Annotated in this window: 52 protein-coding genes (2 of these 52 only partly in view); 24 read left to right on the top strand and 28 right to left on the bottom strand. The window is 65.7% G+C overall.

Annotated features, from left to right (window positions below; genetic code table 11):
- Positions 1-150: the 5' end (the start) of a CoA transferase subunit A gene (locus tag JQ633_RS28720; RefSeq protein WP_211988467.1), read on the bottom strand. 558 nt of this gene lie to the left of the window's left edge; only the first 150 of its 708 coding nucleotides appear in the window; its start codon is at positions 148-150; its stop codon lies beyond the left edge, outside the window.
- Between the two features lie 249 nt (positions 151-399).
- Here JQ633_RS28720 and JQ633_RS28715 point away from each other — a divergent pair, with 249 nt between their 5' ends.
- From JQ633_RS28715 to JQ633_RS28695, 5 genes are all read left to right on the top strand, one after another.
- Complete coding sequence (locus tag JQ633_RS28715; RefSeq protein ID WP_211988466.1) at positions 400-2361, top strand: AsmA family protein; 1962 nt, start codon at positions 400-402, stop codon at positions 2359-2361.
- A 163-nt stretch (positions 2362-2524) separates the two neighbouring features.
- A complete protein-coding gene (locus JQ633_RS28710; protein WP_211988465.1) occupies positions 2525-3910 on the top strand; it encodes an ABC transporter substrate-binding protein in 1386 nt (461 codons plus the stop codon).
- A 199-nt stretch (positions 3911-4109) separates the two neighbouring features.
- The gene (locus JQ633_RS28705) at positions 4110-4982 is read left to right on the top strand and encodes a carbohydrate ABC transporter permease (RefSeq protein ID WP_211988464.1); all 873 of its coding nucleotides are present in this window, start codon (positions 4110-4112) and stop codon (positions 4980-4982) included.
- The gene (locus tag JQ633_RS28700) at positions 4979-5830 is read left to right on the top strand and encodes a carbohydrate ABC transporter permease (protein ID WP_211988462.1); all 852 of its coding nucleotides are present in this window, start codon (positions 4979-4981) and stop codon (positions 5828-5830) included. The genes JQ633_RS28705 and JQ633_RS28700 overlap by 4 nt, the downstream gene beginning before the upstream one ends.
- 82 nt (positions 5831-5912) lie before the next feature.
- Complete coding sequence (locus JQ633_RS28695) at positions 5913-6902, top strand: hypothetical protein (protein ID WP_211988461.1); 990 nt, start codon at positions 5913-5915, stop codon at positions 6900-6902.
- Positions 6903-6914: 12 nt separating this feature from the next.
- On the opposite strand, the gene JQ633_RS28690 is transcribed toward JQ633_RS28695, so the two are convergent.
- From JQ633_RS28690 to JQ633_RS28680, 3 genes are read right to left on the bottom strand one after another with little or no spacing between them, the layout of a single operon-like run.
- Positions 6915-7730 carry an ABC transporter permease gene (locus JQ633_RS28690; RefSeq protein WP_211988460.1) on the bottom strand — a complete coding sequence of 272 codons (816 nt, stop codon included), beginning with the start codon at positions 7728-7730 and terminating at the stop codon, positions 6915-6917.
- The gene (locus JQ633_RS28685) at positions 7730-8644 is read right to left on the bottom strand and encodes an ABC transporter permease (RefSeq protein ID WP_211988459.1); all 915 of its coding nucleotides are present in this window, start codon (positions 8642-8644) and stop codon (positions 7730-7732) included. The genes JQ633_RS28690 and JQ633_RS28685 overlap by 1 nt, the downstream gene beginning before the upstream one ends.
- A complete protein-coding gene (locus tag JQ633_RS28680) occupies positions 8641-9741 on the bottom strand; it encodes an ABC transporter ATP-binding protein (RefSeq protein ID WP_249159723.1) in 1101 nt (366 codons plus the stop codon). Before JQ633_RS28680 ends, JQ633_RS28685 begins: the two co-directional genes overlap by 4 nt.
- A 295-nt stretch (positions 9742-10036) precedes the next feature.
- Here JQ633_RS28680 and JQ633_RS28675 point away from each other — a divergent pair, with 295 nt between their 5' ends.
- Positions 10037-11266: a tetratricopeptide repeat protein gene (locus tag JQ633_RS28675; RefSeq protein WP_211988543.1), complete on the top strand. Its 1230-nt coding sequence runs from the start codon at positions 10037-10039 to the stop codon at positions 11264-11266.
- A gap of 117 nt (positions 11267-11383) precedes the next feature.
- Here the strand turns inward: JQ633_RS28675 and JQ633_RS28670 are convergent, their stop codons facing one another.
- On the bottom strand, positions 11384-12325 hold the full coding sequence (locus tag JQ633_RS28670) for a LysR family transcriptional regulator (RefSeq protein ID WP_211988458.1): 942 nt from the start codon (positions 12323-12325) through the stop codon (positions 11384-11386).
- Positions 12326-12476: 151 nt separating this feature from the next.
- Here JQ633_RS28670 and JQ633_RS28665 point away from each other — a divergent pair, with 151 nt between their 5' ends.
- From JQ633_RS28665 to JQ633_RS28650, 4 genes are all read left to right on the top strand, one after another.
- A complete protein-coding gene (locus JQ633_RS28665) occupies positions 12477-13454 on the top strand; it encodes a Bug family tripartite tricarboxylate transporter substrate binding protein (protein ID WP_211988457.1) in 978 nt (325 codons plus the stop codon).
- A gap of 208 nt (positions 13455-13662) precedes the next feature.
- Positions 13663-14670, top strand: a complete 1008-nt coding sequence (locus JQ633_RS28660) for an alpha/beta hydrolase family protein (RefSeq protein WP_249159708.1) — start codon at positions 13663-13665, stop codon at positions 14668-14670.
- Between the two features lie 367 nt (positions 14671-15037).
- A complete protein-coding gene (locus JQ633_RS28655) occupies positions 15038-16636 on the top strand; it encodes a tetratricopeptide repeat protein (RefSeq protein ID WP_211988456.1) in 1599 nt (532 codons plus the stop codon).
- A 38-nt stretch (positions 16637-16674) separates the two neighbouring features.
- Positions 16675-17259, top strand: a complete 585-nt coding sequence (locus JQ633_RS28650) for a tetratricopeptide repeat protein (RefSeq protein WP_211988455.1) — start codon at positions 16675-16677, stop codon at positions 17257-17259.
- Positions 17260-17353: 94 nt separating this feature from the next.
- Here the strand turns inward: JQ633_RS28650 and JQ633_RS28645 are convergent, their stop codons facing one another.
- Together JQ633_RS28645 and JQ633_RS28640 are read right to left on the bottom strand one after the other, a co-directional pair.
- Positions 17354-18880: an ABC-F family ATP-binding cassette domain-containing protein gene (locus JQ633_RS28645; RefSeq protein WP_211988454.1), complete on the bottom strand. Its 1527-nt coding sequence runs from the start codon at positions 18878-18880 to the stop codon at positions 17354-17356.
- 453 nt (positions 18881-19333) lie between these two features.
- A complete protein-coding gene (locus tag JQ633_RS28640) occupies positions 19334-22021 on the bottom strand; it encodes a sensor domain-containing protein (protein ID WP_211988453.1) in 2688 nt (895 codons plus the stop codon).
- Positions 22022-22205: 184 nt separating this feature from the next.
- Between JQ633_RS28640 and JQ633_RS28635 the strand changes: the two genes are divergently transcribed.
- Positions 22206-23372, top strand: coding sequence for an NAD(P)/FAD-dependent oxidoreductase (locus tag JQ633_RS28635; protein WP_433995702.1), 1167 nt, complete (start codon positions 22206-22208; stop codon positions 23370-23372).
- A gap of 84 nt (positions 23373-23456) precedes the next feature.
- Here the strand turns inward: JQ633_RS28635 and JQ633_RS28630 are convergent, their stop codons facing one another.
- On the bottom strand, positions 23457-23648 hold the full coding sequence (locus tag JQ633_RS28630; protein ID WP_211988451.1) for a YdcH family protein: 192 nt from the start codon (positions 23646-23648) through the stop codon (positions 23457-23459).
- A gap of 239 nt (positions 23649-23887) precedes the next feature.
- On the opposite strand from JQ633_RS28630, the gene JQ633_RS28625 reads away from it, so the two are divergent.
- The 3 genes from JQ633_RS28625 (at position 23888) to JQ633_RS28615 (ending at position 24758) form a co-directional block, all read left to right on the top strand.
- Positions 23888-24094, top strand: coding sequence for a YdcH family protein (locus JQ633_RS28625; RefSeq protein ID WP_029085523.1), 207 nt, complete (start codon positions 23888-23890; stop codon positions 24092-24094).
- 187 nt (positions 24095-24281) lie between these two features.
- Positions 24282-24491, top strand: coding sequence for a hypothetical protein (locus JQ633_RS28620; RefSeq protein WP_211988450.1), 210 nt, complete (start codon positions 24282-24284; stop codon positions 24489-24491).
- Positions 24492-24506: 15 nt separating this feature from the next.
- Positions 24507-24758 carry a hypothetical protein gene (locus JQ633_RS28615; protein WP_211988449.1) on the top strand — a complete coding sequence of 84 codons (252 nt, stop codon included), beginning with the start codon at positions 24507-24509 and terminating at the stop codon, positions 24756-24758.
- 9 nt (positions 24759-24767) lie between these two features.
- Here JQ633_RS28615 and JQ633_RS28610 read toward each other — a convergent pair whose 3' ends face one another.
- The gene (locus JQ633_RS28610; RefSeq protein ID WP_433995701.1) at positions 24768-25463 is read right to left on the bottom strand and encodes a GGDEF domain-containing protein; all 696 of its coding nucleotides are present in this window, start codon (positions 25461-25463) and stop codon (positions 24768-24770) included.
- A 151-nt stretch (positions 25464-25614) separates the two neighbouring features.
- Between JQ633_RS28610 and purE the strand changes: the two genes are divergently transcribed.
- Together purE and JQ633_RS28600 are read left to right on the top strand one after the other, a co-directional pair.
- Entirely contained in the window at positions 25615-26103 is a 489-nt protein-coding gene (gene purE / locus JQ633_RS28605; RefSeq protein ID WP_211988447.1) for a 5-(carboxyamino)imidazole ribonucleotide mutase, read from the top strand.
- Complete coding sequence (locus JQ633_RS28600; RefSeq protein WP_211988446.1) at positions 26103-27206, top strand: 5-(carboxyamino)imidazole ribonucleotide synthase; 1104 nt, start codon at positions 26103-26105, stop codon at positions 27204-27206. Before purE ends, JQ633_RS28600 begins: the two co-directional genes overlap by 1 nt.
- 67 nt (positions 27207-27273) lie before the next feature.
- Here the strand turns inward: JQ633_RS28600 and aqpZ are convergent, their stop codons facing one another.
- Entirely contained in the window at positions 27274-27996 is a 723-nt protein-coding gene (gene aqpZ, locus JQ633_RS28595) for an aquaporin Z (RefSeq protein WP_211988445.1), read from the bottom strand.
- Positions 27997-28259: 263 nt separating this feature from the next.
- Between aqpZ and rpsU the strand changes: the two genes are divergently transcribed.
- On the top strand, positions 28260-28562 hold the full coding sequence (rpsU, locus tag JQ633_RS28590) for a 30S ribosomal protein S21 (protein ID WP_211988444.1): 303 nt from the start codon (positions 28260-28262) through the stop codon (positions 28560-28562).
- A 188-nt stretch (positions 28563-28750) separates the two neighbouring features.
- Entirely contained in the window at positions 28751-29335 is a 585-nt protein-coding gene (locus JQ633_RS28585; protein WP_349631624.1) for a tetratricopeptide repeat protein, read from the top strand.
- A gap of 6 nt (positions 29336-29341) precedes the next feature.
- Here JQ633_RS28585 and JQ633_RS28580 read toward each other — a convergent pair whose 3' ends face one another.
- From JQ633_RS28580 to JQ633_RS28540, 9 genes are all read right to left on the bottom strand, one after another.
- Positions 29342-30202, bottom strand: a complete 861-nt coding sequence (locus JQ633_RS28580) for a hypothetical protein (RefSeq protein WP_211988442.1) — start codon at positions 30200-30202, stop codon at positions 29342-29344.
- Positions 30203-30487: 285 nt separating this feature from the next.
- Positions 30488-30772, bottom strand: coding sequence for a cupin domain-containing protein (locus tag JQ633_RS28575; protein ID WP_211988441.1), 285 nt, complete (start codon positions 30770-30772; stop codon positions 30488-30490).
- A gap of 71 nt (positions 30773-30843) precedes the next feature.
- Complete coding sequence (locus JQ633_RS28570) at positions 30844-31941, bottom strand: calcium:proton antiporter (RefSeq protein WP_211988440.1); 1098 nt, start codon at positions 31939-31941, stop codon at positions 30844-30846.
- Positions 31942-31995: 54 nt separating this feature from the next.
- On the bottom strand, positions 31996-32814 hold the full coding sequence (locus JQ633_RS28565) for an alpha/beta hydrolase (RefSeq protein ID WP_211988439.1): 819 nt from the start codon (positions 32812-32814) through the stop codon (positions 31996-31998).
- Positions 32815-33008: 194 nt separating this feature from the next.
- Entirely contained in the window at positions 33009-34406 is a 1398-nt protein-coding gene (locus JQ633_RS28560) for an NAD(P)(+) transhydrogenase (Re/Si-specific) subunit beta (RefSeq protein WP_211988438.1), read from the bottom strand.
- Positions 34407-34460: 54 nt separating this feature from the next.
- A complete protein-coding gene (locus JQ633_RS28555; RefSeq protein WP_211988437.1) occupies positions 34461-34778 on the bottom strand; it encodes a proton-translocating transhydrogenase family protein in 318 nt (105 codons plus the stop codon).
- Between the two features lie 11 nt (positions 34779-34789).
- Positions 34790-35914 (bottom strand): Re/Si-specific NAD(P)(+) transhydrogenase subunit alpha, encoded by a 1125-nt coding sequence (locus JQ633_RS28550; RefSeq protein WP_211988436.1) that lies wholly within the window; start codon positions 35912-35914, stop codon positions 34790-34792.
- Positions 35915-36056: 142 nt separating this feature from the next.
- Entirely contained in the window at positions 36057-36209 is a 153-nt protein-coding gene (locus JQ633_RS28545) for an aa3-type cytochrome c oxidase subunit IV (protein WP_211988435.1), read from the bottom strand.
- A 267-nt stretch (positions 36210-36476) separates the two neighbouring features.
- Complete coding sequence (locus JQ633_RS28540; protein ID WP_211988434.1) at positions 36477-38369, bottom strand: M3 family oligoendopeptidase; 1893 nt, start codon at positions 38367-38369, stop codon at positions 36477-36479.
- 142 nt (positions 38370-38511) lie between these two features.
- Here JQ633_RS28540 and JQ633_RS28535 point away from each other — a divergent pair, with 142 nt between their 5' ends.
- From JQ633_RS28535 to JQ633_RS28525, 3 genes are all read left to right on the top strand, one after another.
- Positions 38512-40002 (top strand): sigma-54-dependent transcriptional regulator, encoded by a 1491-nt coding sequence (locus JQ633_RS28535; RefSeq protein WP_211988433.1) that lies wholly within the window; start codon positions 38512-38514, stop codon positions 40000-40002.
- Positions 40003-40312: 310 nt separating this feature from the next.
- Positions 40313-42574: a L,D-transpeptidase family protein gene (locus JQ633_RS28530; RefSeq protein ID WP_211988432.1), complete on the top strand. Its 2262-nt coding sequence runs from the start codon at positions 40313-40315 to the stop codon at positions 42572-42574.
- Positions 42575-42840: 266 nt separating this feature from the next.
- Entirely contained in the window at positions 42841-44442 is a 1602-nt protein-coding gene (locus JQ633_RS28525) for a DUF882 domain-containing protein (RefSeq protein ID WP_211988431.1), read from the top strand.
- A 27-nt stretch (positions 44443-44469) separates the two neighbouring features.
- On the opposite strand, the gene JQ633_RS28520 is transcribed toward JQ633_RS28525, so the two are convergent.
- The 3 genes from JQ633_RS28520 to JQ633_RS28510 form a co-directional block, all read right to left on the bottom strand.
- Entirely contained in the window at positions 44470-46233 is a 1764-nt protein-coding gene (locus JQ633_RS28520) for an adenylate/guanylate cyclase domain-containing protein (protein WP_211988430.1), read from the bottom strand.
- Between the two features lie 124 nt (positions 46234-46357).
- A complete protein-coding gene (locus JQ633_RS28515) occupies positions 46358-46627 on the bottom strand; it encodes a DUF2312 domain-containing protein (protein ID WP_211988429.1) in 270 nt (89 codons plus the stop codon).
- Between the two features lie 210 nt (positions 46628-46837).
- Complete coding sequence (locus JQ633_RS28510; protein ID WP_211988428.1) at positions 46838-47140, bottom strand: DUF1244 domain-containing protein; 303 nt, start codon at positions 47138-47140, stop codon at positions 46838-46840.
- Between the two features lie 272 nt (positions 47141-47412).
- On the opposite strand from JQ633_RS28510, the gene JQ633_RS28505 reads away from it, so the two are divergent.
- Positions 47413-47949: a DUF1036 domain-containing protein gene (locus JQ633_RS28505; protein ID WP_249159706.1), complete on the top strand. Its 537-nt coding sequence runs from the start codon at positions 47413-47415 to the stop codon at positions 47947-47949.
- Positions 47946-49385 (top strand): pyruvate kinase, encoded by a 1440-nt coding sequence (gene pyk, locus JQ633_RS28500; RefSeq protein WP_211988426.1) that lies wholly within the window; start codon positions 47946-47948, stop codon positions 49383-49385. Before JQ633_RS28505 ends, pyk begins: the two co-directional genes overlap by 4 nt.
- Before the next feature lie 107 nt (positions 49386-49492).
- Here the strand turns inward: pyk and JQ633_RS28495 are convergent, their stop codons facing one another.
- The gene (locus tag JQ633_RS28495; protein ID WP_211988425.1) at positions 49493-49921 is read right to left on the bottom strand and encodes an OsmC family protein; all 429 of its coding nucleotides are present in this window, start codon (positions 49919-49921) and stop codon (positions 49493-49495) included.
- A gap of 85 nt (positions 49922-50006) precedes the next feature.
- Positions 50007-50681, bottom strand: coding sequence for a TetR/AcrR family transcriptional regulator (locus JQ633_RS28490; protein WP_211988424.1), 675 nt, complete (start codon positions 50679-50681; stop codon positions 50007-50009).
- 379 nt (positions 50682-51060) lie between these two features.
- Between JQ633_RS28490 and JQ633_RS28485 the strand changes: the two genes are divergently transcribed.
- Positions 51061-52563 carry a hypothetical protein gene (locus JQ633_RS28485; RefSeq protein ID WP_211988423.1) on the top strand — a complete coding sequence of 501 codons (1503 nt, stop codon included), beginning with the start codon at positions 51061-51063 and terminating at the stop codon, positions 52561-52563.
- A 402-nt stretch (positions 52564-52965) separates the two neighbouring features.
- On the opposite strand, the gene ftsH is transcribed toward JQ633_RS28485, so the two are convergent.
- The 4 genes from ftsH to pal form a co-directional block, all read right to left on the bottom strand.
- Positions 52966-54888: an ATP-dependent zinc metalloprotease FtsH gene (ftsH, locus tag JQ633_RS28480; protein WP_211988422.1), complete on the bottom strand. Its 1923-nt coding sequence runs from the start codon at positions 54886-54888 to the stop codon at positions 52966-52968.
- Between the two features lie 273 nt (positions 54889-55161).
- Positions 55162-56184: a tRNA lysidine(34) synthetase TilS gene (tilS, locus tag JQ633_RS28475; RefSeq protein ID WP_211988421.1), complete on the bottom strand. Its 1023-nt coding sequence runs from the start codon at positions 56182-56184 to the stop codon at positions 55162-55164.
- A gap of 54 nt (positions 56185-56238) precedes the next feature.
- Positions 56239-57297: a tol-pal system protein YbgF gene (gene ybgF / locus JQ633_RS28470; RefSeq protein WP_211988420.1), complete on the bottom strand. Its 1059-nt coding sequence runs from the start codon at positions 57295-57297 to the stop codon at positions 56239-56241.
- Positions 57298-57532: 235 nt separating this feature from the next.
- Positions 57533-57671, bottom strand: partial view of a peptidoglycan-associated lipoprotein Pal gene (gene pal / locus JQ633_RS28465; protein ID WP_211988419.1) — the 3' end only. Its footprint extends 344 nt past the window's final position; 139 of the gene's 483 nt are visible here — the last part of the coding sequence; its start codon lies beyond the right edge, outside the window — the gene reads right to left on this strand; it ends in the stop codon at positions 57533-57535.

Raw genomic sequence — 57671 nt, 5'->3', positions numbered from 1 at the left:
GACCGTGAGGCCCTTCACGCCGGAGTCGCGGATGGCGTCCGACAGGGTCTCGGCGATGCCGCAGAGGCCGAAGCCGCCCGACATGATCATGATGCCGTCCTTGAGGAGACCATCGAGGGCCGATTTTGCGTCGGGATAGACCTTGTTCATGCAGCAAATACCTGATCGAGGGCGCGGAACGGCGGTGACAAACCGGATTATTAGGCGAAATCTTCGCAGTGCGTCAATCACGGCCCGGTGCGACCATGAGGCGGTGGCCCGCGGCGCCACGTCGGCCTTGAAAGCGTCAAGAAAAGCCTTCAAGTTGCGTGGGTTGGCACGGGCTCCCAAAGGGATGCCCCGCTGTGTTCGACGACGACCCGACAACCCACACAACCCGACCCGGACATGTCATTGACGATGGCCCAAGGAATTAAGCGCCTGGGGATGCCGATCGCGGCGCTTTTTGGCCTCGCGGTGATCGGTCTGGTCGGCACGTCGTGGTTCCTCAACCGGGACGCGCTGCAGCGCGCGGTGGAAGCCCAGATCCGCGCGGTGACCGGGCTCGAATTGGTCGTCAACGGAAACATTGACGTCTCAGTGTTTCCGGGCAGCTACGTCTCCTTTCACAATGTCGGTCTGAAGGGCGCCGAGACCGTCGACCCCGCGCTGCAGGTCGATGTGCTGACCGCAAACCTGCGGCTGCTGCCGCTGCTGCTGCGGCGGTTCGAGATCGCCGACGTCATGATGCTGCGGCCGCATATCCATGTGGTCCGCGACGCTGCCGGCGAGAGCAACTGGACGCCGTTCGTCGAGACCATCGCGAAAGCGATGACGCCCGGCGCCGAGAATCAAGTGTCGTTCTCCGAGATTCGCATCCAGGACGGCGAGCTGAACTACGAGGACGGCACCAACCAGATCTCCGAGAAGCTCGGCGACATCGACCTGTCGCTGGCCTGGCCGTCGATCTCGCGGTCGTTTGCCGCAACCGGCCAGTTCGACTGGCGCGGCGAGCGCGTCGACGGCTCGATCAGCGCCGCCGATTTCGCCGCGCTGCTGTCGGGCGACCGCTCCGGGCTGAAGGCGCGGCTGGCCAGCGCGCCGCTGAAGGTTGCGTTCGACGGAACCGTTGCCAACCGCACCAGCGTGATGATGGAAGGCGTCGCCACCATGGACTCACCGTCGCTGCGCAACGCGCTGCGCTGGATGGGGCAGGCGCCGCCCGGCGGCGGGGGCGGCTTCGGCCGCTTCGCGCTGAAGGCGCGCGCCAACGTGGTCGGCGGCTCGGTCGCGCTCACCAATGTCAATGTCGAGCTCGACGGCAATGTCGCCGAGGGCGTGATGACCTACGCCAATAACGGCCGGCAGACGCTGCAGGCGACGCTGGCCGCAGGCAACCTCGACTTCACGCCGTACATCTCGACGTTCCGCCTGCTCGCCTCGGGCCAGCGCGACTGGAACAGGCAGCTGTTCGACCTGTCCTCGCTGTCGACGACCGATCTCGACATGCGCCTGTCGGCGGCCAAGGTGACGGTCGGTCCGTCCAAGCTCGGCCGCACCGCGCTCGGCGCCAACCTGCGCGGTGGCGCGCTGGCGCTCAGCGTCGGCGAGGCGCAGATGTTCGGCGGCATCGCCAAGGGCTCGTTCGCGATCGCGCGCTCGGATGCGGTCGCCGACGTGCGGGCGCAATTCCAGTTCACCGATGTCGACCTGCAGGCCTGCGCCAGCGAATTGTTCGGGATCAACAAACTGTCCGGCCGCGGCAATCTCGGCGTCTCGCTGACGGCCTCCGGCTCGAGCCCGTTCGGCCTCGCATCATCGCTCGATGGCAGCGCGACGCTGAACGGTCATGACGGTGCGATCGCCGGCTTCAATGTCGAGCAGTTGTTGCGGCGGCTGGAGAAGCGGCCGCTGTCCGGCGGCGGCAATTTCCGGTCCGGATCGACGCCCTACGACAATCTCAATATCTCGGTGAAATTCTCCGACGGCATCGCGACCGCCGAGGACATCCGCGTCGAAGGACCGGCGGCGCGGATCACGCTGACCGGCACCGCCTCGGTGCCGTCGCGCGAATACGATCTCAAAGGCGTCGCCAGCCTGACCGCGGCCTCCAGCGGCGGCAAGGCCTACGACCTGCCGTTCGTGGTTCAGGGCCCGTGGGACGATCCGCTGATCTTCCCCGATCCGGACATCCTGATCCGGCGCTCGCCGGGGGCTGCGCAATTGCTCGACTCGCTCAAGGACACCAAGGCGCGTGACGCAGTGCGCGGCGTGCTCGACCGCCTCACCGGCGGCGGCGCGCGGCAAGCGCCGGCCGATGCCGCAGCGAGCGCGCCGGCCACCGGCCCGGCGGCGGCCGCCGACAATGCGAAGTCGAACTGACCGATCAATTCACTTTCCGCATCGATGCGCCGGGACTGATCCACATTCTCACCACGAGTCCCTACTGAAGTCGTCGGTGCGACATCTTTATCAGGTCACGCCCATGCGCTAGTGTTTTATCCAACCGGTTAAAAAAACCGGCCTTCCACTGAGGGAGAATAACGTGAGATCCAAGGTTATTGCTGCGCTTTCACTCGCGGTCGCTGCGGTCGGCCTGTTTGCCGCAACTGCACCCGCTCTGGCCCAGGGCAAGACGATTACCGTCTGGTGGGGCAAGGGATTTTACAAGTCCGAAGACGACGCGCTGATCGAGACCATCAAGAAGTTCGAGGCCAAGACCGGCATCAAGGTCGAGCTGTCGCAATACGCGATCCAGGACATGATCCCGAAGACGGTCGCCGCGCTGGATTCCGGCACCGTGCCCGACGTCGCCTATTCCGACACCTACGACGTGCAAGCGCAGGGCAAATGGGCCTTTGAAGGCAAGCTCGAAGACCTGTCCGACATCATGCTGCCGATGAAGGACGCGTTCGCGCCGAACACGCTCGAGGCGGCCCTGCTCTACAACGACGTCGCCAAGAAGAAGTCCTATTACGGCTTCCCGCTGAAGCAGCAGAGCATGCACGTCCAGATCTGGGGCGACCTGCTCGACAAGGCCGGCTTCAAGGCCGCCGACATCCCGACCAAGTGGGAGGATTACTGGACCTTCTGGTGCGACAAGGTGCAGCCCGGGATCCGCAAGGCGACCGGCCAGCGCATCTACGGCGTCGGCCAGCCGATGGGCGTGGAATCCACCGACTCCTTCCAGTCGTTCTACACCTTCATGGACGCCTACCACGTCAAGCTGGTCGACGACGACGGCAAGCTGCTGGTCGACGATCCCAAGGTGCGCGACGGCCTGATCCATGCGCTGAAGGATTACACCGACACCTACATCAAGGGCTGCACGCCGCCCTCCTCCACGACCTGGAAGGATCCGGACAACAACGTCGCCTTTCACAACAAGACGATCGTGATGACCCACAACTTCACGATCTCGATCGCGGCGAAGTGGTTCGAGGATTCGACCAATCCGGCGCTGACCGACGCGCAGCGCGCCGCCGGCAAGCAGGCCTATGAGCAGGACATCATCACTGCCTCATTCCCGAAGGCGCCGGACGGCTCGACCATCAAGTACCGCTCCGACGTCAAGACCGGCCTGATCTTCGCCAACGCCAAGAACAAGGCGGAGGGCAAGCAGTTCATCGCGTTCCTGATGCAGGAAGACAACGTGCGGCCCTATGTCGAGGGCGCGCTCGGCCGCTGGTTCCCGGTGACCAAGGCAAGCCAGGCCAGCCCGTTCTGGCAGGCCGACCGGCATCGCAAGGCGGTCTGGAACCAGTTCACCGGCGGCACTGCGCCGTTCGACTTCACCAAGAACTGGAAGTTCACCATCCTGAACAACGAGAACGTCTGGGCGAAGGCGATGAACCGCGTGGTCAGCGAGAAGGTGCCGGTGGACAAGGCCGTCGACGAACTGATCGCCCGCATCAAGCAGGTCGCGGGCTGATATAGTGATGCCGGCCGCCGTCACAGCACTATCCCCGTCGTCCCGGCGAAGGCCGGGACCCATAACCACAGGCCTGAGTCGTTGCACGAAAGCCAACGACCAGCGGCGGTCCAAAGCGCTGCCGCGGCGTATGGGTCCCGGCCTTCGCCGGGACGACGGGTGGATGGCGGCCGGCATTTCGTCTGAAGGGTAAGAACGCATGGCGGCAACGCTCACCAGTTCAGATGCACTCCCCTCGCCGCCGCTATCGGCGCGGCTGACGCCGCCGCAGGTCTGGGGCATCGTGCTGCTTGCGCCCTATCTGCTCGTGTTCCTGGCCTTCGTGGTCTATCCGGTCTGCTACGGCCTGTGGCTGGCGCGGCAGCCGGCGAGCTATGTCGCGCTCTATCACGACCCGATCTTCGCGCGCGCTGCGGTCAACACGCTGATCTTCCTGGTCATCGGCATCAACATCAAGATGCTGATCGCGCTGTTCCTGTCCGGCTTCTTTGCCCAGCAGCGGCCGTGGATCAGGTGGCTGTCGGTGATCTTCATCCTGCCCTGGGCGGTGCCGTCGATCCCGACCATCCTGTCGGTGCGCTTCATGCTCAATCCCGAATGGGGCGTGGTCAACCAGCTGATCTTCAAGTTCACCGGCGATGACGGCCCGAACTGGCTGAACGATCCGGCGGTCGCGCTCGCCATGGCGATCGGCGTGCACATCTGGAAATCGCTGCCGTTCTGGACGCTGATCCTGCTGACCGGCCGGCTGGCCATCTCGCACGATCTGTACGAGGCATCCGACGTCGACGGCGCCAATTGGTGGCAGAAATTCCGCTACATCACCTGGCCGTCGATGCAGACGCTGTACATCACCTGCACGCTGCTCTCGATGATCTGGACGCTGGGGGACTTCAACAGCGTCTACCTGCTCACCGGCGGCGGCCCCGCCGATCTCACTCACGTGCTGTCGACGCTCGGCATCCGCTACCTGCGGCTCGACCAGCTCTCGCTCGCGATGGCCTCGATCGTCTGCGCCATGCCGTTCGTGCTGCCGCTGGTCTATTTCATGATGAAACGGTTGTCGCGATGAAGCTGCCCACCCTCCGCGAAGTCGGCACCGAGGCCAAGCTGCTGCTGATCGGCATCCCGGTCTTCATCTGGACCATGATTCCGATCTACCACATGTTCCTGTTCGCGATCTCGCCGAAGGAGGACGCGTTCTCCGGCAAGCTGTGGCCGGAGCATCCGACGCTGCACAATTTCTCGATCGTATTCCACCAGCAGCATTACTTCCTGCGCGACTTCTGGATCCAGTTCTGGAATTCGACCGTGATCGCGCTGGCTGCCGGCGCGCTGACGCTGTTCGTCGCCACCGCCGCGGCATTCTCGATCTCGCGGCTGCGGGTGCCGGGCGGCCGCGCCGTGATGAATCTGGCGCTGTTCACCTATTTCATCCCGGCGGCGTTCCTCGCCGTGCCGATGTACCGCACCATGGGCAATTACGGCCTCTTGAACAATCACTGGTCGCTGATCCTTGCGATGGTGACGATCGCCTCGCCCTACGCGATCTGGGTGCTCAAGCAGGCCTCCGACAAGCTGCCGGTCGAACTCGACGAAGCCGCGACGATGGACGGCGCCACCACGCTGCAGCTGTTCCGCCTGGTCTATGTACCCTTGATGATGCCCTCGCTGGTCGCGGTCGGCACCTACGCGATCCTGCTCGCCTGGAACGAATATCTCTACGCGTTCCTGCTGCTGTCGAAGGACACCGACATCACGCTCCCCGTCGCGCTCGGCAACTTCCTCGCCGCCGACGACTCGCCGTGGGAGCTCTTGATGACCACCGGCTTCATCTACGCGCTGCCGCCGGCCGCTGTCTATTACGCCTTCAAGCGCTACATGGTCGGCGGGCTGACCGCAGGCGCGGTCAAATCGTAGAACTCAGGGCACCTTCCGGTTGAACCGGTCGCATCGCTGGGCAGACCCATAGGGAGGTCTCGCGGCAGGAGAACGTTCGACGATGCGGATCAACGACGCAATCCATCTCGGCTTGCTGCTGCTTGCATTCGCGGTCGCCTATCTGGTTCCGTTCGAGCTGCTGCTGCTGGCCTATGTGGTGCTGGGCCCCGCCCACTATTTCACCGAGATCTCCTGGCTGCACGACCGCAGCTATTTCCTGCCCCACCGCGGCATCGCGATCGGCCTCGTCGTGCTCGCCATCGCCGCCGCGCTGATCGAGAACGCGGCCTGGTTCGGCTTTGCGATGTGGGTTGCGCTGGTGGTCTGCGCGATGCTGGCCGCGACCAAATCGGCGGTCGAGAGCATGGTGCTGTTCATGGTCGCGATCGGGCTCGCCGCCATCATGTATACGAACGGCGCCTCGTTCGCGGTGGCCGGCATCCTGATCCCGACACTTGTGCACGTCTCGCTGTTCACGCTGGTGTTCATGACGCTCGGCGCCTGGCGCTCCAGCAGCCTGACGCAGGCGATGCTGGTGGTCGCCTATCTCGTCGCGATCACGGTGATCCTGCTGGCGCCGCCGACCGCCGAGGTCCGGATCCCGAGCTTCGCGATGGCGGCGAAGGAGTATTTCGGCAATGTCGGCCCGGCGCTGAGCCGGCTGTTCGGCATTCCCGACCTCACGCTCGACACGCGGCTGACCAGCCTGCTCGCCTTCGTCTACACTTATCACTATTTGAACTGGTTCATCAAAGCCGACGTGATCCGCTGGGCCGACGTTCCGCGCTCGCGGCTGGCGCTGGTCGCCGTGGCGAGCGCGGGATCGACCGCGCTGTATTTCTACGACTATGCGTTCGGCTTCACCGTCCTGCTGGCGCTCAGCCTGACCCACATCCTGCTCGAATTCCCGCTCAACAGCCTGGCGCTGCGGCAACTCGGCGGCGCCATGCAGATCGGCGTCGTCGGCCTCGTCCGGCATGGCGTCGCCGGCAAGACGCAGCCCGCCCGTCCCGGCAATGCGAAAGCGGCCGGGCGGCGCAAGCAGGCGTGATTGCACCCGGCCTCACAACGGCGCGGCGCTCTCGCCCCGCGCGTTCGACAGTTTCGAGGCGAACGAGGCCACCACGATGATCACGGCGATCAGCGCGATCACCAGCGTGCAGATCGCGTTGATCTCGGGTTTCACGCCGAGCCGCACTTCCGAGTAGATCCGGATCGGCAGCGTCGCCGAGCCGGGGCCGGTGGTGAAGCTCGCGATCACGACGTCGTCGAGCGACAGCGTGAACGCCAGCATCCAGCCGGCGATGATCGCGGGCGCGATCAGCGGCAGCGTCACCATCAGGAACGCCCGCACCGGATCGCAGCCGAGATCCATCGCGGCTTCCTCGAGGCTGCGGTCGAGCGCCGAGAGTCTCGACTGCACCACGACGGTGACGAAGCACATCGTCAGCGTGGTGTGGGCGATCGTCACGGTCCAGAAGCCGCGCTCGGCGCTCAGCGCCACGAACAGCAGCAGCAGCGACAGGCCGGAGATCACCTCCGGCATCACCAGCGGCGAATACAGCATCCCGGAGAACAGCGCCCGGCCGCGGAACCGCTCGCCGCGCGCCAGCCCGATCGCCGCCAGCGTGCCCAGCAACGTCGCCAGCGTCGCGGAGACCGCGGCGACCGACAGGCTCATCCAGGCTGCATCCAGCATGGCGCGGTCGTTGAAGAACTCGTGATACCAGCGCAGCGACCAGCCGCCCCACACCGTGACCAGCCTCGAGGCGTTGAAGGAATAGATCACGAGGATGACGATCGGCAGGTAGAGGAACGCGAGCCCCAGCGCCAGCGAGGTCATGTTGAAGCGCGTGATGCTGTTGACCGGGCGCGCCATCAGCCTTTGCCCGCAAGTTGCCGCCGTTGCAGGCGGTCGTAGAGCACGAGTGGCGGCACCAGAAGCAGCAGCAACGCGACCGCGGCGGCGGAGGCCACCGGCCAGTCCTTGTTGGTGAAGAATTCCAGCCACAGCGTCTGCCCGATCATCAGCGAGTTGGAGCCGGCGAGCAGATCGGGGATCACGAACTCGCCGACGATCGGGATGAAGCAAAGCAGCGCGCCGGCGCCGACGCCGGGCAGCGACAGCGGGAACGTCACCAGCCAGAACGCCCGCAGCGGCGAGGCGCCGAGATCGTTCGCCGCCTCCAGCAGCGAGGCATCCATCCGCGACAGCGTCGCATAGAGCGGCAGGATCATGAACGGCAGATAGGAATAGACGATGCCGAGATACATCGCGGTGTCGGTCGACAGCCACACCACCGGCGCGGAGACGATGTGCAGCGCCAGCAGCACCTGGTTGAGCAGGCCGTCATGCTGCAGGATGTTGATCCAGGCATAGATGCGGATCAGGAACGAGGTCCAGAACGGCACGATCACCAGCATCATCGCGACGCCCTGCCAGCGCCGCGGCAGCCGCGCCATGCCATAGGCGATCGGATAGCCGATCAGGAGCAGGATCAGTGTCGAGGTCACCGCGACGACGAGGCTGCGCAGGTAGGACAGGATGTAGAGATTGTCGGAAACGAGCAGCCTGAAATTGTCGAACGACAATTGCGCAAAGGCCGCGGCCAGCGCGGCGCGGCCCTCGGTGAAATCGAACACCGGCGTGTAGGGCGGCTGCGCGATCGCGGTCTGCGACAGGCTGATCTTCAGCACGAAGCCGAACGGCACCAGGAAGAACAGCACCATCCAGAGATAGGGCGCGATCGCGGCCAACCGCGCCGGACGGGCGAAGATGCGGCGCGCGCTCATTGCTCCAGCACCAGGCAGTCGTCGGCGGTGAACCACGCCACGACGCGCTGGCCGGCGAGATAGGCATCGACGTCGAGCCGCGCGGTGTTGGCCATCGACGCGCGTAAGGTGGCGCCGGATTCCAGCCGCACCTTGTAGGTGGTCACGCCGCCGAGATAGTTGACGTCGGCCACGACGCCGTCGAGGCGGTTGATCGTCTGCGCGCCGCCCTCGTCCAAGGCCGGCGCGCGGCGCGACAGCCTCACTTTCTCGGGACGGATCGCGACGCTGACGACGTTCTTCGTCACCGGCGGCCACATCTCCGAGACCGTGAGCGAACCGGCCTCCGAGGTCGAGACGGTCAGGCGCCCCTGCCCGCTCGCGATCACCTGGCCGTCGAACATATTGACGTCGCCGACGAACCCGGCGATCCAGCGCGTCGCCGGCGCCTCGTAGAGATTGCGCGGCGTCGCGACCTGGACGAGACGGCCGGCATCCATCACGCCGATCCGGCCAGCCATCGTCATCGCCTCCTCCTGGTCGTGGGTGACGATGATGAAGGTCATGCCGAGCCGGCGCTGCAGCTCCATCAGCTCTCCTTGTGTGCTCTCGCGCAGCTTCTTGTCGAGCGCGGCGAGCGGCTCGTCGAGCAGCAGCACCTGCGGCCGCCGCGCCAGCGAGCGCGCCAGCGCGACGCGCTGCCGCTGCCCGCCGGACAACTGGTCGGGCTTGCGCTTCTCCATGCCTTCGAGCTTGACCAGCGCCACCATCTCGGCGACGCGGGTCGCGATCTCGGCACGCGGCATGCCGGCGCGCCTGAGGCCGAAGGCGATGTTGTCGCGCACCGACAGATGCGGGAACAGCGCGTAGTTCTGGAACATCATGTTGACGGGCCGCTCATGCGGCAGCACCTGGGCGATATCGTTGCCGCCGAGCAGGATGCGGCCTTCGTCCGGCGTCTCGAACCCGGCGAGCATGCGCAGCAGCGTGGTCTTGCCGCAGCCGCTCGGACCGAGCAGCGCGAAGAACTCGCCGGCGCGAATATCGAGCGAGACCTTGTCGACCGCGCGGAAATTGCCGAACGATTTCGCGACGCCCTCGATCCGCAGCAGCGGCATGTCCAAGACGGCCGGTTCAGGCAACGGCTTTGCCGTCTCCGCACTCGCTTCGCTTGACGTCACGTCCTTCAGCCCCGATTCCCCACAGGCCCGACAATAGCCGCAAGCTAGCGGCGGATCGCCACCGGCTCAACCGCTTCGCGCGGCAACTCCCGCAATATTGTCGCGCGCTGTGCCTCTGCTAGACTTGTCCTTGAATTCGGGAGGACAACCGATGCTTCACGACCGCTACGGCCTGCCGCTGACCACGACGTCGGACCGCGCCGCCGCCTACTATGTCGACGGTGTCGATCGCATGCTGGCGGCCCTGCATGGCGCCGACGCGGCATTCGAGGCCGCGATCGCCGAGGATCCCGACTTCGCGCTGGCCCATCTCGGCCGCGCCCGCGTGCATCAGCTCAACATGGAAGGCGCCGCGGCGCGCGCCAAGGCGGCCAGAGCCCGCGAGCTCGCCGCGACCGCGAGCCCACGCGAGCGCCGGCATATCGAGATCATTGCGTCCGTGATCGAGGGCCAGGCCAAGAAGGCCGCCACGGCGGCCGAACAACATTTGATGGAATATCCGCGCGATGCTCAGATATTGTCGCTGCTGCTCGGCGCCTTCGGGCTCTACGCCTTCTCGGGCCGGGCCGATCACGACGCCGCGCGCCTCGCGGTCTGCGAGCGCTACGCCGCCGATTATGGCGACGACTGGTGGTTCCTGACCTATCTCGGCTGGTCGAAGACCGAGGCCGGCGACGTGGTCTCCGGCCGTGCCATCACCGAACGCGGCTATGCGCTGAAACCGGAGAATGCCGGCGCGGCGCACGCCGTCGCGCATGCGCTGTTCGAACAGGGCGATGGCAGGGAAGGCCGCGCGTTCCTGTCGGCCTGGCTGCCGGCCAACGATCGCACCAGTTTCCTGCAGGGCCACCTCGCCTGGCATCTCGCACTGATCGACTTAGAGGACGGCGACGCCGATGCCGCGCTCGACATCTATGAGCGCCACATCAAGCCGGCGGACCGGCCCTATCCGCCACTCAACATCTACACCGACACGGCCTCGCTGCTGTGGCGGCTGTCGCTCGCCGGCAAGACCGGCCTCGAGCCGCATTGGAAGGATGTCGCCGCCTATGGCGACGGCTATTTCGCGAGGGCCGGCGCGCATTTCGCCGACGTGCACCACGCGCTGGTCGCGGCCACCACCAGGGGCGACGCCTTGCAAGCGCGGCTTGCCGAGATGGAAGCACGTCACGCCGACGGCAAGCTGGCGCCCGGCTCCGCCGCAATCGGTCTCGGCCGCGGGATCGCGGCTTTTGCAGCGGGCGATCACAATGAAGCCGTGCGCATCCTCGCGCCGCTGATGCCCGAACTGGTGCGGATCGGCGGCAGCCACGCCCAGCGCGAGTTGTGGGAGGACACCTTCATCGTGGCGTGCCTGCGCGCCGGCCAGGGCAAACAGGCGACGGCGCTGATCTCCGACCGGCTGCATCGCCGCCCATCGCGGCGCGACCTCGCCTGGTCGCAGGAGGCTGCGCGGCAGTAGCGGCATTCAGTCAGCGTTCGCTATGAACGCCGCCGGCGCGTCGCGATCGGCTTGCGGCATGGCCAGCCCGAGCTTGGAGCGCCGCCAAAGCACGTCATCACGTCGACCGGAGTAATTTCATTTCCGCCTTTCCGGAGTCTTTGCGACTTCGCGGGCGCAGTCGATGAAGAGCTGCGCGACGGGGCTGATTGTGCGGGTCTTCAGGGTGATGATCCCGTTTGGCACGTTGGCCCTTGGCAGGTGAACGGGCAGAGCCCTGATCTCCGCGCGTATGGCGGGAAATTTCAATACGGAAGCCGGGAGAATTGTGACAAAGCGCCCGGTCGCCAGCAGACTCATCCGCGCGTGGGGAGAATCGGTGACCACTGTGGTGCGAGGATAATCGACGCCGTTGGCGCGAAAGGCCTCCATTGCAATCGACGCAATCTCGCTCCCGGGCGGCGGGAGCACCCAGGATTCCTTCAATAGTTCGGCAAAATCGATCCTGCGCCGTCGAGCCCACGGACTTTGCGCGCACGCCGCGACGACGGACGAGTCGTCAAAGAGAAATTCGAAGGCCAGTCGTTCTTCCGCGGTGGGACCAAATCTCCGTGCGATCAAAAGATCGACGTTACGTCCGCCCAGTTCACGATGCAGCGTCTCCACATATCCCGTCACGACATGAAACACCATTCGCGGATTGCGCCGAGAAAGCCGATCGATGACGGCCGAGACGAAGCTCGCAGCCAACAAGGGCGTACACCCGATCCGCACTTCTCCAGCCGTGGGGTCGGCGAGAAACTCGATGTTCCTGACCGCCTGACGCAGGTCATCGAATGCGGCCACTCCGCCATTGAGCAAGGCGCGACCGTAAGCGGTCGGCTCGATGCCGTGGGAGTTACGCTCAAGCAGCCGCACGCCAACGGCACGTTCCAGGACCGCGATTGATCTGGAAACCGCCGGTTGTGTCGTGTTGAGGTGCGTAGCCGCCTTGCTCATGCTGCCGACCTGCACGACAGTCATCAGGACATGAAGGTCGTGCAGCTTCAACCGGAGGCCGATGCGATCGCTCAACTGCATGGCGCAAGCCCATTGCAAGAGTGATATGGAGGTATCAAAACCTAGCATTATGCGCGCATGGTCGCATCCCGTATCCTCGCTCCACCGCGGGCAGATTGACCCGCGGCGCCAAAAGCGTGCATCGCGAAAGCTCGGACGAGAGGACGAGGCCATGCCCCTGTTGCGCCGCCAATTCCTCCATATGGCGGCGGGTGCAGTCACGCTTCCGGCCGCGTCGCACATGGCATGGGCAGGATCCTATCCGTCGCAGCCAGTGCGCGTGGTCGTCGGCTTTGCCAGCGGTGGCCCCAACGACATCCTCGCGCGCCTGATCGGTCAGTGGCTGGCGAAGCGGCTCGGCCACCCATTCGTCATTGAGAATCGGCCGGGCGCCGGCAGCAACATCGCCACCGAGGCGGTCGTGCGTGCGCCGCCCGACGGTTACACGTTGCTTTTGGTTGGTTCGCCAAACGCCATCAATGCGACACTCTACGAGAGGCTCAATTTCAACTTCATCCGCGACATCGCCCCCATCGCGAGCTTCATGCGCGGTGCTCTGGTTCTGGTCGTACACCCCTCGGTTCCGGCCAAGACGCTTCCCGAGTTCATCGCCTACGCCGAAGCGAATCCGGGCAAGCTCTCATACGGTTCAGGCGGCGTCGGCGGGATCACGCACATCACTGCCGAACTGTTCAAGATGATGGCCGGCGTCGAAATGGTGCACGTGCCTTATCGCGGCGTCGCACCCGCGCTGACCGATCTGCTCGGCGGACAGGTGCAAGTTCTATTCGCCAACCCGGCTCAGTCGATTCCATACACGGGAGCCGGCAAACTGCGCGCTCTGGCAATTACCAGCGCCGCTCGCTCGGAGGCGCACCCCGACCTGCCGACCGTGGGCGAGTTCGTTCCGGGGTATGAGGCGAGTTCAATCTTCGGCTTCGGCGCGCCCAAGGACACGTCCACCGAGATCATCGACACGCTGAACAGGGAGATCAATGCTGTCCTCGCCGATCCAGAGATCAAAGCTCGGGTTGCCGGCCTGGACGGCACAGTGCTTGTCGGCTCGCCAGCCGATTTCGGCAAGCTCCTCGCCGAGGAGACCGGGAAGTGGGGAAAGGTAGTTCACGGAGCGAATATCAAGACGGAGTAATTCCCAACGCGCAAGTATTTCTGGCCGAGCCTCGAACGCCACCACAGCGCACGACGGGGCGTGTACTCATGACGCGCCATGTCTGCTCAGACACAACCAGAAACGTTTGGCCGGGCCTGAGCTGAACCGCTTTTGACCCACGCAGACTTGACACGGCTATTGCGCATGCGATCGACATGCCCGTCCCCATCGTCCGGAGCCGCATCCGATGCGCAACAAGAGAGGATGCCCTGTGGCATTGATCGGAGTGATCATTGCCGCGTTTGTGCTTCTTGCGACGCCGGCCCTGGCGGCCAACGCCGGTTTCGAGGAAATCAGGATCTCCAATGGCGCAGAAGCTCCGTTGACGATCGGCGTCTGGTATCCGACCGACGCATCCGAAACCGAACAGCGGCTGGACGGTTTCACCCAGAACGTGGCGCCGCGCGCAGCGGTCGCCGGCAGCGGGCTCCCGTTCGTAGTGTTCTCGCACGGCGGCGGTGGCGGATATGAAAGCCACTACGACACGGCTCTCGCCCTGGCCCATGCCGGCTTCGTCGTCGCGGCCGTCAGCCATGCGGGGGACACCCACGATGACCAGAGCCAGGTCCTGAAGCTCTGGCGCCGTCCGGCCCAGCTCCGGCGCCTCGTCTCCTACATGCTGGAGCAATGGCCGCATCACGATCAGCTGGACGGACGGCGGATCGGTGCGTTCGGTTTCTCCAACGGCGGCTTCACCGTGCTCGTGGCGGCAGGCGGGATACCGGACCTCGGCAAGATCGGCCCCTACTGCCAGACGAATCCTGATCACGATCTCTGCCGGGCGCTGAAGCAGGCCGGCATCGATCCACATCTCGGCGGCGAGGTTCCCTCCGATGCCTGGGCCGCGGATCCCCGCATCAAGGCCGCGGTCGTCGCCGCTCCGGCATTCGGCTTTGCGTTCGTCAACGGCGGGTTGGAGAAGGTTCGCATTCCGATCCAGCTTTGGCGCGCGGCAGACGACAGGCACCAACCCGCGCCCTGGTACGAGGAGCCGGTGCGAGCCGGCTTGCCAAATCCGCCCGAGTATCACGTCGTCACCGGCGCGGGCCATTATGACTTCCTGCCGCCGTGCGGTCCGCGCCTCGCCGCCGTGGCCCCGCAAATCTGCGCCGATCCACCGGGGTTCGATCGCGCGGGATTTCACCAGCGGTTCGATGCGGACGTGACGCGGTTTTTCCGGACAAACCTGAACTAGGCGTGGACCCATCAAGCTGCTGGGCGAGGGATGCCACAGTCCGCTATCCACCATTAGTGATTAAATTACGCATCGCCGCTGAATGACGCGATGGGCCAGTTGCAGACATCCCCTGCCCAGGACGACATGTCCGCCTAGCACCCCGCAAGCGCGATCAGCGCCCGCGGCCAGCACATCCCGTGTGGGCAAGTACGGAAGTCTTCCTGCTCTATCTGGGATTTGGGTTGGAGTAACATTCGCTACGAGCTGCCAGCCAAACGCGCATTCCTTAAAGCAATCGGCAGCGACCGCTCCTGGCAAGCGTATCGGATTTTGATCGTTTTGGGTTTCGTGGCGCGCGCGCCATCGGATTAGAGGGAGGGTTGCAATGAACACTCACTCGACTCGAAAATTATTCGCGACGAGCCTGATCACTGCCAGTCTGATAGGTGGCGCGTTCGGTCAACAAGATCAAAAGCTCGGCAAGGTGACGTTTCCCACCTCCTGCGATCCCGGCGTACAGGCCGAGTTCGACCGCGGGGTCGCCATGCTACATTCATACTGGTTCCTGATCGCCCGCCGAAAGTTCGAAGCCATACTGCAGCAGGATCCCACCTGCGCGATGGCCTATTGGGGCGTAGCGATGGACTACCTCGGTAACACCCTTGCAACCACACCGACAAAAGCAGAGGCGCAGGCGGCTTGGGAGGCTTTGGAAAAGGCACGGGATGTCGGGCCGAAGACCCCGCGCGAGCGCGACTGGATAGAGGCACTGAGCGCCTATTTCCGCGATTCCGGCCAGCGCCCGGTGGATGTCCGCCTGACGGCCTACAATGCCGCCATGGAGCGAATGGCGCAGATCTATCCTGACGACTACGAGGTGCAGGCCTACTATGCGCTGACCCTACAGGCCTCGGCGCCGAAAAACGACCTCTCATATGCCAACCAGCTGAAATCCGCTGCAATTCTAGAAAAGCTCTTTGAACAGAATCCGGAACATCCGGGTGTGACGCACTACCTCATCCACGCCTACGATTTCGCGCCGCTTGCTGAAAAGGGTGTTGCGTCAGCCCGTCGTTATGCGGGCATTGCGCCGGCGGTGCCACATGCGCGGCACATGCCGTCGCACATCTATTCCATGGTCGGCCTGTGGGAAGAATCCGTCGCCGCAAACGCTTCAGCGCTCGAGATCCAGCCTGACTACTACCACGCGGCAGACTTTACGGTGTATGCGCATCTGCAGCTGGCGCAAGACGCCAAGGCCGATACGATGATTAAGAAGTCGCTTGCCACCGCCGATCGCGGCGACCGACCGATCAACTTCGTAAATTTCACGGCCAAGGCCGCCATGCCGGCGCGCTATGTATTGGAACGCGCCGACTGGGCCGGCGCCGCTGCGATGCCAATGACGCCTACCAAGTATCCCATGGCGGATTCCCTGATCCGCTTCACGCGCGGTCTCGGCATGGCGCGTACCGGCGATGTCGCCGGTGCCAGGAACGAGATCGAGCAGATGAAGGTGTTGCGCGCGACGCTGCAGAGTGCAGACCAGTCCTATTGGGCCGACCGGACCGAAGAGCAAATGCTTGCCGTTTCCGCTTGGGTCGCACTGAAGCAAGATGACACCGACCAGGCCCTGAAGTTTATGCGCGCGGCCGCCGACAGCGAAGACGGCAGTCTCAAACATGTGGCGATGGAAAACCGCCTGTTTCCGTTCCGCGAACTGCTGGCGGAAATGCTGCTCGAGGCAGGGCAGCCCGCAGCCGCATTGACGGAGTACGAGACGGCGCTCAGGCAATCCCCCAATCGCTTCCGCGCGTTCTGGGGGGCCGCGCGCGCTGCCGACGGCGCTGGGGATCGTCAGAAGTCAACCGAGTATTTTGGCAAGCTGATGGAACTCGCCAGGAACGCCGATACGGAGCGGGAGGAAATCCGTCAGGCCAAGGAACGCTTGCGGAATGAGACAGTGGGTACTGCACGACAATGACGCTCCGGGTGTCCGGTCCGACGGCTTGGAGCGCCGTGATGCGAAGGACGACGCCGATCCACGCGGTCGTTGCGGGGATGGTGCTCAGCGGGCTGGCCGTCGGTCTGTTTGTCTGTGCGAAGGATTGGACGGAATGGCGCACCATACTGCCGTTCAGTGAGCCCAACGGCGCAACGAGGACCGCAGTCGCGCCCGAAGCCTGGCCGATCTGCACCACCATGGTGTCAGTTGCGACAGATGCCGACTGGGTGCAACTCGACCCCGATTTCAAGGTAGGCAAGAAGTTGCTTGCTGCCGCGGACTGGAATGGCGCAATCGCAGCGTTCGAACTCGCCGCGCTGCGCGACCCGCGTAATGCCGATGTCCAGAACTACATCGGCTATTCCTATCGGCGCTTGCGTCAGCTTGGTCCGGCTATCGGTCACTATCAGCAGGCGCTGATGCTAAATCCCCGTCATCGCGGCGCGCACGAGCATCTTGGCGAGGCTTATCTGGTGCTTGGCGAGCCCACCAAGGCCGAGCAACATTTGGCTGCACTGGAAAGGCTCTGCCTCCTTCCTTGCGAGGAATATCACGACCTCAAACGCGCCATTGCGGCTTACAAGAGGTTAGCCACACGTTGAGGACAGATCGGCGACCGAGAGGATTTCAGATCCCGGAACGCCACATTGAGAGTCCGAAGCTGGCGCTCCAAATCATGCGTTACACACTCAGCGATTACGAGCCTGTATGGGCCGAGGCAAAGAACTGCTCGGGTCCGTCGACCTCGATCAGCTTCCTTGCCGCGATCACCCAGAACCGGTTCGCCACCTCGCGCACGAACCGGCGATCGTGCGAGACCAGGAGGCAGCTCGCCTGCTGTGCCATCAACTCCTCCTCGAGCGCCTCCTGTCCGTCGATATCGAGGTGGTTGGTCGGCTCGTCGAGCAGATAGAAGTTCGGCTGGGTGAGCCGCAGCACCAGCATGCCGAGGCGCGCCTTCTGGCCGCCCGACAATCGCCCGATCGGACGGCCCTGCATCTCGATCGACAGGCCGGCGCCGGCGAGCAGGCCGCGCGCTCGCTGGTCGCCGACCTCGAAGCGCCGGGTGAGCATTCGTATCGGCGTATCGGCGTCGGCGAGATCGGCCAGCGCCTGGTCGCAATAGCCTGTAACGAGCGACTCGGTGGCTTTGATCCCATCCGCGGCCGTCTGTTTGCCTTCGATCGCCTGGCGCAGCGCCGCGACGAACCGGGTCTTGCCGGCACCGTTCGGCCCGAGCAGCGCGATCCGGTCGCCCCTGCAGATGAACCGCTGCCCGGTCCTGAACAGCGGCCTGCCGTCGGGTGCCGCGATCATGGCGTCGTCCAGCCTGACCAGCACCTTGGCATGGGTGTCGCGATTGGCGAGCTTGATGGTCCCGGCGGACCGCTCGGCATGCGCGGGCTTTGCGGAATCCTCCAGCCGCTCGGCACGCTGCTTCAACTGCCGCGTCTTCGACAGCAGCAGATCGCTGCCGGAATTGACGCCGAGGTTATGCAGCTTGGCGGCCTGCTGGCGCAGCTGCCGGACGGCCTTCATGTCGCGCTGAAAACTGCGCTCGTCCGATGCATCGGCCTCGTCGATGGCCGCGCGCGCCGGCGTGTATGGCAGCGCGAACAGCAACGACCGTTCCGGGCGCAGGAACAGCGTCCGGTTGGTGGCGGCATCGAGGAAGGCGCGATCGTGGCTTGCGATCACAACCGGCATCTCGCGCGGCAATGCGTTCAGCCAGGCTTCGAGCCGGCCGATCTTGGCGAGGTCGAGATGGTTGGTCGGCTCGTCGAGCAGCAGCACGTCGGGCTCGGTCACCAGCACGCGGGCAAGCAGCGCAAGCCGCAGCCAGCCGCCGCTCAATTGCTGCAGCGGCCTCTGCCATAGCTCGTCGGGCACTTCGAGCGCTTGCAGGGCGACGTCGACCCGCCAGCCTCCGCTTGTCCGCTGCTCCTTGGGTAACGCTTCGAGGACGGCCGCGTGAAACGGCGTATCGAGCAGCGCCGGCGGCGCATCCTGCGCGACATGGCCGACGGTCAGGCCGCGCGCGCGGGTGATGTCGCCTTCGTTGGGCTCCATCGTGCCGGCGATACAGCGCAGCAGCGTGGACTTGCCGCGGCCGTTGGCGGCGACGAGGCCGATCCGGTCGCCGGCATTGACGACGAGGTTGAGCTCGGAAAACAGCGGCGCGTTCAGCGTCACGCCGAGATTGCGGACATTGATGAGGGTCACGATCAATTCTCTGGTCTTGCCGGCCATCACGCATCACGTGCGTGTCGAAGCGCGGCGGGGAATCAGGTGCAGGCAGAAGCGCTCAAAGGCGCGATGCCGCACGGCCACGAAGGGCAGACCAGGAAGAGATTTTAGGAAAGTCTCCGGTCAGCCCTGCAAACGCATCTGCAGGGCATTGACGGGGCCACGCCGGAGGTGGTGATCGGCAAATCTCGTCACGACGCAGCCCTCCTTTCCGGGTTGGAATGATCCGATACGTTGAAGGTAGCTGCGTCCGCCGCCGATGGCAAGCACATCATTTCGGAATAATAAAAAAATATCACTGAGTTGCCCGACGCGTCAAGCAGCTTTTCCGCCGCCGGAGGCCGCCTGCTACTTTGCATGGGGTTGTTTTCAGCATTTTGGCACGCGCCCTCCTCGCGATGGCGACGGAGGACCACCCGACCGGGAAAATTAGCCGGTCCTGCGCACCGGCTCCACGACGTCGCCACGGCCGACCAGCGCGGCGTACTGGCCGATCGGCGCTGGCTTGCCGAGCAGATAGCCCTGCACCGCATCGCAGCCCTCCTCCGCGAGGAAGGCAAGCTGCGGCTCGGTCTCGACGCCCTCGGCGACAATAGACATTTCGAGACCGTGGCCGAGATCGATCACGGCGCGCACGATCGCGGCCGATTGCGGGTTGCGGCCGAGATTGATGACGAAGGCGCGGTCGATCTTGATCTTGTCGAACGGGAACGCCTGCAGATAGCTCAGCGAGGAATAGCCGCTGCCGAAATCGTCCATCGAGATGCGCACGCCGAGCGCCTTCAGCCGCCGCAGCAGCGACAGGCCGCGGTCGAAATCCTCGATCAGCACGCCTTCGGTGATTTCCAGTTCGAGACGGTCCGGCGCCAGCCCGGTCTCGAGCAGGATCGAATGCACGAGGCCGACGAGGTCGCCATGGGTGAACTGCGCCGGCGACAGGTTGACCGCGACCTGCAGCGGCACCGCCCAGGAGGCGGCCTCGCGGCAGGCTTCGCGCAGGATCCACTCGCCCATCTCGACGATCAGCCCGCTCTCCTCGGCGAGCGGAATGAAGTCACCCGGCGGCACGAAGCCGCGCACCGGGTGGTGCCAGCGCGCCAGCGCCTCGAAGCCGATCACCTCGCTGGCCGCGACGCTCGCACCCGCGGCGGCCTGCGGCTGGTAGTAGAGCGACAATTCGCCGTTGCGGATCGCGACCGAGAGCTCCTGGTGCAGCACGCGGCGGTCGCGGACCTGCTGGTCCATGTCGGGCTCGTAGATCGAGATCGTGCCGCGCGACTTCGCCTTGGCGCGGAACAAGGCCGCGCCGGCATTGGCGAGCAGCGAGGCCGCGTCCGATCCGTTGTGCGGGAACACGGAGATGCCGGTGGTGAGGCCGGTGCGCACCGACTTGCCGTCGATCGCGAAATCCTGCCCGAGCGCCTCGGCCGCCTGTTCGGCGAGCGCGATGCCCGCCGCGGGCTGCCGGCCGTCGATGATGAGGCCGAACTCGTCGCCGGACAGCCGCGCCACGACGCCGCCGCGCGCCGCCGACTGCAGCCGCTGCGCCACTTCGATCAGCACCTTGTCGCCCATCGCGTGGCCGAAGACGTCGTTGATCTCCTTCAGCCCGTCGAGATCGACGCAGAGCACCGCGAACTCCTCGTCGGTGCCGGCGCAGGCCTCGATCATCTGGGTCAGCGCCTGCAGGAAGGCGGCGCGGTTCGGCAGGTCGGTCAGGCCGTCGTGATAGGCCATGTGCGCCATCCGCGACTCGGTCTGGCGCCGGTCGGTGACGTCCTCATGGGTCTTGATCAGATATTGCGGCTCGCCATTGTCGTCGAGCACGGTCATGCGGCGGGTCAGGAACAGCCGCAGGCCGTCCTTGGTCGAGATCGGATGCTCTTCCGCGATCATGCCGCGCTTGCGCAGCGCGGCCTCGTCGCGGGCGATGATCAGCTTGGCTTCGCGCGGGTTGAAGATGTCGGCGGCGGTGAGACCCGTGGCATCCTCGCGGCGGCGGTTCAGGATGGTCTCGGCGCTGCGGTTGGCCAGCAAATAGCGGCCGTCATTGACGCGCTGGACGATCAGCGAGACCGGGATGTTGTCGACCACGAGTTCGAGGAACTTCTTGTTGTTCTCGAGCTCACGCGACAGCGAGCGGCGCTCGGTGACGTCCTCGAACAGCGAAATCAGGAATTCCGGCGCGCCGGCCTCGTTGCGCGCGACGACGCGGTTCGACGCCAGGATGCGCTTCTCCGTGCCGCGTTCGACGAAGAATTCGCTGCGGTGAAAGCCCTCCGACGCGTTCAGGGCGGCGCGGTCCGCCACCTCGATGCTGTTGGCGGTCTCGGGACGGAAGATCTCGTCGGCGCGCTTGCCGACGATGTGATCGCGCGAGAAGCGGGAGAAGCGCTCGAAGGCGCGGTTGGCGAAGATGTAGCGGCCGTCCTCGATGTTCTTGGCGGCGACGCAGACCGGGACGTTGTCGAGCACCGATTCCAGGAACTGGGTCGTCGAGGCCAGCTTGCGCGACATCGCGCGCTGGTCGGTGCAATCGAGATGGGTCGCCATCGAGCCGCCGTTCGGCAGCGGGAAGAACTTCACCAGCACCGAGCGGCCGCCCGGCAACTCCGTGATCATGCCCTCGGGCGCCGCGGCCTTGGTGTAGAAATCGTCGGGACTGACGTCGAGCGCGCCGCGGCTGCGGCGCAGCTGCAGCAGCTCGGGCCCGGTCATGTTGCGGCGGATGTCGGCGCGCGACAGGCCGTAGATGTCGAGATAGCGGTCGTTGCAGAACACGATCCGGCCGCCGGCGTCGGTCATCACCACGCCCTGGTTCAGATGATTGAGAGCCGACGAGACGAAGGCGCTGCGCCGTAGCTGCGACCGCTTGGCCCTGCGCAGCGCCGACAGCACCCAGAGCCCGATCGCGCCGAAGAAGGAGGCGACGACCACGCTGCCGATCAGCAGCTCCCAAACCACGTTCGGATCGAGGTCACCGAGATAGCTCGTCGGCGCGAACGCGCCGGTGCCGGCCCAGGCGGCAGCGCATGGCGAGACGACGGCGATCAGGCAAAGCACGCCCGTCGCCGGAATCAAATCCTTCCCGCCCGCCTGCCGCTTCCTGCCAACCATCAGTCACCCGCGGATTTCGCGGCGGAGTGTCCGGCTTCGGCCGTTTGGATCGAGTAAACGCGTTGTGATGCAACCGGAAAATGCGACTTAAACTACGGCAATTGCCCTGACATGATTAATGGTCCACTAACAGGGTCGCGATCGGAAACTATTCCAGACGGCGCAAGCACTTGGCCTATGGAATTTGCTAGACGGGTCGCGTGCGGCGGGATCGCTGCCGCGGCAGAATTCGGATCTGAAGGACGAGATGGACAGGGTTGATTGCGTGATCGTGGGCGCCGGGGTGATCGGCCTCGCCGTGGCCCGCCGGCTGGCACAGGCCGGCCGCGAAGTTGTCGTGATCGAGGAAGCCGAGGGCATCGGCACGATCACCTCGTCGCGGAACAGCGAGGTGATCCACGCCGGCATCTACTACCGCGCCGGCAGCCTGATGGCGCGGATGTGCGTCAGCGGCAAGCACGCGCTGTACCGCTACTGCGCCGAACACGGCATCCCGCACAAGAATTGCGGCAAGCTGATCGTCGCCACCACGCCGGCGGAAAGCGAGAAGCTGGCGTCGATCCGCGCCCATGCCGCGGCCAACGGCGTCGACGACATGCAGCTATTGTCCGGAGAAGCGGCGCGGGCGCTGGAACCGGCGCTGAACTGTGACGCGGCGCTGCTGTCGCCATCCACCGGGATCATCGACAGCCATGCCTACATGCTGGCGCTGCGCGGCGACGCCGAGGAGGCCGGCGCCGCCTTCGCATTCCACACGCCGTTGCTGCACGCCAGGGCTACCGGGGGCGGATTCGAGATCGAGGCCGGCGGCGCGGCGCCGATGGCGCTCGCCTGCGATCTCCTGATCAACTGCGCCGGCCTCGGCGCCACGGCGGTCGCGCGCGGCATCGAGGGCATGCCGATCGAACTAATTCCGACCGCCTATCTCGCCAAGGGCAACTACTTCAGCTGCAGCGCGCGGGCGCCGTTCTCACGGCTGATCTACCCGGTGCCGGAACCCGGCGGGCTCGGCGTGCACCTCACCCTCGACATGGCCGGACAGGCCAGATTCGGCCCTGACGTCGAATGGGTCGATCACATCGACTACGCCGTCGACCCGGCGCGGGCCGAGCGGTTCTATCCGGCGATCCGGAAGTACTGGCCGACACTGCCCGATGGCGCGCTGATGCCGAGCTATTCGGGCATGCGGCCCAAGATCGTGCCGCCGGCCGTCGCGACCCAGGATTTCCTGATCCAGGGGCCGCACGACCATGGCGTCAGCGGGTTGGTCAACCTGTTCGGGATCGAGTCGCCCGGGCTGACGTCATCGCTGGCGATCGCCGACCATGTCGGCGAGCTGGCGGAACTCTGAGCAGATGCAGCATAGCTTGCCGTGGGATGGCCGCACTCAAGCGTCCATCCGGCGGCAGATCAACTCAGGATATGTCGGTGGGGGTTAGTGGACCGTATCGTCCGCGACGGCGGAGTGCCTCAGACGCTCGATCTGGTCCTTGACCATCAGCTTGCGGCGCTTCAGCTCGCAAATGTGGAGATCGTCTACAGAGGGATGCACGAGAGCTTCGTGCAGTTCGTTCTCGAGTATTTTGTGTTTACGCTCCAGCTCAACGAGATGGGCCTGTATTGCCATTGCGAACTCTCCTCGGTGCGTTAAACCTCAGGTTCGATCCGGACCAATGAGTGTACACAAGTGAGAAGAACTGTCGATGGGGAACGCAATATGCCGCACGCAGATTTTCCGCCTCATCTGTAACCAATCGTGACTAGGGAACCGGTGCAGCTTGCGTCGCGCGCGCCCAGGGACGATATTTCGACAAGCGGCTGCTTCGCCCGCGACAACCTAACCGTGCTTATCAGTTAATCTACACCATGAATGATCAGGATGAGCGCGAACTCCACGCCGAGCTTGCGCGTCTGCAACAGGAGCACCGCGATCTCGATGCCGCGATCGACGCGCTGCATCAGTCGCCGGCGCCGGACTTGTTGATGCTGCAACGCTTGAAGAAGCGGAAGCTGCAATTGCGCGACCGTATTGCCTTCATCGAAGACCAGATCACGCCCGACATCATCGCCTGACGCGCATGCTGCGGTTTGCGCAGCACGGTTCATCGCGCCCCGGTGTTTTCCCCGTCATCCACAGCGGATGGCAGCTTTCACGTTCGCGACAACACGAGCACGCCGGGCGGATTTTGGCCCTTGACTCTTCTGGAACAAAAAGAGAACATTTTGGCCAAGCCGTCAGCTTTGGAAAGGGAGTTTCGCCATGTCCGCATCGTCGTCCCTGCTCGACAACAGCCGCTACGAGAAGGCGTGCGATCAGGCGATCGCGATGTGCGACGGCAACATGCGCAGCACCATCAAGGCGCTGATCATGGCCAATGAATATCTGGAAGCCGAGCTCGAGGAGCTGCAGGCCGCGATCACCGCCGGCTGCGTGCCTGCGCCGGCGCAAGCGGCGAGCGATGCCGCCTGATAACGGAGCACAGCGATGGCCGATGTCACCTATTACGTGGCGCTGCCCTTCTTGCAGGACGACGACGGCTCGCCGGTCGCGGGCAATGCCGAGGAATGCCAGAGCTCGGCGATCGCGCTGCGGCGCGCCGAGACGATGTCGCGGATGCCCGGCAGCATCGGCGCGGTCGCCTTCAGCCGCACCGGCGATCCCGCGATCGGCGAATTCGGCGACGCCAAGCTGCTGCGCGCCTTCGGCAACGTGCCGGAGGATCTCAGCGCACTGTGAAAGCGTGTACTAAGGCAATTCGTGCCGCCGCTGCGCCTTGCGCACATACATCGCGCGATCGGCCTCATCGAGGACGCGATCGGGATCTGAGTGCGGGCCGATGATCGCGACGCCGGCCGATGCGCCGGCGCTGACATGGCTGCCATCGAACACGAAGGTGAGACGATCGATCATCTCTTCCAGCGCCGCGGCCTTGGCCCTGGCATCGGTCTCGCTGAGATTCCACAACAGCAAGGCGAACTCGTCGCCGCCGAGCCGGCCGATCACGTCGGACGCGCGCACATGGTCCAGCACCGCGGCGACGATCGCCTTCAGCACCGTATCTCCCGCCGCATGACCGTGGGTATCGTTGATCGGCTTGAGCCGATCGACGTCGAGCACGATCAATGCGCCCGTGGCGTGATAGCGCTTGATGAAGGCGACCGCCCGCGTCAGCTCGCGCTCGAAGCCGCGCCGGTTCAGGATGTCGAGCAGGAAATCGGTCTCGGCGGTGGCCTGCAGTTCCTCGATCCGGGCCTGGGCCCGCGCCAGCTGCGCCCTGAGCCGGCGAATCGTCGATTTGTCCGCGGATGCGACCGCTCCCCGCGCCGGAGCGTCGGTTCCCGCCCTGGTGGGGGCGGATTTGCGCGTAACCGCCGGGCGTTTCTGGCGTTTTGCGGGCTTGGAGGTCGCCTTGGCGCCGGTCGCCCTCGTCTTCTTCTTCATGCGCATCCTTGTTGAGGCCTGCTTATGAAGGCTTGCCGGGATTCACCAAGACAGGATAGTGCATTCTAACTCCCTTGCCACGCCTTGGATGATGCCCGGGCCGTCCCTATAATCGGCCTATGCTTTTGGATTCCTGCACAGAATTGACGACATGACCGCCCCGATCGCCATCATCATGGGAAGCCAGTCCGATTGGGAGACCATGCGCCATGCCGCCGACACGCTGGCGGCGCTCGGTGTCGCCTGCGAAACCCGGATCGTTTCCGCCCATCGCACCCCCGACCGGCTCTATGCCTTCGCCAAAGGCGCCAAGGCTGCCGGCCACAAGGTGATCATCGCCGGCGCCGGCGGCGCCGCGCATCTGCCGGGCATGACGGCGGCGCTGACCGAGCTTCCGGTGTTCGGCGTTCCCGTCGAGTCGAAAGCGCTGTCGGGCGTCGATTCGCTCTACTCGATCGTGCAGATGCCGGCCGGCATTCCGGTCGGCACGCTCGCGATCGGCAAGCCCGGCGCGATCAACGCGGCGCTGCTCGCGGCCAGCGTGCTGGCGCTGAATGACGCTGCCTTGTCGGCCCGGCTGGTGGCCTGGCGCCAGCAACAGACCGACGCGGTCAAGGACCGCCCGGAGGCCTCGGCGTGATGGCCCAGGGTCCAGTGAAGCTGAAGCCGGGCGACACCATCGGAATCCTCGGCGGCGGCCAATTGGGCCGGATGCTGGCGATGGCGGCCGCGCGCCTCGGGCTGCGTTGCCAGGTGTTCTCGCCCGATCCGGACTCGCCGGCCTTCGACGTGGTGCAGGCCGCGACCTGCGCGGAATATGCCGACGTCGAGGCGCTCGAACTGTTCGCCAACGACGTCAACGTCGTCACCTATGAATTCGAGAACGTGCCGGCCGCCACCGCCATGGTGCTGGCCGCGCGCCGCCCGGTGCTGCCGGCGCAGAAGATCCTGGAGACCACGCAGGACCGGCTGGTCGAGAAGGATTTCGTCAGCAAGCTCGGCATCGGCACCGCCGACTATGCCGATGTCTCCTCGGTCGCGACGCTGCACGCCGCGATCGCGCGCATCGGCCTGCCCGCCGTGATCAAGACCCGCCGCTTCGGCTACGACGGCAAGGGCCAGGCGATCGTCCGCGACGGCGACGACATCGACCAGATCTGGGAGGACCTCGGCACCAAGTCGGCGATCCTCGAGGCGTTCGTGCCGTTCGAGCGCGAGATCTCGGTGATCGCGGCGCGCTCGGCGTCCGGCCAGGTCGAATGTTTCGACGTCACCGAGAACGAGCATCGCGACCACATTCTGAAAACCTCCCGCGCGCCGGCGGCGATCCCCGACGCGCTCGCCGCGCAGGCACGAGCGATCGCCGAGAAGATCGCCTCGGCGCTCGATTATGTCGGCGTGCTGGCGGTCGAGTTGTTCGTGGTGCCGGGCAACGGCGCGCCGACGGTGCTGGTCAACGAGATCGCGCCGCGGGTGCATAATTCCGGCCACTGGACGCTCGACGGCGCCTCGATCTCGCAGTTCGAGCAACACATCCGCGCGATCGCCGGCTGGCCGCTCGGCAAGCCGGTGCGCCACGGCGAGGTGGTCACCATGACCAACCTGATCGGCGATGACATCCTGAGCTACGAGCAGTGGCTCACCGTCCCCGGCGCCACGGTGCATCTCTACGGCAAGGGCGCACCGCGCCCCGGCCGCAAGATGGGCCATGTCACCGAGGTGACGCCGCCGCGCAAGTCATAGCTCCGCGCGGCCTTCCCGACTTCATCGACGGAGATGGGATCGTGGCAGCCACGATCCCATTCGCAGATCATGCCGTCTTCACACCGGCGACGACGCCGGTCGGCTCGTCGCTGAGCCAGCGGTAGACGATGCCGCCGAGCGCCCCGCCGATCAGCGGCGCGACCCAGAACATCCAGAGTTGTGCCACGGCCCAGCCGCCGACGAACAGCGCCGGCCCGGTGCTGCGGGCCGGGTTCACCGAGGTGTTGGTGACGGGGATGCTGACGAGATGGATCATCACCAGCGCGAGCCCGATCGCGAGCGGCGCGAAGCCTGCCGGCGCCTTGCCGTGGGTCGATCCCATGATGATGAACAGGAACATCATGGTCATCACCACCTCGGTGATGAAGCAGGCCACCATGCTGTACTGGCCGGGCGAGTGCGCGTCATAGCCGTTGGACGCGAAGCCCTTGCTGACATCGAAGCCGGGGGCGCCGCTGGCGATCACATAGAGCAGCCAGGCTGCGATGATCGCGCCGGCGACCTGCGCGATGATGTAGGGCAGGATCTGGCCGGCCGGAAAACGCCCGCCTGCGGCCAGGCCGACCGTGACAGCCGGATTGAGGTGGCAGCCCGAGATATGGCCGATCGCATAGGCCATGGTGACCACGCTCAGGCCGAACGCCAGTGACACGCCAACGAGGCCAATTCCGACCTGCGGAAAGCCGGCCGCGATCACCGCGCTGCCGCAGCCTGCGAATGTGAGCCAGAACGTGCCGATCAGCTCGGCCGCATATTTCTTCATGTCCATGTGGCATCTCCCCTATTTCCAATGTCCGGACGCTCTAGGTTCCGGGAGCAGCCCTGATCCCGGCGCCAAATCACCCAAATCAGGGCCACACCGCGGCATTCTCGCCTCATTTCGTGGCTTTACTAGGCCCGAAAGTCACTCGACTGGTGGACATCTGCGCATTTGTCTGATACATGCGCGCGCCTAGGGTTAAAGAGGCAGGCCTTTGCCGCCCCTTTGCTTTGCCAGAATTCCGAACCGATCAATTCAGAAGAGGATGCCGCGTGCAGGTTCTCGTCCGCGATAACAATGTCGACCAGGCTCTCAAGGCGCTGAAGAAGAAGATGCAGCGCGAGGGCATTTTCCGCGAGATGAAGCTCCGCGGTCACTATGAGAAGCCCTCCGAGAAGAAGGCCCGTGAAAAGGCCGAAGCCGTGCGCCGCGCACGCAAGCTCGCCCGCAAGAAGCTGCAGCGCGAAGGCCTGCTGCCGATGAAGCCGAAGCCGGTGTTCGGCGCCGGTCCGGGCGGTGATCGTGGTGCTGGCGGCCGTAGCGGTGGTCCGGGCGCCGGTCGCGGTCCGCGCTGAACCGTTTTGCCGATCTGGAAGTCCAACAACGCGGGCCCTCGGCCCGCGTTGTCGTTTTGAAGCAGGCGGTATTCCGGGTTACCAATGCAAAATTACCTGCGAGAGCATTTTGCATAATGGCTCCTCCGGCGCCCCACTCCCGGTTCGGATCTGCGTACCGCCGCCATCAGGCGCCGCAGCTCATCCTCGTGGCAGTGGTCCTCGCCTTGCCGCTCGCAGGCTGCTCCTTTGACCTCGGATCATGGGGCTCGGATGACAAGCCGAAAGCGCCGCCCGCCGCGGCCGAGAAGCCGGCCGACACCATCACCTCACAGGACATCAGCAGCGCCAAGGATCACGCCGTCCGCGGCCAGGTGCTGGTGCGCTCCGGCAAGACCGACGAGGCGCTGGCCGAGTTCGATCAGGCGCTGGCGACCGACCCCTACAACATCCAGGCGCTGTACGGCCGCGGCCTGATCTATCAGGGGCGCGGCCAGCATCAGCAGGCGATCGACGATTTCACCGCGGCCAGCGGGCTCTCGCCGCAAAAGGTCGAGCCCCTGCTCGGCCGCGCCACCAGCTATCTGGCGCTCGACAAGGCCAAGGAGGCGGCCGCCGACCTCGACGAGGCCGTGCAGGCCGATCCATCCAGCGTCGGGGCGTGGACTGCCCGCGGCCAGGCCTATGAGAAGCTCGGCGACAAGGCCAAGGCGGCGGCGTCCTACAACCGCGTGCTCGCGCTGCGGCCGAGGGACGAGAGTGCGCGCAGCGGGCTGGCGCGCACCGGCGGTTAAGTCCGCTTACTTCGGCAGAACGGCGTGGAAGACCGACTTGGCGGCGGACAGCATGTCGTCGGCGACCGAGCCGCGGTCCTTCGTCGGGGCAGCTTCGGAGGCTTCGGCGCGCAGATCGAGCGGCGGCTGCAGCACCGGCACCGGGATATCGGCCGGCGGCGTCAGCCGGTTGGCGTCCTGGGCGTTGGCGGCATAGGGCGGGCGCGGCTGCGCGGACGGATCGGCGGCGGCCACGTCGCCGGTCGGATTCGACACCATGATCGGCGGCGGCAACGGCCGGATCGCGGGCGCGGCCGCCGGGCGTGCCTGGTCAGGCAGACGGGCGACATCGGTGGTGCGCGGCGCATCCTGAGAGCGCGCGGCATCCTGCGGACGCTCCTTGCGCAGCCGCTCGATCGCGGCGCGGGCGAGATCGTTGGCGTCGCAGTTGTCATCGGTCGTGACCGCAGCTTCCACCGGGGGCGTGAGCTTTGCGATCGACTTCGGCGCGGCCGCGGGATGATGGCGCGCATCGGCAGGGATGCTGGCGGTCTCGGCCGGCGCATCGGCGGCCTTCAGGTCAGACGATTTCTCGGCGGGCTTGTCGGTGGCGTTAGGCTTCTCGGAGACGCTGGCCTTCTCGGACGCCGACCGTTCGATCAGCGTGCGCTCGGACATGCCCTTGGCCTTGATGCCGGCTTCGGGAAGGCTGCTGACGACGGTGGGCTTGTCGGCAGACTTGTCAGCGGATTTGGCGGCAGTCACGGCAACAGCTGCCGGCGTTTCCGGCTTGGCGACGATGTAGTGGTTAACGATGTACGCCCCGATGATGGTCGCCGCCACAGACGGCAAGATGTCCATCACGAATTTCTTCAAGTAACTCAGCATGGCCTGCCACTCCCCGCCCCGGATTTCATGCTGGAACTTTGAGGCACATTCAGGGATCAACTGCGTCGGATCGGTGGCAAACCCCCGTCCCGCCGGTCACCTTTGGTGTCGCTTCGGTTTCAGCTGGAGGGCCCCCGCGCGCTCAATCGATACGGCCGCATCCGTCTCCAGATCATCGTGCAGCCGTTAACGAGAGGTGAATGTCCACATCCCGCGCATCATGATTCGCCATTCCGCCCCGGCGGTTCCGCCCACCGCGGCGCGCAGGGCTTAAGCATTCGGGATTCAGGGCTTGAGTTCGACCTCGAGGAACACGATCTCGCTCGCCGTCTCGTTGAGCACGTCGTGCTGGACGCCGGCCTTGCGGAAATAGGATTTGCCGACGCCAAGCTGCGCCTTGGAGCGCTCGCCGCCCGGCGCCACGATCGTCATCTCGCCGGCCGTGATCGGCACGATCACATAGTCCATCTCATGGGTGTGGTGACCGGTGGCGCTGCCCGGCGCCAGCCGCCATTCGGTGACGCGGACCTCCGCCGTATCGACCTGAACATCCGATTTGGCGCTGAGCATTGCGATTCTCCAGACTCTTTGTTCCAGCATGATCTTTCGGAAAACCGGTGTCCACGTTTCCGGATCATGCTCTACGGCACGAAGACCATGAACACGAACACGGCGAACACCACCATGTGCACCAGCCCGAACAGGATGTTGGTGCGACCGGTGCCGAAGGTGAGCATGCTGACCGCGAAGGTCAACAGCAACAACACCGACTCCTGCGGATTGAGGCCGAGCACCAGTTGCTTGTCGAGGGCATAGGCCGCGACGGCGACCGCGGGAATAGTCAGGCCGATGGTGGCAAGCGAGGAACCCAGCGCGAGATTGATGCTCTTCTGCAGGTCGTTCTTGCGCGCGGCAGAGACCGCGGCGACACTCTCGGGCAACAAGATCAGCAGCGCCACCACCACACCGGCGAACGCCGGCGGCGCGCCGATCTTCTCTGTCACCACATCGATCACGATCGAGAATTTCTTCGCCAGCAGCACCACCGCCCCCAGGGAGATCAGCAGCAGGACGACGCTGAGCGCCAGCGTTCGGCCCGACATCTTCGCTGCCCCCTGTCCGCCGTCCGCGCCGCCACTGACGAAATAGTCGCGGTGGCGGATGGTCTGGGTGTAGAGGAAAACCGCGTAGAGCAGGATGGTGATGACGCTAACGAAGCTGAGCTGGGCGGTCGAATAGATCGGTCCGGGCGCGGTCAATGTATAGTTCGGCATGATCAGCGTGATCGTCGCCAGTACGAACAGAACGCTGAGATAGAGGTTGGCGCCGGTGAGCTGGAAATCCTGCTCGCGGTAGCGCACGCCGCCGATGAAGGCGCAGAGGCCGACCAGCCCGTTGCAGACGATCATCACCACCGCGAACACGGTGTCGCGCGCCAGCGCCGGCACCGGCTTCTCGCCGAGCATGATTGTCGAGATCAGCGCCACCTCGATGATGGTGACGGCCAGCGTCAGCAGTAGCGTGCCGAACGGCTCGCCGATCCGCTCCGCGATCACTTCGGCATGATGAACGGCCGCGAACACGGTGCCGAACAGGATCACCAGCAGGATGAGCGCGAACAGCCAGCCGCCGGGCGACGGAGCGAATGAATAGCCCGTTACCGTGAGCGCAGCGAACAACGCGACTGCCAGGGCGGGAAACAGCCAGGCCGACCGTGGCATCGGTCCGTGTGCGCTCATCGTGTCGGTCCCCCGATTCAACTGGGACGATTATGCGTCAGACAATCGCCGCCGTCAGCCTTTTGGCGCGTCGATGAACTGCCGCGCAATCCCGGTTGCACCGAAATCGTCGAGATTGTCGTGGCCGCCGCCAGTCAGGCGAACGAATGTCTTGGGCTCCCGGGCAAGGCCAAACAGCCGCTCGCCGAACTGGAGCGGGATCACCGGATCAGCGCTGCCATGCATGACGAGGACCGGCGCCGTGACGCCGGCGATGCGCCGGTCGGAATGGAATTGATCGCGCATCAGGAGGCGGATCGGCACGAACCAGAACGCCTTGGCGGCAACGTCCGCCGTCGACGTATAGGGCGCCTCGAGGATCAGCTTGCCGACCGGATGCTCGGCCGCGACGGCGACCGCGACGCCGGTGCCGAGCGAGAAGCCCCACGCCACGACCTGCCCTGCGCTGTAGCGCGCGGTGGTGAACGCGTAGGCCGCCGCCGCGTCCTGCAGCAACCCCTGCTCACTCGGCGAGCCGCTCGAGCCGGCATAGCCACGGTAGGACAGCGCGACCAGCCCGATGCCGTCGGCGGTAATGGCCTTGAAGCGCCGCACGAGGCCGGCGAGGAAATCGCCGTTGCCGGGAAAGAACAGCACGACCGGCCGGCCCGGTTTCGGCGGCACATGCCAGACGATGACCCTCTCGCCATCAGCGGTGGTCAGGACATGCTCTTCGGCTTCGGGGAAGCCCGCGGCCGCCGGCGCGGTCCGCCCGACCGGCGGCGCCGGGAACAGCATCTCGCGCTGCTTGACGAACAGCCAGGCGAGACCGCCGAGATAGACCACGATGGCGGCGATCAGCAGCCACTTCAGGATTGCAAGTGCGAGCGCCATTTCGGGGAGCCGCGGTTATTTTCTGCGTTCGGGTTTGAGCCGCTTCTCCACTTCAAGCCGGATGCTGTCCGGAACCGGCCGGCACGTACAGGCTAGCGCATGCGCCAAATGCCATTCGATGCGCTGTTCCCGCGTGGCCCGGGGGCGGCACGCGATCGTCGCGATGCCACTCCCGGTTCAGGGCCATCGGCGCCTCACATCGCCTTGACGATGTTCTCGGTCACCTTCTTGGCGTCGCCGAGCAGCATCATGGTGTTGTCGCGATAGAACAGCGGATTGTCGATGCCGGCATAGCCCGACGCCAGCGAGCGCTTGATGAACATCACGGTGCCGGCCTTCCAGACCTGCAGCACCGGCATGCCGTAGATCGGCGAAGTCTTGTCCTCTTCGGCCGCCGGGTTGGTGACGTCGTTGGCGCCGATCACGAAGGCGATGTCGGCCTGCGCGAACTCCGAGTTGATGTCCTCGAGCTCGAACACCTCGTCGTACGGCACGTTTGCTTCGGCCAGCAGCACGTTCATGTGGCCGGGCATGCGGCCTGCCACCGGGTGAATGGCGTATTTCACCTCGACGCCTTCCTTCTTCAGGATGTCGGCCATCTCGCGCAGCGCGTGCTGGGCCTGCGCCACCGCCATGCCGTAGCCGGGCACGATGATGACCTTGGAGGCGTTCTTCATGATGAAGGCGGCATCGTCAGCCGAGCCGAGCTTGGCCGGCTTCTGCTCGCCGGAGCCGCCGCTGGCCGCCGCGGTCTCGCCGCCGAAGCCGCCGAGGATCACCGAGATGAACGAGCGGTTCATCGCGTGGCACATGATGTAGGACAGGATCGCACCCGACGAGCCGACCAGCGCGCCGGTGATGATCAGCGCGGAGTTGCCGAGCGTGAAGCCGATGCCGGCCGCGGCCCAGCCGGAGTAGGAGTTCAGCATCGAGATCACGACCGGCATGTCGGCGCCGCCGATCGGGATGATGATCAGCACGCCGAGCACCAGCGCGATGATGGTGATCAGCCAGAAGTCGAGCGCGCTGCCGCTCATCACGAGGCCGACGATGAACACCACCAGCAGGATGCCGAGCACGATGTTGATGGCGTGCCGGAACGGCAGGATGATCGGCGCACCGCTCATCCGCGCCGACAGCTTCAGGAACGCGATCACCGAGCCGGTGAAGGTCAGCGCGCCGATCGCGACGCCGAGCGACATTTCGACCAGGCTCTGGGCGTGGATGTTGCCGGGCGTGCCGATGTCGAACGCCTCGGGCGCATAGAACGCGCCGGCGGCGACCAGCACCGCGGCCATACCGACCAGCGAGTGGAACGCGGCGACCAGCTCAGGCATCGAGGTCATCGGCACCCGGCGCGCGATCACGGCGCCGATGCCGCCGCCGATCGCGACCGCGAGGATCACCAGCAGCCAGGCGAGGCCGTCGGCCGGCGGATGGCTCGCCAGCGTGGTGCCGACCGCGATCGCCATGCCGATCATGCCGTACATGTTGCCTTGGCGCGACGAGGCCGGGCTCGACAGGCCGCGCAGCGACATGATGAACAGCACGCCCGCGACGAGATACAGCAGTGCAGAGAGGTTGGCGCTCATCTCAGGTCCCCCAAATCCACCACCATCCCGAGGTGGTGGCCTCGCTTATTAGGTTTACTTGGCTTTCTTCTTGTACATCGCCAGCATGCGCTGGGTGACGAGGAAGCCGCCGAAGATGTTCACGCAGGCGAAGATCAGCGCTACGAAGCCGAAGCCTCGGGCCCAGGCGGAGCCGCTCGACACCATGCCGACGCCGACCGCGAGCAGCGCGCCGACCACGATCACCGAGGAGATCGCGTTGGTCACGCTCATCAGCGGCGTATGCAGCGCCGGGGTCACCGACCACACCACGAAATAGCCGACGAATACGGCGAGGACGAAAATCGACAGCCGAAACACGAACGGATCGACGGCCTGTGCGAGATGCTCCATGGCTTGTCTCCTTACTTCGGCTGGAAGTTGGGATGGATGACGGCGCCGTCCTTGGTCAGCGCGGTGGCCTTCACCAGCTCGTCGTCCCAATTGACCGCGAGCGCCTTGTTGGCCTTGTCGACCATCGTCTCGATGAACGAGAACAGATTGCGCGCATAGAGGCTCGAGGCCGAAGCGGCGACGCGGCCGGCGACATTGGTGTAGCCGACGATCTTGATGCCGTCGGTCTCGACGACTTCGCCGGGCTTGGCGCCCTCGACATTGCCGCCGCGCTCGACCGCGAGGTCGACCAGCACGGAGCCGGGCTTCATCGACTTCACCATCTCGCCGGAGACGAGCTTCGGCGCAGGCCGGCCCGGGATCAGCGCGGTGGTGATCACGATGTCCTGCTTCTTGATGTGCTCGGCGGTCAGCGCGGCCTGCTTGGCCTGGTACTCCTTGGACATCTCCTTGGCGTAGCCGCCGGCGGTCTGCGCGTTCTTGAACTCCTCGTCCTCGACCGCGAGGAACTTGGCGCCGAGCGATTCGACCTGCTCCTTGGTGGCCGGCCGCACGTCGGTCGCGGTGACGACGGCACCCAGCCGCCGCGCGGTCGCGATCGCCTGCAGGCCGGCGACGCCGACGCCCATCACGAACACCTTGGCGGCCGGAACCGTACCGGCCGCGGTCATCATCATCGGGAAGGCGCGGCCGAAGGCCTCGGCGCCTTCGATCACCGCGCGGTAACCGGCGAGGTTGGCCTGCGAGGACAACACGTCCATCACCTGCGCGCGGGTGATGCGCGGCATCAGCTCCATCGCGAAGGCGGCAATGCCGGCGTCGGCCATCGTCTTCAGCGCAGCCTCGTTGCCGTAGGGATCCATGATCGCGATGACAAGCGCGCCGCGCTTGTATTGCGACAGTTCGGAGGCCTCGGGCCGCTTCACCTTGATGATGATGTCGGCGTCCTTGAGCGCGTCGGCGCTAACGGTGGCTCCGACTGCGGTGAACTCCGAATCGGGCAGGCCCGACTTGATGCCCGCGCCCGGCTCAACGGCGACTTCGGCGCCGATCGCCTTGAACTTCTTGACGGTATCGGGCGAGGCCGCAACCCGCGGCTCGGACGGATCGATTTCCTTGGCAACGGCAATCTTCATGGGCCCTCCGGCGGCGCGAGCAGCGCACGCGTCTTCAAACTAGCGTTATTTTCGCCAGATTGGATACCCGGATTCTTTGGACCGGGCTCGACAGGAATATCGGCACCGCCGCGGGACGGCGGCGCCTTTAGGCTACCTAGGATCAGACCAGGAAATAGGCCATCAGGATGAGGATGATGGCGACGGTGATGCTGCCGTATTTGACGAGCTTGATGAACCCTTCATAGGTCTGCTCGTGCGCCGGATAATCGTTGCCGTCGGCGGTCGTGTAGGCCACTTCGCTATGGTTCGCCATCGCTGTCCCCCAGTCAGAAATTCTCGTTCGGCGAGCCATTACCGCAAACGCGGTGACAGGGCAACGGCGTGGTCCCAATCGGCCCATTTGGAAGGCGAATTGACCGGATTTCGGGTCGCCTCGCGTGGCTCTCGGCAGGATTGACCTCTCGACCGCCGGCCGCGTGGAAAAATCATGCCGCCGACGGGGGCGAAATCGCCGGCAAAAGCGCGCAGGAGGCGGACCGTGGTCCGCCTCCTGTCGACCTCGCGACTCAGGCGGGGGGCCTCAGCCCATCGCCTCCAGCTCGTCGATCATGCCGGCGATGACGGACAGGCCGCCGTCCCAGAACTTCGGATCCTTGGCATCGAGCCCGAACGGCCGCAGCAGCTCGGAATAATGCTTGGTGCCGCCGGCCGCGAGCATGTCGAGATAGCGCTCGGCGAAGCCTTCGGAGGCGTGCTCGTAGACCGCGTAGAGCGAGTTCACCAGGCAGTCGCCGAACGCATAGGCGTAGACGTAGAACGGCGAATGGATGAAGTGCGGGATGTACATCCAGAACGTCTCGTAGCCCGGCTTGATCTCGATCGCGGGACCGAGGCTCTCGCCCTGCACGCTGAGCCAGATCTGACCGATCCGCTCGGCGGTGAGCTCGCCGTTCCGCCGCTCGGTATGGACCGCGCGCTCGAACGAATAGAACGCGATCTGCCGCACCACGGTATTGATCATGTCCTCGACCTTGCCCGCGAGCAGCGCCTGGCGCTGCTTTGCGTTCCTGGTCTGCGACAGCAGGCGCTTGAAGGTCAGCATCTCGCCGAACACGCTGGCGGTTTCCGCCAGGGTCAGCGGCGTCGGCGCCATCAGCGCGCCGTTGCGCGCCGCCAGCACCTGGTGCACGCCGTGACCGAGCTCATGCGCCAGCGTCATCACGTCGCGCGGCTTGCCCTGGTAGTTCATCAGCACGTAGGGGTGCGCCGACGGGGTGGTCGGATGCGAGAAGGCGCCGGGCGCCTTGCCGGGACGGACCGGCGCATCGATCCAGCGATCGGCGAAGAAGCGTTCGGCGATCTCGGCCATCCGCGGCGAGAAGCCGCGATAGGCGGTCAGCACCATGTTGCGCGCCTCGGGCCAGGCGATCGTGCCGGTCGCCGCGAACGGCAGCGGCGCGTTGCGGTCCCAGTGCGGCAGCTTCTTCTTTTTGAACCAGCCGGCCTTCAGCGCATAATAGCGATGCGACAGTTTCGGATACGCCGCGCGCACCGAGGCAACCAGCGCATCGACCACCTCGCGCTCGACGCGGTTGTTGAGATGGCGGGCGTCGGCGACGTCCTGGAAGCCGCGCCAGCGGTCGGAGATCTCCTTGTCCTTGGCCAGCGTGTTGGTGACCAGCGCGAAGGTGCGCTCATTGTCCTTGAAGGTCTTGGCCAGCGCCTGCGCCGCGGCCTTGCGCTTGTCGCCGGCCTTGTCCTGCAACAGGTTCAGCGTCGGCTCGATCGCCAGCTCCTTGCCGGCGACCTTGAAGCGCAGGCCGGAGATGGTCTGGTCGAACAGCCGGTTCCAGGCGGCGTAGCCGCTCTGCGCCTTTTCGTGGAACAGCTGCTCGACGCGGTCCTCGAGCTGGTACGGCTTGTCCTTGCGCAGGTCCTCGATCCACGGCCGGTAGTGACCGAGCGCCGGCTCGGTCATCGCGCGCTCGATCACGTCATCGTCAACGCGATTGAGCTCGAGCGAGAAGAACAGCAGGTGCACCGAGGCCGCGGTCAGCCGCTCCGAGATGTCGCCGTAGAATTTGGAGATCGCGGGATCGACGCTGTCGCCGGCATGAACCAGGCCGGCATAGGAGCCGAGCCGGCCGGCCAGATCGTCGATCGCTTCATAGCGCCGCACCGCCTCGGCAAGCCATTTGCCGCCGCCCTCGCGGGCGGTATTTTCGGCCAGCTTGCCCTTGTAGTCGGTCTCAAACGCGACGCAATCGGCATCCATCTTCGAGAGGTCGCGCCCCACTTCCGGCGCGTCGATGCCGGAATACAGGTCTGCCAGATTCCATTCGGGCAGCCTGCCGGTCTTGCCGGCTGCCTTGACCGCCGGCTTCCTGGCCGCCGGCTTCTCGGCCGGTTTGCGTCGAACCGATTGCGTGCGGAGAGCAGGCTTGTTGGCGGCGGATTTGGAACGCGAGGTCATCTTGTTCAGAACCTTACTTCAGTCGGAAAGACGGCGGCTGCGGCGGAATCAAAGCGGGACTGCAACATTTAAGAGTGCGTTAATCGGCATCGGCGACAGTGCCCCGATTCGAGACAAATAATCGTAGCGTGCGGGGAAAACCATGGCTGCCACCATTTTGATCGCCGATGACGACGCAGTACAGCGCCGTTTGGTTGAAAACATGGTGCAGAAGTGCGGCTATGAGCCCCTCGTCGTCGACAGCGGCGATGCGGCGATAGCGGCCCTGACCGCACCCGAGGCCCGGGCCATCGACGCCGTCGTGCTCGACCTCGTGATGCCAGGCCTCGACGGCCTTGGTGTCCTCGCAAAGATTCGTGAAGCTGGTTTGAACGTCCCCGTCATCGTGCAGACCGCGCATGGCGGCATCGACAATGTGGTGTCTGCGATGCGCGCCGGCGCGCAGGATTTCGTGGTCAAGCCGGTCGGGTTCGAACGGCTGCAGGTGTCGCTGCGCAACGCGCTCAATGCCTCCGCGCTGAAGGGCGAATTGCAGCGCATCCGGCACAGCCGCGAGGGCCGGCTGACCTTCGCCGACATCATCACCCGCAGCGAGGCGATGGCCGGCGTGCTGCGCACCGCGCAGAAGGCGGCGTCCTCGACCATCCCTGTGCTGATCGAGGGCGAGTCCGGCGTCGGCAAGGAATTGTTCGCGCGCGCCATCCACGGCAGCAGCGAGCGCAAGGCCAAGCCGTTCGTCGCGGTGAATTGCGGCGCGATCCCGGACAATCTCGTCGAGTCGATCCTGTTCGGCCACGAGAAGGGCGCCTTCACCGGCGCCACCGAACGTCACCAGGGCAAGTTCGTCGAGGCGCATGGCGGCACGCTGTTCCTCGATGAGGTCGGCGAATTGCCGCTCGCGACGCAGGTGAAGCTGCTGCGCGCGCTGCAGGAGGGCACGGTCGAAGCGGTCGGCGGACGCAAGCCGGTCAAGGTCGACGTCCGCATCATCTCGGCGACCAACCGCAAGCTGCTCGACCTCGTGAAGGGCGGCCAGTTCCGCGAAGATTTGTTCTACCGCCTGCACGTGTTGCCGCTGACGATCCCCGCGCTGCGCCAGCGCCGCGAGGACATCCCGCATCTTCTGCGCCACTTCCTGGCGCGGTTCTGCGCCGAGGAGAACCGCAGCATCACCGGCATCAGCGGCGAGGCGATGGCGCATCTGTCGCAGCTCGACTGGCCCGGCAATATCCGCCAGCTCGAGAACACGGTGTATCGCGCCGTGGTGATGAGCGATGGCGACCAGCTCGGCCTCGCCGACTTCCCGCAGGCGACCGCGCATGCCGTTCCCGAGGGCAAGTCGTTGCAGGGCGAGCCGCTGGTGGTGTCGCCCTCGACCGCACCGGCCATGGTCTCCGGTAATGAAATACCTCCAACGATTGCGCTGCCAGCGGCGGGCAGCCTCACGATGCTGAACGCTTCCGGCGATGTGCGCCCGCTGGAAGATCTCGAGAACGAGATCATCCGCTTCGCGATTTCGCATTACCGTGGCCAGATGTCGGAGGTCGCGCGCCGCCTCAAAATCGGCCGCTCGACGCTCTATCGCAAACTCGACGAGGCCGCGGCCGGCACGCGCACGAGCGACGACAGCTAGGGCCTTGGCGCCGAACACAGCGATCTCGGGAACCGATTGAACCGTGGCTTGGCGGTGACAGACAAAGGCTGTGCCGCGTGGCAAAAACACACAGCCCGGAATGAAATCATGCATTTCGAGGTCAGTTTGTCGTGAGTTGCCCCGCATGGCGCTGGCTGCATGATAGGGGCCTATGTATCGTCTGCGTTGTTGCGTGCAGGCGTAACGAGTCGATCGAGAAGGCCGGCGCTTTTCGCGCGAGCTGTGAAACTGAAATCTGATTTGAACTGTTCCAAAGAAGGTGGGGCAGTTTCACCCAAGGGGTGCGACAATGCGTGACTGTTCGAACGACCGTCGGGGATTTGACCGCGTATTGATGGCCGTCGCGGCAACCTTCCTCACGGTGTCCGTGACCTCAGCTCACGCCCAGGATACGCCGCGCAGCAGCGCCGCAGAGCTCGCGATCGACGCTGCGATCCCGCGTCCCGAACCCGCCAACGTGCCGCCGCCGACCGCTTCCGATTTCAAGGCGGACACCACTGCTGCGTTGCCCGACGCCAAGGCGGCCGACACCAAGACAAGCGACCCCAAGCCTGCTGCCGCACAGGCGACCGAGACCACGCCGAGCGATGCGAAGCCGGCAGAGCCGAGCACCGCGAAGGCCGCCGAGCCGCCGAAGCCGGCCGAAGTTGCCACGACGCCTCCCGCTGACAAACCTGCGGATGCGCCGAAGACGGACACCGCAGTCGCGCCGCCGCCCGCGGCCGCGCCTGCCACCGCCACTGCGCCCGCGGCAACTCCGGCTCCTGCAACGGCCGCGGCTCCCGCTGCCGAGCCCGTCAAGGCTGCGAGCAACGTTCCCAGTGAAGATCAGCCCGTCGCCGACAAATTGCGCGAGCTGCTCGCCAACAAGTCGTCGCGCACCTTCGACCGCAAGAATGAACGCCCCGCTGCGGAGAAATTCTATTCGGCGCGCGACTACGCACCGGTCTTCACCCACGGCGGCAAGCTCACCGAAACCGGCAAGGGCGTCATCGCGCGCCTGAAGGACGCTGCTTCCGACGGCCTCGATCCGGCCGATTATGCGGTGCCGGATTTCACTGCTGCGGCCACGCCGGATGCGCTCGCCGAGGCCGAGCTGAAGCTCGCCGCCAGCATGCTGGATTATGCCCGCCAGGCGCAGAGCGGCCGTATGCACTGGTCGCAGGTGTCGGGCGACATCCTCTATCCCGAGCATCCGATCGATCCCGCGGAGGTGCTCGCGACCGTAACCGGCGCCAAGGACGCCTCGACCGCGCTCGACGGCTACAACCCGCCGCACAAGCTCTACAAGGAGCTGAAGAAGAAGCTCGCCGAGCTGCGCGGCCAGGGCGACGGCCCGGTGATCACGATCGCCGAAGGCCCCGCGCTGAAATACGTCGCCGCGAAGAAGAAGCAGGCGGCCGTCGAGATGGACGATCCTCGCGTGCCGGAGCTGCGCAACAAGCTCGGCGTCACCGAAAATCCCGACAGCACGGCCTACGACGCGACGGTCGCCCGGGCCGTGGAGAAATTCCAGAACAGCGTCGATCTGAAGCCGACGGGCATTCTCGACGATCGCACCGTCAAGGCGCTGAACAGCCCGAAGCGCGACAAGCAGATCGACACCGTGCTCGTCAACATGGAGCGCTGGCGCTGGCTGCCGCGCCAGCTCGGCGCCGGCAATCTCGGCAACGCCTATGTCATCCTCAACATCCCGGACTTCACGCTGAAGGTGATGCACAATGGTACGCAGGCCTGGACCACGCGCGTCGTGACCGGCAAGCCCGGGCAGCACGCCACGCCGCTGCTGACCGAGACGATGAAGTACATCACGGTCAACCCGACCTGGAACGTGCCGCCGTCGATCATCTACAACGAGTACCTGCCGGCGCTGCAGCAGGATCCGACCGTGCTGCAGCGGATGGGCCTGCGCCTCGAGCGCAACCGTGACGGCTCGATCCACATCTCGCAGCCGCCCGGCGAAGCCAACGCGCTCGGCCGCATCCGCTTCAACTTCCCGAACAAGTTCCTGGTCTATCAGCACGACACGCCGGACAAGTATCTGTTCGCCAAGGAAGAGCGCGCCTTCAGCCACGGCTGCATGCGGGTGCAGAATCCGGATCAGTACGCCTCGGTGCTGCTCAACATCGCCATGCCGAACGAGCGCTACACGCCGGAGCGGATCCGGAGCATGTACGGCACGAACGAAGTCGATCTGAAATTCCCGACGCCGATCCCCGTCAACATCACCTACCAGACCGCGTTCGTGGACGATGCCGGCAAGCTGCAATTCCGCCGCGACATCTACGGCCGCGACGCCACCATGCTGTCGCTGCTCAAGAACAGCCGCGGCAAGGATCTGGAGATGGTGGTGGCGCGCTCGCAGCCGAGCTACTCGCGTCCGCCGAGCAGCAGCCTGCCCGCTGGCGTCAACGTCGCCGGCAACAACAGCGGCTTTGGCTCCTCCGGACCGAACTTCTTCGAGCGCTTGTTCGGGGGATTCGGACAGCCGGAGCCGCAGCCGATTCGCCGCGGCCAGGCCCAGCAGCAGCGCCGGGTGATCACCCGCTAGGCTGTTTTCTGGCCCGATACCGGTAAATTTTGAAGTCAAATCAACGATCTCGCGCCAAACGCGGGATCGTTTACGTTAACCATTACCCATCTCCGTTGGGGAATGCGGCACTTTTTTGCCACACTCAAGAGGTTAGTTAAGCCTAACTTGGGGGCGGGACGGTAAACCTCGGTTAACCCTCCCGCTTTAAGAAAGCGTTCACCGTCTTTCGCGGGGGGTCTGCGGAAGATGCCGATCGAACGCTCGTCGACTTGGGTGGGCAAATAGTGCTGGCTGTCTTCGCACGCCGCTTTAAACAGCTGTCGTCTCTGCCTAAGGCCGGATATCAAGTCGGCCTGGCGTCGCTGTTGTTGCTGGCGCAGGCCGGAACGGTTCACGACGCCACCGCGCTGAACGAGACGCGCACCCTCTCCTTCCATCACACCCATTCCGGCGAAGACCTCACCGTCACCTTCAAGCGCGATGGCCGCTACGACGAAGCCGCGCTGAAGCAGATCAATCACTTCCTGCGCGACTGGCGTAACCAGGATGAGACGGTGATGGACCGTCACCTGTTCGACATCCTCTGGGAAGTCTATCGCGACGTCGGCGGAAAGCAGCCGATCCAGATCATCTCCGCCTATCGCTCCCCCGCCACCAACGCCATGCTCCGCCGCCGCTCGTCCGGCGTGGCGCGCCACAGCCAGCACATGCTCGGGCATGCGATGGACTTCTTCATCCCTGGCGTTCAGCTGGAACAGATCCGCTTCGCCGGCCTGCGCCTGCAGCGCGGCGGCGTCGGCTTCTATCCGACCTCCGGCTCGCCGTTCGTCCATCTCGACACCGGCAGCATCCGCCACTGGCCGCGCATGACGCGCGATCAGCTGGCCCGGGTGTTCCCCGATGGCCGCACCGTGCATCTGCCGACCGACGGCACGCCGATGAAGGGCTATGAGCTCGCCAGGGCCGACATCGAGCGCCGCGGCAATGGCGACGACGCCGCGACCGTCGCAAGGCCGAACCTGCTGGCCAAGCTGTTCGGCGGCAAGTCGAGCGAGGATGACGAGGAAGCCGCGGCTCCCGCGAGCGCCAAGCCGGCGCCGACCACCGTGGTCGCCGCCGCCGCGCCGGCCAAGCCCGCCGAACCGGTTCCGATGCCGCGCGCAAAGCCGCAATTTGCTGCCGCCATCCAGCTTGCCGCAGCCGACGCGCAGATCGTTCCGATGCCGAAGGCCAAGCCTGCAGCGCAGGATGCGGACAAGACCGAAGCGAAGCCGCAATCGCCCGCCGACATCATCAACGCGCGGGGCTTCTGGGGTGACGATGCCGCCCCGAAGCAGGCTTCGGCAGCGCAGATCGCCGCGCTGAAGGCCCGCGAAGCCGTCGGCGCCTCCGATCCGCAGACCACCGGGACCGCGACCGACAGCTTCAACAAGGCGCTCGCCTACGCGCCCGCCGCCGCGTCGCCGGTGGACCGCGCCAATATCGTCGCAGCGACCGCGCCGGTGCCGCGCAGCACGCGCCCGACCCGCAATGCGGCCGTCGTCGCCACCGAGATCAACACCGTCGTCGTCAAGGGTGCCCAGGGTGGCGCGCAGGGTCAGGGCGTCGTCACCACGTCCGCGCGCATCTCGGCGGCCAAGGGCAACGACCTCTGGATGCGCGTCGTGATGCTGGCGCCGAGCGCCAGCAGCGGCATGCTGACCACAGTGCTGGGCGACAGCGACATGAGCCTGATGCGCGCGCACTTCGTGAAGCCGCCGGCATCCATCGCAATGACGTTCTCGGATGATCCGATGATGGGCATGTCGTGCGACCACTTCTCCGGCACCGCCACGGCCACCCTGCCGACCCAGTCCTTCGCGATGCGCACCGCCTCGCTGCGCTAGCCGCTCACTATCCCGACAACTCGTTCTTCAGGCCGGCAGCCCGGCCTTGAGCAGGCCGGCCTCATAGCGGGACCGGTCGACGTCGCGCTTGTAGTGCTGGGTGGCGAGGTGCGTCGCGACCGTGAACGTCGCCTCGCGCTTCAGGACTTCGGCAGCGTGCGCGGCGGACGCCACCGCGTTGCCCATCTGGGCCAAGGTCGCCGCGAGGAAGGCGTGATGGGTGTGGTCGGGCCGCGTGATGCGCGAGAACGCGTCGGCGGCATCGGCGTATTTCTCGGCGCAGTAGCAGGCGCGGCCGAGATGGCTCCAGAACCGCTCGGGATGGAACGGGTTGAGCCGCATCGCCTGCTTGATCCAGTCGATGCCCTCCTCCGGCCGGCCGAGCCAGGTCAGCAGCTCGCCCTGCTGCACGACGATGAGATCGTAGTTCGGGTTGAGCGCCAGCGCGCGCTCCTGGTGGTAGGTGGCCTTGTCATGATCGTCGCGATTGAGATTGAGCGCGGCGAGGATCCGGTGCACGTCGGCGTCGTTGTCGTCGAGCTTGAGCGCGATCTCGAGCTCCGAGGCGACCTGCTCGAAGGTCGCGTCGCGGTCGGTGCACCAATTGTAGACCCAGGTCTGCCCGAGCACGCAGGCCCGCCAGGCGTGCGCGTGAGCATAGTTGGGATCGAGCGTGATCGCCCGCTCCAGCAGGCGCTGCGCCTCCGCATTGTCGTCGCGCGCCGAGCGATGATGCAGGATCTTGGCGGCCAGCACGCATTCGTAGGCCGCCATGTTGTCGGTCGGCTTGCGCTTGACGCGATCGTGGGCGGCGGCCTCGACGCGGCCCGGCAAGGTCGAAACGATGGCGCGGGTCATCTCGTCCTGGATCGCGAAGATGTCGGCGAGATCGCGGTCATAGCGTTCGGCCCAGACGTGGCGGTCGGCCTCGGCGTCGATCAGTTGCACCGTGACGCGGATGCGGCCGCCGGCCTTGCGCACGCTGCCCTCCAGCACGTAGTCGACCGCGAATTCCTTCGCGACGTCCTGTACCTTCACGGCCTTGCCCTTGTACACGAAGGTCGAGTTGCGCGAGATCACCAGCAGATCGTGGAAGCGCGACAGCTCGGTGATGATGTCCTCGGTGAGGCCGTCGGCGAAGAACTCCTGCTCGGGATCGCCGCTCATGTTGGCGAGCGGCAGCACCGCGATCGAGGGCTTCCTGGCGCCCGCAGGCGCCGCCTTGCCCGCCGGCTGCTCGGGAACGGCCCCTGAGTCCGATGTCAGGCGGATGCGGAACACACGGATCGGGCGAGCGATGTTCTTGACCGTCTGGTCGCCGAGATCCTCGAAGCTGAGATTCTCCAGCCGGTCGCCGACCTGGTCGCGAACGGCGCCCGAGATGCAGATGCCGCCGGGCTCGGCGAGCACTTCGAGGCGCGAGGCGACATTGACGCCATCGCCGAAGATGTCGTTGCCGTCGACGATCACGTCGCCGAGGTTGATGCCGATGCGGAACTGCATCCAGCGCCCCGGCGCGACGTCGGCGTTGCGCTTGGCCATCCGGCGCTGCACCTCGGCAGCGCACAGCACCGCGTCGACGACGCTGTGGAACTCGACCAGCAGGCCGTCGCCGGTGGTCTTGATGATGCGGCCGCGGTTCTTGGAGATGACCGGATCGATCAGCTCGATCCGGTGGGTCTTCAGGCGCGCAAGCGTACCGGTCTCGTCAGCCTCCATCAGCCGGCTGTAGCCGACCATGTCAGCGGCGAGCACCGCAGCGAGCCGGCGCTCTGGTCCTGGCACATCCATCTGCGATCTGCCCGGTAAGTTCACCGGACAGTCTAGCAAATCAAGGGAAGTAGCCCAAGCTTGAAACCAGCGCCTTGAACGGCGCCAGGAGCGACGAGGCCGGACCGAAGGCGGCCGGGCCGGCTCAGAGCATCCCGAGCGCCTGCATGTACGTTTCCAGGATGGTTTCCTGCTCCTGGCGCTCATTGGCATCCTGCTTGCGCAGGCGCACGATGGTGCGCAGCGCCTTGACGTCGAAGCCGTTGCCCTTGGCCTCGGCATAGACGTCGCGGATGTCGTCGGAGATCGTCTTCTTCTCTTCCTCCAGCCGCTCGATGCGCTCGATGATGGACTTGAGCTGGTCCTTGGCAAATCGCGTTGCGGGCTCTTCCTGCAGGGCGGCGGACGTGGCCATCGCGTACTCCTGAACTGGCATTGAGGTATGACGCGAATACGCGTCATGCGCACCGCTTGCTGCGGGCGACCCTCGATTTTGGGGCGCGTTCCGTCAAGGAAACATCGCGTTCATCCACAGCGCGCCCACAGGAGATGCGGGAGCGGTTCATTCGGATGTCGTCAATCCGGGATGATGCGTCAGCAACAGACCCGGAAATGACCAGCGGCGCTAATGCCCGCTCTGTGCCTTCTTCATCGCCGCCAGTTGTTCCGGCGTGGCGCTGCCCTGATATTTGGCCTTCCACTCCTCATAGGGCATGCCGTAGACCGCCTCGCGGCTCTCGTCCTTGCTGACCGCAAGGCCCTTGGCGTCGGCCTCTTCCTTCATCCAGTTGGAGAGGCAATTGCGGCAGAAGCCGGCCAGGTTCATCAGGTCGATGTTCTGGACGTCGGTCCGGTTCTGCAAATGGCTGACGAGACGCCGGAACACCGCCGCCTCGAGGTCTGTTCTGGTTTTGTCGTCAAGGCTCATCGCAATCATCCCGCTGTGTGATCCGCCACCATATTGATCTGAAGTGGGAATTGTCACAGATTTTGCCATATCGCCGCGCAATACCGGGCCCTGCCCCGGCGGCAGATGCCCGCGGGCTCGCAGCATCACAGATGCGCGTCCGCGGCCGACAGCGGCTTGCCGGAGCACGCGAAATCGTCAATGATTTGATATAGCTTCCCCGCATGCATCCGACAGATTCCCCCGCTTCAGCCCCCCGAATCACGCGCCTTGTCATGGCCGGCGTCCTGCCGATGCTGGCGCTCGTCGCGGCATGCCTGTGGACCAGCCCGGCGGCCGCCGATTTCCGGCTCTGCAACAATACGTCGAGCCGGGTCGGGATCGCGCTTGGCTACAAGGACGCCGAGGGCTGGACCACCGAAGGCTGGTGGAACGTGTCCTCGCGTAGCTGTGAGACTCTGCTGCGCGGCAATCTGGTGGCCCGCTATTACTACATCTATGCACTCGATTATGACCGCGGCGGCGAATGGTCCGGCCAGGCCTTCATGTGCTCGCGCGACAAGGAATTCACCATCAAGGGCACCGAGAATTGCCTCGCGCGCGGCTATGACCGCACCGGCTTTTTCGAGGTCGATACCGGCGAGCAGCGCGCATGGACCGTCCAACTGACCGAGGCCAACGAACAACAGCCGCAGAAGGTGCCGGGAATGCCGGGCGGGGTCGGGCCGGGAGGCCCGCCGACGATGCCCGCCCTGCCCAATCCGCCGGGCGCAGCGCCTCCGGGCGCGCCGGGTCTGCCACCGGCCGCAGCACCCGGAAGCAAACAATGAGACGCCTGCGCCGAATCAAGATCCTCGCCACCCTCGGCCCGGCCTCCTCGGACAGCGCGATGATCCGCAAGCTGTTCGAGGCCGGCGCCGACGTCTTCCGCATCAACATGAGCCACACCCCGCATGACAAGATGCGGGAGCTGGTGAAGACCATCCGCAACGTCGAATCGAGCTACGGCCGGCCGATCGGCATCCTGGTCGATCTGCAGGGACCGAAGCTGCGGCTCGGCGCCTTCGAGGGCGGCTCAACCCAGCTCAACAACGGCCAGTCCTTCACCCTGGATTGCGACAAGACGCCGGGCAACAACAGCCGCGTGCAGCTTCCGCATCCGGAGATCCTCGCCGCGCTGCGGCCGGGCCATGCGCTGCTGCTCGACGACGGCAAGGTGCGGCTGATCGCCGAGGAGACCTCGCCCGAGCGCGCGGTGACGCGCGTCGTGATCGGCGGCAAGATGTCCGACCGCAAGGGCGTCAGCCTGCCCGACACCGACCTGCCGGTCTCGGCGATGACGCCGAAGGACCGTGCCGATCTGGAAGCCGCGCTGCCCGAGGGGATCGACTGGGTCGCGCTGTCCTTCGTGCAGCGCGCCGAGGACGTCGTCGAGGCCAAGAAGATGATCCGCGGCCGCGCCGCGGTGATGGCCAAGATCGAGAAGCCGCAGGCGATCGACCGCCTCGCCGACATCATCGAGGCCTCCGACGCGCTGATGGTGGCGCGCGGCGATCTCGGCGTCGAACTGCCGCTGGAGCGGGTGCCGAGCCTGCAGAAGCAGATGACCCGGATGGCGCGCCGCGCCGGAAAGCCGGTGGTGGTCGCGACCCAGATGCTGGAATCGATGATCCAGGCGCCGGTGCCGACCCGCGCCGAGGTCTCCGACGTCGCCACCGCGGTCTATGAAGGGGCCGATGCCATCATGCTGTCGGCGGAATCAGCCGCGGGCAAATTCCCGGTGGAAGCGGTCTCGACCATGAACCGGATCGGCGAGGAAGTGGAGCGCGACCCGACCTATCGCGGCGTGATCAAAGCCTCGCGCGTCGATCCCGAGGCGACGGTTGGCGATGCAATCGCCGACGCCGCACGGCAGATCGCCGAAACACTCGACCTCTCGGCGATCATCTGCTGGACCTCGTCCGGCTCGACCGCGATCCGCGTGGCGCGCGAGCGGCCCAAGGTGCCGGTGGTCGCGATCACGCCGAATCTCGCCACCGGGCGCAAGCTGTCGGTGGTGTGGGGCGTGCATTGCGTGGTCGCCGAGGACGCCCACGATCTCGACGACATGGTCAGCCGCGCCGGTTCGATCGCGTTCCGCGACGGCTTCGCCAAGGCCGGCCAGCGCGTCATCATCGTCGCCGGCGTGCCGCTGCGCGCGCCCGGCACCACCAACATGCTGCGGATCGCCTCGGTCGGACCGAATGGCGACGCCCAGATCATGTGACGATCCCCGCGTTCCGGGCCGTGCCCCGGAACGCGACCGTGACGATTGGGATATTAGTTGAGCATCATCTTCTCGGAAAACCGCTTCGCACTTTTCCGGATCATGCTCTAGGCCTGCAACGACGCGTCGAGCGTGATCTTGGTGTTGAGCAGTTTGGACACCGGACATCCCGCCTTCGCCTTGCCGGCCAGTTCCTGGAACGTGGCATCGTCGGCGCCCGGGATCTTCGCGGTCAGCGCCAGGTGCACCGAGGTGATCGCGAAGCCGTCGCCGACCTTCTCCAGCGTCACGTCGGCCTTGGTCTCCATGTGCTCGGCCGTCAGCTTGGCCTCGCCCAGAATCAGCGACAGCGCCATGGTGAAGCAGGCGGCGTGAGCCGCACCGATCAGCTCTTCCGGGTTCGAGCCCGGCTTGCCCTCGAAGCGGCTGGCGAAGCCGTAGGGGTAATCGCTGAGCGCGCCGCTCTTGGTCGAGATCGCGCCCTTGCCGTCCTTGATGCCGCCCTGCCATTTGGCCGAGCCGTGGGTCGTGGTCATGCGTTGCTCCGTGAGGTTGGGCCTGACAGGGCCGAACCTACAACGCCAATGCGACGGAAAATGTTCGCGGCGTGAGTGGTGAAACTCAGACGCTCACCAACGCCTTCGCCGGCGTGGTCGCCTGCACGACGAGACCGCGCGCCCGCGCATCCATCACGCCGACCGCGCGCAAGGCCAGCAACGTCACGGTCTGCACCGCCTCGCGCTGCTTCACGGGATCGTCGAGATTGGCCGGCGCCAGCGGGCCGACCAGCGCCTCGTGCAGCGCGCCGAGCAGTGCGGTGGCCGCCAGCGCGGTGTCCTGCGCCGGCAGATGGCCGGCGCGCACCGCGGCATCGATACGCGTCGCAAGCTCGCCGGCGATATCGCGGCGGCTGGCGAGGCGGGAAGCCGTGACGTCGACATCGACCGGCTCGGCGAGGATGCCCCAGGCGAGCTTGCGCTGCGACAGCACATGGGCGGCGATGGTGGTCACCGCGGCGGCGAGCGCCGACGACGGACCGGGCGCGGCATCCGCGGCGCGCCGGATCGCGGCAAGCTCGTCGCGCGAGACTTCCGTGATCAGCTCCGAGATCAGCTCGGCCTTCGACGGGAAGTAGCGATAGACCGTTCCGGCCGCGACATTCGCCCGCACCGCCACCGGCGCGATCTGGACGGCCGCCATGCCGCCGTCAGCCGCGGCGTCCCTTGCCGCCGTCAGGATTGCGCTGCGCCGGGCAGCCAGCCGTTTCACGACCTGATGAGTGCGCCGATACACCATGGCGTTGCCATCCCCCCGCGGTGCGCCCGGCCGGCGCCCACCGGCAGAGAACGCACGCGTCTTCAATGTTTTGAGCGATTGATCCCGCAATCGCCTGAAGAAGTGAACAACTATTCAGACCGGATGACAAGGAGGAATTGCAATGAATTTGCAACGCCAGTGGAGGGCGATGATCGCGCCCTCACGGCCCCTCAGAAAGCACCGGGTCATCGATGGTAAACCGCCCGCTAACGTTGATCGGCGCAGCTCGAACCACCTGTTCCAGAAGGCTCGCGATCTCGCGAATGCATTTACCCGAATTTATCGGGAGCCATGGTCCATTGGCGGCAACGTCGCGACCGGCGTTGCCTCGATGTCTCGCGTCCAACCAAGAAGGCCCATGTCCCTTTCCATCACCAGCAGCGTGAGCAACCGGAGCGCGGCGCGCGGACTGGTGCCGCTATGCGCCGGCGTCGGCGCCTATCTGTTCTATCTCGCTGCAGGCGAGATCCTGCTGCGCGACTCCGATACGATGTGGCAGATCCGGGTCGGGCAATGGATCCTCGATCACCGCGCGATGCCCTATAGCGACGTGTTCTCGTTCACGCGCTACGGCGAAGCCTGGATCTCCAGCTCGTGGCTATCGCAGGTGCTCTATGCCCTCGCCTACGGGCCGGGCGATTGGGCAGGACCGGTGATCCTGACGTCGCTTGCGACTGGCGCGACGGTTGCGATCTTCCTGCATCTCCTGACGCCGTATTTCGACCCTGCGCGCGCATTCCTGATCGCGGCGCTGGCGCTGCTGCTATCAACGACGCACTTTTTCGCGCGGCCGCATGTGCTGGCGCTGCCTGTGCTGGTGGCGTTCCTCGGCGGCCTGATGGCGGCTGCCGATCGCCGCAGCCATCCATCCTGGTTGCTGCTGCCGCTGATGGTGCTGTGGGCCAATCTGCATGGCGGCTTCGTGCTCGGCCTGGCGCTGATCGGACCGATCGGCCTCGAGGCGGTGTGGAGCGCCGAGCCGAGCCGCCGCCGCGAGCTGATCGTGCGCTGGGCGCTGTTCGGCTTCGCCGCGCTCGCCGCGAGCTGCGTGACGCCCTATGGCTGGAACACGCTGCTCGGCGCGATGAAGATTCTCAGCCTCGGCAAGCTGCTGTCGCTGATCTGGGAATGGATGCCGGCCGATTTCAGCACGCCCAGCTTCTTCGAAGCGACGCTGCTCGGCCTGATCGGCATCGCCTTCTATCGCAAGCTGACGCTGTCGGTGCCGCGGATCCTGCTGCTGCTCGGCCTGATCTACATGGCGCTGACGCACGTCCGCAACATCGAGATCTTCGCCTTCATCACGCCGCTCGTGCTCGCCAAGCCGATCGCCGAGCAATGGGGAGGGCCGGAGCCCGCCGAGCCGCGCTTCGGCGAGGCACGCTCGGTGCCGTTCGTCACGATCCTGGCGGCGATCGCGGTCCTGATCGGCGGCGGCGTGACGACGAAGCTGTTCGTCGACCAGCATCCCTTCAAGTTCCTGCCGTCGGTCACGCCCGTCGCCGCGGTCGACCTGCTGCAGCAGCAAAAGGCGCAGCGCGTCTTCAGCACCGCGCCGTTCGGCGGCTACATGGTCAGCCGCGGCATGAAGGTGTTCATCGACGGCCGCGCCGAGCTGTATGGCGAGCAGTTCGTACTCGACTATTTCGACGCCACCGAAGCCAAGAATGTCGGCCAGCTGCTCGGCCTGCTCGACACATACCGCATCGACGCCACGCTGCTGAACGCGACGTCTCCCGCGGGATACGCGCTCGATCACGCGGCGGGCTGGAAGCGGCTCTACAAGGACGGCACCGCCGTCATCCACGTGCGCGCGAACGACAAGACGAGCGCACTGCCCGCCGCTGAGAATGCGAACTAGTGCGATGCTGCTCCCGTCACCCTGAGGAGCGCGCAGCGCGTCTCGAAGGGTCGACGGCAACCGACCGGGCCGTGCATCCTTCGAGGCTCGCTACGCTCGCGCCTCAGGATGACGGGACCGCGACCGCGCTGTCGTAGGTGGGCAAAGCGACAGCGTGCCCGCCATCGCGAGCACATCGCGGTTGGTGGGCACGTCGCTTCGCTCCGACGCTGCCTGATACAGAGCCGCAAAACACACTGTCATCGCCCGGCTCGACCGGGCGATGACACCGGTTGTTGGTGAGGCAGTTCGTGTCTGGACGACAGCCAAGTGCTTCGACGCGCATCCATCCGCAGCAAAAACAAAAGCCCGGCGTGAGCCGGGCTTCTGCACAACTGATCCGCCGAACTAGCGGGCGGAGGCCTACGCCTGCGGCTGCGGCTCCAGGCCGGTGTCCGGATCGGGACGCGGGCGCGACTTGCCGGCCGGCGGCACGGCGGAGGCGCGCGGCGTTGACGGCTCCAGCACCGACTCGCGGTTGGGCTTCTTGCCCTTCAGCAGGTCGGTGATCTCGTCGCCGGTCAGCGTCTCGAACTCGAGCAGGCCCTTGGCCAGCGCCTCGAGGTCGTCGTGCTTCTCGGTCAGGATGCGGGTCGCTTCCTTGTAGCCTTCCTCGACCAGGCGCTTGATCTCGGAGTCGATCTTCTGGACCGTCGCCTCGGATGCGTTCTGGGTGCGCGAGACCGACATGCCGAGGAACACCTCGTCCTGGTTCTCGCCGTAGGAGACGGTACCGAGCTCTTCCGACAGGCCCCAGCGCGTCACCATCATGCGGGCAAGGCGGGTGGCCTGCTCGATGTCGGAGGCGGCGCCCGAGGTCACCTTCTCACGGCCGAAGATCAGCTCTTCCGCGACGCGGCCACCCATCATGATGGCGAGGCGCGAGGTCATCTGCTCGAGCGACATCGACAGCTTGTCGCGCTCCGGCAGCTGCATCACCATGCCGAGCGCACGGCCGCGCGGAATGATGGTCGCCTTGTGGATCGGATCGGTCGCGACGACGTTGAGGCCGACGATGGCGTGGCCGCCCTCGTGGTATGCCGTCAGCAGTTTCTCTTCCTCGGTCATGACGAGCGACTTGCGCTCGGCGCCCATCATCACCTTGTCCTTGGCCTCTTCGAACTCGGCCTGCGTCACCATCCGCTTGTTGCGGCGGGCGGCGGTCAGCGCGGCCTCGTTGACGAGGTTCATCAGGTCGGCGCCCGAGAAGCCCGGCGTGCCGCGCGCGATGGTCTTGAGGTTGATATCCGGCGCCAGCGGCACCTTGCGGACGTGAACCTTGAGGATCTGCTCGCGGCCGACGACGTCGGGATTGGGCACCACGACCTGACGGTCGAAGCGGCCCGGACGCAGCAGCGCGGGATCGAGCACGTCGGGACGGTTGGTCGCCGCGATCAGGATCACGCCTTCATTGGCCTCGAAGCCGTCCATCTCGACCAGCAACTGGTTCAGCGTCTGCTCGCGCTCGTCATTGCCGCCGCCGAGGCCGGCGCCGCGATGACGGCCGACCGCGTCGATTTCGTCGATGAAGATGATGCACGGCGCGTTCTTCTTGGCCTGCTCGAACATGTCGCGGACGCGGCTCGCGCCGACACCGACGAACATTTCGACGAAGTCAGAACCGGAGATGGTGAAGAACGGCACGTTGGCTTCGCCCGCGACGGCGCGCGCGATCAGCGTCTTGCCGGTGCCGGGAGGACCGACCAGCAGCACGCCGCGCGGAATCCGTCCGCCGAGCCGCTGGAACTTGCCGGGATCGCGGAGGAATTCGACGATCTCCTGCAGGTCCTGCTTGGCCTCGTCGACACCGGCGACGTCCTCGAAGGTGACGCGACCATGCGCCTCGGTCAGCATCTTGGCGCGCGACTTGCCGAAGCCCATCGCCTTGCCGGCGCCGCCCTGCATCTGCCGCGACAGGAAGATCCAGACGCCGATCAGCGCGATGAACGGCAACCAGGAGACGAGCAGCGAGACGAACCACGGCACGTTGTCGCCCGGCGGCTTCGCGGTGATCGAAACCTTGGCGTCATAAAGACGCTTCACGAGGTTCGGATCGCTCGGCGCATAGGTCTGGAAGCTCGAGCCATTGGTGAACGTGCCATGAATCTCCGGCCCCTGGATCACGACGTCACGGACGTGGCCCTGGTCGACTTCGGTCAGGAGCTGCGAGAACGAGATGTCCGACGAGGACGTGCGCTGACCCGGATTCTGGAAAAGCGTGAACAACGCCAGCAGCAGCAAAACGATAATGACCCAGAGGGCGAAATTCCGCAGATTGGCGTTCATGGTCTTCCTTCGTGGTCGCGCGGATCGCGGCCTCTCTCATCCTTGGGCAAGTCTTTATCCTTGGGCAGTCTCTGTGGGAATCCCCAGGGAATCCATCCCGTCGATGGCATACAATTTAGGTGCCAGAGCGATCGATGCCAAGGGAACTACACATGACTATTTACCGCATCCTAGCTCGATTCCCGCGCAAATAATGGCGCTGAATCAGGTGTTTTTCGGGGTGGTTAAGCCTCCATCCCGGAATTTTACGGCGATTGTAACAATCGAACCGGCTCAGGCGGAACGCCCCCGCCGGGGCGGTGCCGGCGTGACCCGGATGCGGCCGCCGGAGGCGCTGATGACGGCTCCGGCGAGGGTCTGTTTCAGCCTACCGCCGCGCTCCTCCAAAGCGCGATCCAGCGCCGCGAGCAACGTCTCGACCTTGCCGAGCTCTGCGGGCCCCTCATGTCCGGCACGGTCGATGGCGCGCTTGAGGAGGCGGAGCCGGATCTCCTCCGGCATCGCGGTGAACAGCGCGGCATCGATGCCGGCGTTCGCGCCGCTTTCGTCCTTCAACGCAAGATAGTGCTCGGCGCCGTCGGCCAGCACCTCCACGGCGGCATTGGCGCGCGCGAGCCGCGCCGCGAGCCGTGCCAGGTTCCTCGCATCGGCGCCTTCCTCTGCGAGCGCAGGCATCAGCGCGCGCAGCCGCGGACGCGTGAATGCCGGATCGCGATTGGTCGGATCGTCAGCGAAATCGATCCGCGCCTTCTGCAGCGTTGCGATCAGCTGCGTCTTCGCGACGTCGAGCAGCGGCCGCATCAAGCGCACGCCCTCGCGGTCGGTCTCGCGCGTCATCGCCGAGAGGCCGGCGATGCCGCTGCCGCGCAGCAGGCGCATCAGCAGCGTCTCGGCCTGATCGTCGCGGGTGTGTGCGGTCAGGATGTGGGTGGCGCCGTGCCGGCGCGCGGCCCGTGCCAGCAGGCGATAGCGCGCCTCGCGCGCAGCCGCCGGCAATCCGGTGCGCGGCTTGGGTCCGGTCCAGCGCAGCGTGCGATGCGGCAGGTCGAGGCTCTGCGCCAGCCGTTTGACGTCGCGCGCCTCGCGGGCCGATTCCGCTCGCAAGCCGTGATCGACGGTGACGGCGACAAGCTGCGGCCCGCGCGAGAGCGCACGGCGCCAGCGCACGGCGAGCCACAGCAGCGCCACCGAGTCCGGACCGCCCGACACCGCGAGCACGAGCGCAGGCGCGCTCGCGAGGCCCGCGAACAGGCGCTTGGCGTCCCTTGCCGAGATGGCGGACCGATCGTCAGACATCGCAAGACCAGCGTTTTGCAAGCGAGGCCGGACAGCGGCCTCCCTGCCGCTGGTTTAGCACTTCACCCGTTTTTGCTCACGGTCGACCGCGGCCTTCACGCCGCCGGAGGCCCGCGGATATTTCCGCGTCACCTCGCCGAAGGCGGCGCAGGCGGCTTCCTTCTCCTTCAGCGCCGCCAGCGACTGGCCGAGCCGCAGCAGCGCGTCCGGCGCCTTGGCCGACTTGTCGAACTTGGTGGTGACGCCGAGGAAGGTCTCGGCGGCGTCGCGATATTGCTGGCGCTGGAAATAGCTCTCGCCGAGCCAGTATTGCGCGTCGGCGACCAGCGGATCGGCCGGATATTTCTGGGCGAAGTTCTTCATCGTCTCTTCGGCGAGCGCGTAGTCCTTGCGCTGCATGTAGCCGATGCCGAGGTCGAACTCGTCCTTCGGCGTCGCCGACGGCGGCAGGGTGGTCAGGGCGGCGCTGGGCCCGGGGCCACGCGGCGGGGCGCCGTTGCCGAGATCGAGCGGCTCGCCCGCGCCGCGGCCGCCGGGAGCGCCGACCGCCGCCTCGTTGGACAGCGGCGCCGGGCCGCTGCCGCCGAGCAAGCGCGGCGCGCCCGGAGCGTTCGGGTTCTGCGACGGGTCGAAGGCATCGCCGCGGGGGCGGCGGCCGCCGGGAGCCGCCGGCGCCGCTGGTTCCTGCACGATCGGCGCGGGAGCTGCGATCTGCTGCTGATCATAGCCGCCCTGCTGCCGCGGCTGGCCATAGCCTTGCTGGGGCTGGCCGTAGCCCTGTTGCGGCTGCGGATAGCCGGGCTGCGCCTGCGGATAGGCCTGCGGCTGCTGCTGTTGGGGCGGCACTGCCGCGACGTTTGGCTGGGTTGCGGCGGGCTGTCCGCCCGGCCCCGGGGGCTGGCCGCCGAGCTGGCGCAGCCGGTCCTCGAGCTGGCGGTTGCGGTACTGCAGCTCCTCGTTCTGCCCGGTCAGCTGCCGCAGCTGGTTTTCCAGCCGCTGGATCCGCATCTCGTAATCGCCGCCATCATCGGATTGCGCAAAGGCCGGCGACGCAATGGCAATCAGCGCCGCGAGCGCCGCAGCGGTGGAAAGGTATTGAAGCCTGGATGACATTTTGCCCTGACGACGAGATCGACGTGAAAAGCGAGCGACATTGAGCGATGGAGTACGCCGGAATTGTGACTGGCACTTCAATTCCAGCTCAGCGCCGCGCGAAATGGTTTAATGCCGGCGCCAGAACAAGCAAGCGGGCAGTTGCCGCGGGTGCCGTTCATCAAGATGACGACCAGCCAAAATGAAACCGGCGCCCGAGGGCGCCGGTGTGGAAACATTGATCCGAAGCATCGCCTCAGGAGCTGGCGTTCAGCACGGTGACGGCGCGGCGGTTCTGCGACCAGCAGGAGATGTCGTTGCAGACCGCGACCGGGCGTTCCTTGCCGTAGGAGATGGTGCGCATGCGGCTCGGGTCGATGCCGCGCGAGGCGAGG

The sequence above is a fragment of the Bradyrhizobium tropiciagri genome (genome assembly GCF_018130505.1).
Classification (GTDB): Bacteria; Pseudomonadota; Alphaproteobacteria; order Rhizobiales; family Xanthobacteraceae; genus Bradyrhizobium; species Bradyrhizobium tropiciagri_B.
The sequence above is the reverse complement of the archived record's forward strand: the minus strand, read 5'-3'. Positions and strand labels throughout refer to the sequence as shown.

Coding starts and splice junctions, on each gene's coding strand:
- JQ633_RS28715 (WP_211988466.1), top strand. CDS start 400: ATGGCCCAAGGAATTAAGCGCCTGGGGATGCCGATCGCGGCGCTTTTT.
- JQ633_RS28705 (WP_211988464.1), top strand. CDS start 4,110: ATGGCGGCAACGCTCACCAGTTCAGATGCACTCCCCTCGCCGCCGCTA.
- JQ633_RS28700 (WP_211988462.1), top strand. CDS start 4,979: ATGAAGCTGCCCACCCTCCGCGAAGTCGGCACCGAGGCCAAGCTGCTG.
- JQ633_RS28695 (WP_211988461.1), top strand. CDS start 5,913: ATGCGGATCAACGACGCAATCCATCTCGGCTTGCTGCTGCTTGCATTC.
- JQ633_RS28690 (WP_211988460.1), bottom strand. CDS start 7,730: ATGGCGCGCCCGGTCAACAGCATCACGCGCTTCAACATGACCTCGCTG.
- JQ633_RS28685 (WP_211988459.1), bottom strand. CDS start 8,644: ATGAGCGCGCGCCGCATCTTCGCCCGTCCGGCGCGGTTGGCCGCGATC.
- JQ633_RS28680 (WP_249159723.1), bottom strand. CDS start 9,741: ATGCCGCTGCTGCGGATCGAGGGCGTCGCGAAATCGTTCGGCAATTTC.
- JQ633_RS28675 (WP_211988543.1), top strand. CDS start 10,037: ATGCTGGCGGCCCTGCATGGCGCCGACGCGGCATTCGAGGCCGCGATC.
- JQ633_RS28670 (WP_211988458.1), bottom strand. CDS start 12,325: ATGCAGTTGAGCGATCGCATCGGCCTCCGGTTGAAGCTGCACGACCTT.
- JQ633_RS28665 (WP_211988457.1), top strand. CDS start 12,477: ATGCCCCTGTTGCGCCGCCAATTCCTCCATATGGCGGCGGGTGCAGTC.
- JQ633_RS28660 (WP_249159708.1), top strand. CDS start 13,663: ATGCGCAACAAGAGAGGATGCCCTGTGGCATTGATCGGAGTGATCATT.
- JQ633_RS28655 (WP_211988456.1), top strand. CDS start 15,038: ATGAACACTCACTCGACTCGAAAATTATTCGCGACGAGCCTGATCACT.
- JQ633_RS28650 (WP_211988455.1), top strand. CDS start 16,675: ATGCGAAGGACGACGCCGATCCACGCGGTCGTTGCGGGGATGGTGCTC.
- JQ633_RS28640 (WP_211988453.1), bottom strand. CDS start 22,021: ATGGTTGGCAGGAAGCGGCAGGCGGGCGGGAAGGATTTGATTCCGGCG.
- JQ633_RS28630 (WP_211988451.1), bottom strand. CDS start 23,648: ATGGCAATACAGGCCCATCTCGTTGAGCTGGAGCGTAAACACAAAATA.
- JQ633_RS28625 (WP_029085523.1), top strand. CDS start 23,888: ATGAATGATCAGGATGAGCGCGAACTCCACGCCGAGCTTGCGCGTCTG.
- JQ633_RS28620 (WP_211988450.1), top strand. CDS start 24,282: ATGTCCGCATCGTCGTCCCTGCTCGACAACAGCCGCTACGAGAAGGCG.
- JQ633_RS28615 (WP_211988449.1), top strand. CDS start 24,507: ATGGCCGATGTCACCTATTACGTGGCGCTGCCCTTCTTGCAGGACGAC.
- JQ633_RS28610 (WP_433995701.1), bottom strand. CDS start 25,463: ATGAAGAAGAAGACGAGGGCGACCGGCGCCAAGGCGACCTCCAAGCCC.
- purE (WP_211988447.1), top strand. CDS start 25,615: ATGACCGCCCCGATCGCCATCATCATGGGAAGCCAGTCCGATTGGGAG.
- JQ633_RS28600 (WP_211988446.1), top strand. CDS start 26,103: ATGGCCCAGGGTCCAGTGAAGCTGAAGCCGGGCGACACCATCGGAATC.
- aqpZ (WP_211988445.1), bottom strand. CDS start 27,996: ATGGACATGAAGAAATATGCGGCCGAGCTGATCGGCACGTTCTGGCTC.
- JQ633_RS28580 (WP_211988442.1), bottom strand. CDS start 30,202: ATGCTGAGTTACTTGAAGAAATTCGTGATGGACATCTTGCCGTCTGTG.
- JQ633_RS28575 (WP_211988441.1), bottom strand. CDS start 30,772: ATGCTCAGCGCCAAATCGGATGTTCAGGTCGATACGGCGGAGGTCCGC.
- JQ633_RS28570 (WP_211988440.1), bottom strand. CDS start 31,941: ATGAGCGCACACGGACCGATGCCACGGTCGGCCTGGCTGTTTCCCGCC.
- JQ633_RS28565 (WP_211988439.1), bottom strand. CDS start 32,814: ATGGCGCTCGCACTTGCAATCCTGAAGTGGCTGCTGATCGCCGCCATC.
- JQ633_RS28560 (WP_211988438.1), bottom strand. CDS start 34,406: ATGAGCGCCAACCTCTCTGCACTGCTGTATCTCGTCGCGGGCGTGCTG.
- JQ633_RS28555 (WP_211988437.1), bottom strand. CDS start 34,778: ATGGAGCATCTCGCACAGGCCGTCGATCCGTTCGTGTTTCGGCTGTCG.
- JQ633_RS28550 (WP_211988436.1), bottom strand. CDS start 35,914: ATGAAGATTGCCGTTGCCAAGGAAATCGATCCGTCCGAGCCGCGGGTT.
- JQ633_RS28545 (WP_211988435.1), bottom strand. CDS start 36,209: ATGGCGAACCATAGCGAAGTGGCCTACACGACCGCCGACGGCAACGAT.
- JQ633_RS28540 (WP_211988434.1), bottom strand. CDS start 38,369: ATGACCTCGCGTTCCAAATCCGCCGCCAACAAGCCTGCTCTCCGCACG.
- JQ633_RS28535 (WP_211988433.1), top strand. CDS start 38,512: ATGGCTGCCACCATTTTGATCGCCGATGACGACGCAGTACAGCGCCGT.
- JQ633_RS28530 (WP_211988432.1), top strand. CDS start 40,313: ATGCGTGACTGTTCGAACGACCGTCGGGGATTTGACCGCGTATTGATG.
- JQ633_RS28520 (WP_211988430.1), bottom strand. CDS start 46,233: ATGGATGTGCCAGGACCAGAGCGCCGGCTCGCTGCGGTGCTCGCCGCT.
- JQ633_RS28515 (WP_211988429.1), bottom strand. CDS start 46,627: ATGGCCACGTCCGCCGCCCTGCAGGAAGAGCCCGCAACGCGATTTGCC.
- JQ633_RS28510 (WP_211988428.1), bottom strand. CDS start 47,140: ATGAGCCTTGACGACAAAACCAGAACAGACCTCGAGGCGGCGGTGTTC.
- JQ633_RS28505 (WP_249159706.1), top strand. CDS start 47,413: ATGCTGGCGCTCGTCGCGGCATGCCTGTGGACCAGCCCGGCGGCCGCC.
- pyk (WP_211988426.1), top strand. CDS start 47,946: ATGAGACGCCTGCGCCGAATCAAGATCCTCGCCACCCTCGGCCCGGCC.
- JQ633_RS28495 (WP_211988425.1), bottom strand. CDS start 49,921: ATGACCACGACCCACGGCTCGGCCAAATGGCAGGGCGGCATCAAGGAC.
- JQ633_RS28490 (WP_211988424.1), bottom strand. CDS start 50,681: ATGGTGTATCGGCGCACTCATCAGGTCGTGAAACGGCTGGCTGCCCGG.
- JQ633_RS28485 (WP_211988423.1), top strand. CDS start 51,061: ATGTCCCTTTCCATCACCAGCAGCGTGAGCAACCGGAGCGCGGCGCGC.
- ftsH (WP_211988422.1), bottom strand. CDS start 54,888: ATGAACGCCAATCTGCGGAATTTCGCCCTCTGGGTCATTATCGTTTTG.
- tilS (WP_211988421.1), bottom strand. CDS start 56,184: ATGTCTGACGATCGGTCCGCCATCTCGGCAAGGGACGCCAAGCGCCTG.
- ybgF (WP_211988420.1), bottom strand. CDS start 57,297: ATGTCATCCAGGCTTCAATACCTTTCCACCGCTGCGGCGCTCGCGGCG.